Genomic DNA, 56127 nt, shown 5'->3' on the forward strand with positions numbered 1-56127 from the left:
CCGGGGGGAGCCGGGACGCCGGTTGACGGCCTGCTGGCCGCCGGACAGGTTCTCGAAGCGGCCTCGGTAGGGCACGCGGGCGGGCGATCCGGCACCTTGGTAGGCCTTGTCCGCCCAGCAGTTGATGTCCGCCTGGGTGAGGGCGTCGAGGATGCCGTGTTCGCGTGCGGCGCGGATGTCATGGACGGCTCCCGGCAGGGCGGGCGAGGCCCACAGCAGCCGTCCGGCCGGGTCAGCGAGGACTTGGATGTTCATCCCGTGCTTCTTGTGCTTGCCCGAGTAGAACGGCTGGTCGGCGGCGATCCGGTCGATGGACACAAGTGTGCCGTCGAGCAGAACGAAACGCTTTCCCCGACGCTGCCCGGACGGCTTGTTCGAGCGTGGGTGCCAGGGCAGCAAGGAGGTCTACGGCTTCGGTGATGTACCGGTAGGCCGTGGTCGTGCCGATGCCGAACCCGGCCGCGAGCTGGGCATAAGGGTGCCCGTTGCGCAGGTGGGCGAGGGTGAGCAGGGCTTGTCGGTCGGCGCTCAAGCGGCGCCATCGGCTCCCGATCGCGCGGCGGCGGTCACGGATGCGGGCGGTCAGGAAGTGAAGGTGCGAGCTGGACAGGTCAAGTCCAGACGGGTAGACAAGCACGTGAAGCCTCTGGTCGGCACGGGTGATCTTCGTCGTGAACCCGTCTACCAGGGGCTTCACTCATCTGTCACGCCAACTGCCCCACCAGCACGGCAGGTTGGAAAGACCTCAGTCTCATCGACGACCAACACAGCGTCGTCGTGGTGCAACTGCTCGACAACGAATCCGCGGACGTCGTCACGGACCGCTTCGGCGTCCCACCTGGCCCTCGACAAGAGATGCTGCAGGCCGTTCGGGGATGCGTCACCCGCGTGCTCGGCGAGCGTCCAGCAATTCTTGCGTGGCAGGTCCGACAGCAACCCGAGCACCAGCGCCCTCGCCCGGCGCCGCGGTTCCACCCGGGCGAACCGCCCCCGATGCGGCTCATCAACACCTCGAATCATGTCCTGCCAGCGGGCAGGATCTATGCTGTGACCCGCAGCTACCGCCTGATCGTCTGTCTTCACACACCGATGATCACCGGTGGCCGCATCCGTTCCCGGACCAGCCCCGACCAGCAAGATCAGGAACTGGGCCTGAGCACCAGTTCCGGAGTTGAATCGGCCGATGGACATGTCCTCCCGAGAGATCCGCATACCCATCAATGAGGCCGTCGCAGTCCTGCAGGACCTGAACGAGTTCGTGGTTTCCCTCGACCGACTCGGATCCCGCCAGGCCTCCGGAACCGCTGACGAGTACACCGTCGGCAAATTCATCGACGACTGGGATGTCACTCGGCGATTGGCACGCGCCCGACACGCCATCAGCGTCGCGCTGGATGAGCAACTGAGCGAGGAAGAGATCGCCGAGCTCGACGCCCTGTGCGACCAGGGCCGCTTTTACACGGACAGCGTCGGCTACTCCTCCCCCGACCAGTCCAGCTGATACGACAAACGCGTCAGTCCGGACCAATCGAGACGGGCCAGCCCGACCCTGGCCTGGCATCCCACCAACAAGATCACGATCTACGGCTGGAGTACCAGGTTGGATCCTGCGGCTGAGCTGACAAGTTGTGCCACTCGTGACCGCACCCGTTGACGCAGTACAGCGCCCGCCGGCGGGTATCGGCGATGCCGAAAAGGGCGACGAGCAGGCGAAATGACTTCGTGAGCTCATAGGCCGGAAGTCGGTCCATCCCGAAGCGCCATTTCGTGAGCATCACCGCAGGCGTGTGAGTGGGTCGAATGCCAGAGCGCGCGATGCTCTCTGGCGCATCGCCATCGCGCGCCCGGGCCTGCCCACAGAACAGCACCAGCATGTGCAAGACCTTGCGTTGCTCATCCTCAGAGAGGCCCTCAAACCACTCGACACCCTCTGACACAGGTCTGAAGCCTTGTGCAAGTTCGTTCAGGATCACCTCGTGTGCGTGCAGCACAGTCCCTCGCTCCCATAGGGTCAGGCCGACGGTACGCGCCACGGGCACCCGCGAGCAGCACAGTTTTACGTGTTCCACGTGCCCCTTCCGCGCCCGATCGAGTCGGGAACAACGGGGAGCACCGGGGCGGTGAGGGCGACCAGACAGGCCAACGGCCCCTGACCATCGATCCTGGTCCGGGGCCTTCCACTGCGGTGGGTGTGGGATTTGACTCCGGAGTGGTTCAGGTCGCGAGGTGGAAGCCGGCGCCGACTCCGCCGGTGGTGTCCATCTCGTCGATGATGCTCAGGATCGGCGAACTGTGCTGGGCACCAAACGCGTTGCCGACCAGCGTCTGGCCGTCCACGACGGGGGAACCGGAGTCGCCGGAGTTGGTGAAGATGAGGTGGGTGAACCAGATTCCGTTGGTGCCCAGCTTGATGCCGCAGGTGAGGCCGGTCCGGTGGCCCTGCTTGCACATCCGGGTCCCGTTGGCGGGCGGCGCCCCGATCGACGTGATGGTCACCGAGCCCACGGTGTCGGTGGGAGCGACCCGGCTCTCGTCCAGCTTGATCACCGCGTAGTCCAGGCCCTTGGGCCCGGTGCTGAGCAGGTTGTTGGGCGTACTGACGTACGTCACCGTGCCGATGGCCCCCGTCTCCAGGTCGGGGCGGCTGGCGTTGACATCGGCCGGGGCGACGGCCGTCCCCGCCGGCGAGGTGTCCCGGTAGACCTGCTCGCCGACCAGCTTGTTGCCCTGCGCGTCGATGAGGCAGTGAGCGTTGGTCAGGCCCACCAGGTTGCCCGCCGCGTCGCGGCCGACCGCGGTGAGGGTGCAGACGTACCAGCTCGTGGGGGCCTCGGGCGTCGGCTTCAGCCGGAAGATGATCCCCGTGCCGCCCCCGATGGGCGTGAGCGACTGCGTGCCCGCGGCGGGGGCCTGAGCGGGGACAGCGCCTGCGGACGGAGCCGCAGTGAGGGACATGACCGTGAGGAGGACGGCCAGGCCGAGGGCGCGTAACGGACGTATCATGCGATCGCTTCCTTTGTGGGGCTGGACAGTTGACCGGAGTAGGGCTACGGCTCGGGTCAACCACCACGGCGGCGAGAACTGTTTGAGTCTCCATCACTCGGGTGCCAGGAACACCGGCGAAAACAGGTCGGTCCCCGAGGAACGCTTGTCACAGCGGCAGGCCTACGTACGGCCAGTGGGCTCAACGCGATTGCAAAGTCCCGGTGGTAGCAAATGCGGCGGCCATGTTCGAGACGAAGCCGCACCGGTGCAGTGACCTGCTTGGGAGCATCAAGGCTTTCGAGCAGGAGCATCGTCGTACCGGGGAGGACGGGGGCGTCCGGCCAAATGACCGTTCCGGCCTGGTCGAAGAAGCCGAGGTTCCACGTGCCGCCCTCGGAGAAATGACCGTCCGGTTCGACGAACACCGCGTCATCGAATCCGGCGAGTTGCGCGTCACGCCGGATCCGGAGCTGCGAGTGGAGGCCAGTGTGCTTCACGGCAGCGCTGTCGGGAGTGAAGGTAAAGGACTTGGCCGTGAGCGGGGGCGGAGGCATGGTTCCCGCCGGCCGCAGCATTCGAGCACCGGGGGCACGCTGCCCTGCCATGGTCCTGCCGCGCGGCCCCGTCTCCGTCGTGGAGGCGGGGTTCGTGTTGAGGGCGCGGGGGTTAAGACGTTTCCATCATGACAGGTCAGGCGGTGTTTTTGTAGGACCAACGGCATAGGGGAATAACCTTGTTTGGGTACCTGTGGGGCTTTCAGAATCAGCGTCATGAATCACACGGGGAACATCAATCACGACGCCGTACTGCGAGCCCGGGTGGCCCTTCTCGGGTCGGGGACGCTGCCGGTTCGGCACGAGGTCGCTGCCTATCGAGTCCTGGTGCAGGTGAGCCCGTTGGCGTACCTGCACCGGCTGACCGTCGCGTTGTACGAGTACAGCCGTCAGGACTTCGCCCATCGGCCGGAGATAGCGCTGGCCCTGCGGGCCGAGTCCGTCGGGGTCGCGCGTCGGATGTGCGCGATGGAGCCCGGTCGGGCGGAGCTGCTCGTCGCCGCCTTGGTGCGCTATCGGGAGCAGTTGAGTCTCATGGGGCGCCACGACGAACTCGGAGCCGTGGACGAGGAGATCAGTCGAGTTGGGGCAGCGGGAAGCTGATGTGAAAGAACGGCACACGTGACGGGGTGACACGCATAGGCTGCGGCGGTTCGTGTCTTGATCTTGGGGGGTCATTCATGTTCCACCGTCGGGGGATCGCCGCCGCAGCCGTCATAGGGGCGGTCGTGCTGGTCGGGGCCGGGTGCGAGGGTTCCGGGGCGAAGAAAGGTTCCGGGAAGAGTTCCGGTGGGGCGGGTGGCGTTTCGGCTTCGGCCTCGGCCTCAGCCTCGGCCTCGGCGAGTGCTTCCGCGGTGGAGCTCGTGATGCCGTCGCTCGTCGGGCAGAAGTTTGCCGCCGCCGAGGCTGCCGTCAAGAAGGTGACCAGTACGCCGGTCGAGGCGCGCAGCGCGTACAGCGACGTGCAGTTGCCGGCTGATCACCGATCGTGGGCGGTCTGCTTCCAGACCCCGGCCGCCGGTGGGGCGATGCTGGCGACCACCGCCGTCGAACTCTCGCTGGTCGCGCCGGGTACGCCCTGCCCGGAGACGGCCGGCGCCGCGTTGCGTCCCTCCAAGGCCCCGACGGCCAAGCCGACCGCGTCCAGTGGGGGTGGCGGCGGTGGTGGCAGCGTCTACTACAAGAACTGCGACGCGGCGAAGGCCGCCGGGGCAGCGCCCATCCGGCGCGGTCAGCCCGGCTATCGCGACGCGCTCGACCGGGACAAGGACGGGATCGCCTGCGACAAGTAGCCGTGGAGGAGAGGGAGTAGAGGATGGCGAATTCGGCCGGATGGGCTGTGGTCCCTGGCCAGCGGTGGCGGGAGCCCGGCAGAATCAGGCCGACCGGATGGGACGAGGGGGCAGTCATGGTGGCAGGGACGACTACGGATGCCGGTGCGGGTACCGGTACGGATGCGGCTGCGGGTACGGAGGTGCCCGTGCTGGCGGGGATGCCGTTGCTCGGGTCGCTCTTCGACATGAAGACGGACTCGCTCGGAACCTATCTGCGGGCCCAGCAGCAGCACGGTGAGCTCGTACGGATCACGGCCGGACCGCCGGGGCTGCGCGCCGAGTTGTACTGCGTGTTCTCCCCGGAGGGCGCCCAGCAGGTACTCGCCACCGAAGCGTCCAACTTCCGCAAGGAGAACCCCTTCTACCAGGAGCTACGGGATTCTTTCGGCAACGGGCTGCTGACCAGCCAGGACGAGGACTACCTGCGCCAGCGCCGGCTGATCCAGCCGCTGTTCACCCGGCGCCGGGTGGACGGCTACGCCGGAGCCGTCGCCGCCGAGACCCAATCGGTCATCGACCAGTGGGCGCAGGCGCCGGACGGCATCGTCGACGTCTCCGGCGAGATGATGCACTTCGCGCTGCGCGCCGTCGCCCGGATCCTCTTCGGAACCGACGTCGAGACCACCGTCGACGTCGTGGGCCGGTGCTTCCCGGTCCTCACCGACTACGTGCTGCGCCGCGGCTACTCGCCGGCCAACATCCCGCGCAGCTGGCCGACCCCGGGCAACAAGCGGGCGGCCGCGGCGCTGGACGAGCTCTACGGGGCGTGCGACAAGATCATCGCCGAGCGGCGCGATGCCGATGCGGACGCGGACGCCAACGCGGACGGGAACACAGGCGCCGGCACGCCCGGCGAGGACCTGCTGACGCTGCTCGCCGCCGCCAAGAGCTCGGACGACGGGGAGTTCGACGCCTCCGAGCTCCGCGACCAGGTACTGATCTTCCTGCTCGCCGGTCACGAGACGACCGCCACCTCCCTCTGCTTCGCCCTGCACCTGCTGGCCGGCCACCCCGAGCACCAGGACCGGGCCCGCGAGGAGATCTCCCGCGTCCTGGGCGACCGTACGCCCGAGGCCGCCGACCTGGACCGGCTCCCGTACCTCACCCAGGTGCTCAAGGAGGCCATGCGGCTGTACCCGGCCGCGCCGGTCATGGGCCGCAAGGCCGTCGCGGAGACCCGGATCGGGGAGCACACCATCCCCGCGGGCGCGCACGTGATAGTGGCACCGTGGGTGACGCACCGCCTTCCGCGACACTGGCCGGACCCGGACCGCTTCGACCCCGAGCGCTTCACCCCGGAGGCGGAGGCGGGGCGGCCGCGCTACGCGTGGTTCCCCTTCGGCGGCGGCCCGCGGGCCTGCATCGGGCAGCACTTCTCGATGCTGGAGTCGGTGATCGCGCTGGCGATGATCCTGCGTGCCTACGAGTTCGAGACCGTGGACACCGAGGTCCCGGTCAGCGCCGGGATCACCCTGCGAACGGACGGCCCGGCGCGTTGCCGGGTCAGTCGCGTGGACGGGTAGCGGCCGTCCGGCCATCATGGCCGGATGGATGGGTCGGAGGGGGCGGACGAGGAGATTCCGGGCAGGCTGTCGCCGTACGTACGCCGGCCCGCGCGCGCGATGCTGCCCGGCTCGCCCGCCCCCGAGCGGCCGCTCCACCGGATCGGCCGCTTCTTCCTCGTCCGGTTCCTGACCGCGCTGCCCGACGACCTCGCCGACGCGGTGGCCGCGCTCCTCGACCCGTTCGAACGGGTCGCCCGACTCGTCGGGCGGCTCTTCCACGGCCCGGCGCTGCGCGGCGGCTGGCACAGCGAAGCGGGCCGCCTCGCCCTGGCCCTGTACGGATTCCACTGGACGCACTGGCGCGCGGAGACCGACGGGCCGCGCGGCACCTTCGCGGCGGCGCCGGGCAGCCCCGGGAAGATCACCGTCCGCCCGCCCTGGGGGCGCGGCGACCCGGGCCGCGAGGCCCGTACCGCCGCCTGCGCCCTGCGCCGCGTCCCCCGGCTCCGCCGCCGGCCGTCCCGCGTGGACCTGGCCTTCGCCGACGGCTCCTGGCTGGCCCTGCGGATGGACACCCACGCCGACGCGGCCCGGCTGCGCGCCGCGCTCGGGTAGCCCGGGTAGACCAGGTAGACCGTGCGGCCCGGGTAGACCGTGTGGCCCGTGTGGCTCGCGTTGCTCGTGTAGGGAGCACGGATATTGGGATGCGGGGCGGTCGGGGCGGGGCCTAAGGTCGATGAACGTGGAACCACTCAGTGAGAAACAGATCCGTGCGTCCTTCGTGAACTGCACCAAGGGCGAGGCCGCGCGACTGCGCCTGCCACTCGACTTCGCCGAACTGCCCTGGAACGACCTGGACTTCCTGGGATGGGTGGATCCCGGAGCGCCGCTGCGGGCCCATCTCGTGCTGCCCCGCGAGCAGGGTCCGCTGGGGATCTCCCTGCGCGTACCGTCCGTGAGCCGCACCAGTGCGCTGAAGTCCAGCCTGTGCCAGATCTGCCTGACGGGTCACGCCTCGTCCGGAGTCACCCTGCTCGCCGCCCCCTTGGCCGGCGCCCGGGGCCGCGAGGGCAACACGCTCGGCACCTACATCTGCGCGGACCTGGCCTGCCCCCTGTACGTACGGGGCAAGCGGCAGCCGAAGCTGCGTACGACGCGGCACGAGGAGTCCCTGACCCTGGACGAGCGCCTCGCGCGCATGTCGGACAATCTGGACGCCTTCGCGGCCAGGATCACCGCGAGATGAGCCCCGGCAAGGCCGCGCCACCGCTTGTCCGCGGCAGGCGCGGATGAGTCGAGACGGGTGACACGCGCTCCGAGTGCATCGGCTCTCGTGACGCGAATCGGGTGCCCTGGAACCACTTTCACGACTTTGGCCTCACCGAGGGGCGCACTGCGCGCATCACGTGGATCGCGTGCTCTCATTCGCTTCCCTGCGCCCTAGTGATCATGTCCACCGGGGGCTACCTTCGGCAGCCCGACGCCGACAGGATCGCTTGGAGTGCCATGTGACCACTGGTGAGGAAGCCCCCCGCATAGGCTGGACCAGAGAGCAACGGTTGGGTCTGCTCGGCGTACTGGTAGGCGCAGTAGCTCTCATGGCTACCTTCTACGTCATCGCCTTCGGTAGCGACAAGATCGCCGAAGACGAGGAGAAGGCTGCGAAGAAGTATTTCGCGTCTTACATCATGGCATCCGATGCCGCATGCGCCAGGCATTCCCAGTCGATGGCCTCCCTGGGGGAAGGCCCATGGCGAGGGCAGGGTCTGAGGCCTTACGCCGATCATTTTCGCAAGAAGAACCAAGTGCAGAACGCAATCATGCGAGATTGGCAAGCCCTTCCGATCCCTTCCTACAAAGGCAAGGAAGCAGAAGTAGTCGAAGCCCAAACCTTGACGGGTGCGTCGATTCGCCAATACGAGATTGCGGCCGACGTAATGGAATACGGCGGAGAGGAAGCCAACCCCATCATCGCCCAAGCCAACGCCCTCACCGCACAGGCCATCACGAAGGCCAGGGCCGTCGGCTTCCGGATCTGCCCTACGGCTTGAGCAACACCCTTCAGGTCCGGTCGGCCGCCGGCGTGTGGTTGCCCTGGAGCCGTTCGAGGTCCGAGGGCCTGACCTGGATGGCGACCAGTGCGATCACCGCGCCGACCAGGGTGAACAGGGCCGCCACCACGAAGGCCGCGCTGATGCCCGAGGTGAGCACCTGGTCGCTCCACGGCTTCGGGTACTGCCCGGTGCGCTGGAAGTAGGCCATCTGTTCGGGGTTGGCCGTACGCAGGAAGCCCGCCGCCTGGTCCTTGGCCTCGTTGCGGCTGGCCGTGCCGAAGACGGTCACCAGGATCGACAGGCCGAGGGAACCGCCCACCTGCTGCGTCGCATTGAGCAGCCCGGACGCCGCGCCCGACTCCCGGTCGGGGACGTTGGACAGGGCCATCAGGGTCAGCGAGACGAACTGCAGGCCCATACCGAGGCCGAAGATCAGGAGCGGGCCCAGGATGCTGCCCACGTACGTCGAGTGGATGTCGGTCTGCGTCAGCCAGGCGAGGCCTGCCGCAGAGCAGAGCGCGCCGGCGACCATGAAGGGCTTGGGCCCGAACTTCGGAAGGAGTTGGGAGGTGATGCCGGCGCCCACCGCGACCACCGCGCTCACCGGAAGGAAGGCGAGGCCGGCCCGCAGGGGGCTGAAGCCCAGCACGATCTGCACGAAGAGCGTCAGGAAGAAGAACATGCCGAAGATCGCGCAGGCGAGCATGAGCATGATCCCGTAGGTCCCGGCCCGGTTGCGGTCGGCGAACATGTGCAGCGGGGTGATCGGCTGCGGCGAGCGCCGCTCGTTGAGGACGAACAGGGTCAGCAGGACCACGGCGAGGCCGAAGGAGCCGAGCGTCCAGCCGTCGCGCCAGCCGTCCTGGGAGGCGCGGATGAAGCCGTAGACGAGCGCGACCATGCCGGTGGTGCACAGCAGCGCGCCGATGAGGTCGAAGTGTCCGGGGTGGCGTTCGGACTCGCGGATCACCTTCTTGGCCAGCACGGCGATCAGCACGGCGATGGGGACGTTGACGAAGAGCACCCAGCGCCAGTTGAGCCATTCGACGAGCATGCCGCCCGCGAGCAGGCCGATCGCGCCGCCGCCGGCCGACACTCCGGCGAACACGCCGAACGCGCGGTTGCGCGCGGGTCCTTCGCGGAAGGTGGTGGTGATCAGCGCGAGGGAGGTCGGGGAGGCGATGGCTCCGCCGACTCCCTGGAGGGCGCGGGCCGCCATCAACTGGCCCGCGTTCTGGGCGAGTCCGCCGAGCAGGGAGGCCAGCCCGAAGAGCAGGACGCCGAAGATGAAGACGCGCTTGCGCCCGAGGATGTCGCCGGCGCGGCCACCGAGGAGCAGCAGCCCGCCGAAGGCGAGGGTGTAGGCGTTGACGACCCAGGAAAGGCTCTCGGTCGAGAAGTCGAGGGCGGTCTGGATGTGCGGCAGCGCGATGTTCACGATGGTGATGTCGAGAACCACCATGAGCTGGCAGGAAGCGATGACGAACAGCGCGAGACCGTTCCCGCTTCCTCGGACCTTGCCGTCGGTCCCGTTGGTGCTCGGCGATACGTTCGGGTCCACCTTTTCGACGCTAAGCCCGCACCCTCGGGGTCACCACTCGAACGGCCTAGTGGTGGTGACATTTCACATGTCACACTACGATCATGGATGATTTCCTCAGGCTCTCCGCGACCACGGCCCGATTCTCCTACGGCGCCCCGCGCGCGCTCTCCTTCGGGGACGGCGGCCGGCTGCTCTGGTTCCTCCGCTCCACCGGGCCCACCGACGCCTTCGACAGCCTCTGGGTGCTCGACACCACCACCGGCGCCGAGACCCGGCTTGCCGACCCCCGCGAGCTGTGCCCCGAGCCCGGGCCCCTCCCCGACGCCGAGCGCCGGCTGCGCGAACGGATCCGGCTCGTCGCCGCCGGGATCGGTTCGTACGCCCTCTCCGGCGACGGCCTGCGTGCCGTCTTCGCGCTGTACGGGCGGCTCTACGAGGTCACCGCGGGCGGAGCCGGGGCGCCCAAGGAGATCCCGGCCGCCGGGCCCGCCGTGGACCCGAGGCCGAACGCCGACGGCTCCCGCACCGCGTACGTCGCCGACGACGTCCTGTACGTCGCCCCGGGCGGCCGGGTCAGCCCGGACGACGGGGCCCGTTGGGGCCTTGCCGAGTTCGCCGCCGCCGAGGAGCTGGACCGCTCCCGCGGCCACTGGTGGTCCCCGGACGGGGTCACCCTGCTGGCCGCCCGCGTCGACGAATCCGCGCTCCAGCGGCGGTACTTCGCCGACCCCGCGCACCCCGAGCTCCCGGGCGAGGACTTCGCCTACCCCGAGGCGGGCGGGCCCAACGCCGACGTCCAGCTGTGGGTGCTCGGCCAGGACGGCACCGGGCAGACCCGGATACGGCTCGACTGGGACGCCGAGACCTACCCGTACGTCTCCGACGCGGGCTGGGAGTCGGCCGGGGAGATCCTGCTGACCGTCCACGACCGGCTCCAGCGATGCGTCCTGCTGCTCTCCGCCGACCCGGCCACCGGCCGGACCCGGGAGCTCTCCCGCACCACGCACCCGCAGTGGGTGGACCCGCTGGTCCCCGGCACCCCCGCCCGGCTCGCCGACGGCCGGATGCTGACCGCCGCCGACACTCCGGGCGGAGCCGCCCGCGCCCTCGCGGTGGACGGCGAACTGCTCACCGGGGACGGGATCCAGGTCCGCCGCGTGGCCGGCGTGCACGAGGACCGGCTGCTGATCGAGGCCGCCCTGCGCGACCCCTCCGAGCAGCAGGTGCTGCTGCTCGACCCGGCCACCGGGGAGCTGACCCCGCTCGCCGACGGGCCCGGAATGCACTCCGTGTCCGCCTCGGCCGGGATGCTGCTGCTGACCTCCGCCGACGCCGACGGGATCCGGCGCGTCGTACGCACCCCCGACGGGCGGGAGCTGGCCCCCGCCGACCTCTCGGCGCCGATGCCGTACCGGGTGGTCCCCGTCCTGGAGCGGGTCACCGAGCGCGGCATCCCCACCGCCCTGGTCCTCCCCCGCGACCACGTCCCCGGCCGCCGGCTGCCCGTGCTGATGGACAGTTACGGCGGCCCCTGCGCGCAGGACGTCAGCGCCGACCCGCGCCGCTGGCAGCCCCGCCAGTGGTGGGCCGACCAGGGCTTCGCGGTGGTGACCGTCGACAACCGCGGGACCGCGCACGTCTCGCCCGCCTTCACCCACGCCATGTACCGCGGCTTCTCCGAGGTCACCCTGGAGGACCAGGTCGCCGCGCTCCAGGCGCTCGGCGCGCGGCACCCGGACCTCGACCTCGGCCGGGTCGGCATCCGCGGCTGGTCCTACGGCGGCTACCTGTCGGCCATGGCGGTGCTGCGCCGCCCGGACGTCTTCCACGCGGCGGCGGCCGGGGCCGCGCCGACCGACTTCCGGCACTACGACACCGCGTACACCGAGCGGTACCTGGGTCTGCCGCAGGAGAACCCGGAGGTCTACGAGCGGGACTCCCTGATCGCCGACGCCCCGGGCCTGACCCGCCCGCTGATGCTGATCACGGGCCTGGCCGACGACAACGTCCACCCCTCCCACACCCTGCGCCTGTCCCAGGCCCTGACGGACGCGGGCCGCCCGCACCAGCTGCTGGCCCTCCCCGGCGTCACCCACATGACCCCGGGCGGCACCCGGGAGAAGCTGATGGCGCTGGAGCTGGAGTTCTTCCGTCGCGAACTGGCCTGAGTACGGCCGCGAACGGCGCGAAGGGCCCCGGAGACGCCATTGTCTCCGGGGCCCTTCCCCTTTCCCTTGGATCCCGTCAGTCACCAGGGCCCCTCTAGTTTCACCGAATGACAGGCCACCTCCGTCGAGGCGGCGAGCTGCAGCAACGGCTGCTCGGGGCGGCGGATCTCCTGCGGGCGGTAGGGGGCGATTCCGCGTGTCCGGACCTGACTAGGCTGCCCCCATGACGATTAGCGCTGTGGTTTTCGACGTCGGTGAATGCCTCGTGGACGAGACTCGGGAGTACGGCACGTGGGCTGACTGGCTTGGCGTTCCGCGTCACACGTTTGCCGCGATGTTCGGTGCCGTCATCGCCCAGGGCCGCGACTACCGCGACGTGTTCCAAGAGTTCCAGCCCGGCTTCGACCTGTACGACCAGAGGGAGGCACGCGCAGCGGCCGGCCAGCCGGAGCACTTCGACGAGTCGGACCTGTACGCCGACGTCCGGCCGACGCTCGCCAAGCTCCGTGCCGACGGGCTGTGGCTCGGCATCGCCGGAAATCAGACGGTGCGCGCGGGCGGAATTCTGCGCGAACTCTTCATCAACGACGTGGACCTGATTGGCACGTCGGACGACTGGGGCGCCAGCAAGCCCGACCCGGAGTTCTTCGTCCGGGTGGCCTCCGTGGTGCCGTTCGCGCCGGAGGAAATCCTCTACGTGGGCGACCGCGTCGACAACGACCTCCGCCCCGGCAAACAGGCCGGGATGCACACCGCTCTCATTCGCCGCGGCCCGTGGGCCACGATCCAGTGGGACTCCGAGGAGGCCCGCACGCTGCCCACGTTCCGCGTCGAGAGCCTGGCGGACCTGCCAGGCCTGATCTCGGAGTTCAATTGGCCAGAGCGCTGACCACCGCTCCCCAACCGTAGAGCCGGTCGTCGAGGTCTCGGATGATCTGCTCGTGCTGCCACGGCACCAGCGCGCGCCGCACCTCCCGGACCCGCTCCAGGCCGGTGGCGTACCAGTGCGTTTCCAGGAGTTCCAAGGCGCGCACCGCGTACTCGGCGGCTGCCCTCGGGGCGCCCGCCGCGGCTTCAACCGCGGCCAGGTCACCGAGAACTACGGTGCGCTGCTTGTCGTCGTCCGCAGGCAGCTCCTCCAGCACGTGGAGCAAGGTCTCTCGGGCCTGAGGCAGATGCCCGGCACGCAGTTGCGTGTTCCCCTTGAACGCCTGGAGCCTGACCGGGCTGAACCAGTCCATCCATTCGGGGTTCAGGTGCTCACCGCCGACCGCGAGCAGATCCTCGCCATGCACGATGAGGTTCAGGGCAGTCCTGGTGTCGCCACAACGGGTCTCGCACTCGGCCTCGACCGCATCGAGCCATGCCAGCAACTCGGCGGAAGCCGGGCCGCGCCGGGCGTAGGTTCGTGCGGCCACCATTCGCTCAGCCGCGGACTGCTGGTTCCCGGCCCATCCGGGGATGAATGCCATGTGAGCAAGGGTGGCAGCTCCGAGCAGCGTGTCATCTGCGTCCCCGGCGGCCTGAAGTGCGCGCACCCACGTGTCCCCCGCACGGTCGGGCTCGCGTAGGTCGAAGAACTCGATCCGGCCGGCCAAGAGCCAGGACTCTGCGAGGGCCGCACCCACAGTCTGTCGCGTACGACCTGTGGTGGCCTCCAACAGAGCTGCGCCGAGCGCCGCGTGAGCACTGACCGCAGGGTGCAACGTGGCTGGAGCAACGGTCCAGTACAGGCGCCGGTGAGCACGGGTGACGGAGAGATAGTCAGCAGCGGAGCTGGCCGGTTGAAGCGCATTGGGCGTCCGGATGGGCCCCCGATTCGGTGCCGGCAGCGCACTTACAGCCGCGCGGCGTCCCGGTACCGCCCCGCTCGGCAGCGTGAATCCGAGTTGTGCCAGTTCCTGGCCGAGGAGTTCGGTGAGAGCCTGCCGGACGTCGGGGTAAGGCAGGGGTGGGTTCTCGGACTCCCACCGGCGGACCTGCCGGATTCCGACCGTGACGCCGCGGGCGGCGAGGGCGTCCACGAGGTCCTGTTGAGAGCGGTAGCCAGCAGCCGTTCGGGCGGCCCGCAGTCGGGTGTTGCCGGTCGGTCGGGTCATCTCAACCTCCATAGCGGCATGGGTAGATGGCTATTGTCCCAGGAAGACCCCTTGACGACCATGATTCACCTGTTCGGATGCAGAGAAGTCCCTTTCACTACGACAGAAGTCCCATAAAGAGTCCTCGAAATGGGACTTCACTGGCGCCATGGTGTCTCCACCACCCACTGATGACGACAGGGAGTGACCCACGTGGCCCACCGCACCATTCGTAGCCGCGCTCGCGGCGTGCTCTGCATCGACACCCCGGACGCCCCTTGGGCGGGCCTGCTCGCGGTGTCCGAGCCGAGCGCCGAGCTCCTCGACCGCGCACTCGTCGGCTGGGAGCGCTTCATCGCCGACGGCGAGGAGCTGTCGGATGACTGAGCGGTACGAGGACGTGCCGCATCGGCTGCTGCGCCGACGTGTTCGCGATGTCGCGTCCGGCGTGGAGGGTGAGCTGATGGCCGTCGTCAACGAGAACGTGTCCGCTACCGGGATCGAGCGCTGGGTAGAGCTCGCCTACATCCGTGGTCCCTCCGGCCGAGAGATCTCGACCGCCGTCGACAACATCGAGCCGGCGTGATGAAGGCCATGCGAAGGGCCCCGGAGACGCCATTGTCTCCGGGGCCCTTCCCCTTTCCCTTGGATCCCGTCAGTCACCAGGGAAGTGACAGGCCACCTCCGTCGAGGCGGCGAGCTGCAGCAGCGGGCGCTCGGTGCGGCACATCTCCTGCGCCTTGGGGCAGCGCGGGTGGAAGGTGCAGCCCGGGGGTGGGGCGGCCGGGCTCGGCGGGTCGCCGAGCAGCACGATCCGCTCCCGCCGCCGTTCCGCCGCCGGGTCGGGCAGCGGTACGGCGGACAACAGCGCCCGGGTGTACGGGTGCTGCGGGTTCTCGTAGAGGGACTTCTTGTCCCCGATCTCGACGATCCGGCCGAGGTACATGACGGCGACCCGGTCGCTGACCCGTTTGACGACGGAGAGGTCGTGCGCGATGAACACGTAGGCGAGGCCCAGTTCGGCGCGCAGCCGCTCCATCAGGTTGACGATCTGGGCCTGGACCGAGACGTCCAGGGCGGAGACCGGCTCGTCGGCAATGATGAGGCGGGGGCTGGTGGACAGCGAGCGGGCGATGCCGATGCGCTGGGCCTGGCCGCCGGAGAACTCGTGCGGGTAGCGGTCGATGTGCTCCGGGATCAGCCCGACGAGCTCCATCAGCTCGGCGGCGCGGCGGCGGGCGTCCGCCGCGCTCCAGCCCTGCACCAGCAGCGGATCGGAGATGATCCGGGCCACGGTCTGGCGGGGGTTGAGGGAGGAGTGCGGGTCCTGGAAGACCATCTGGATGTGCTTGCGCAGCGGGCGCATGGCGCCCTGGGAGAGCCGGCTGATGTCCTTGCCCTGGAAGGCGACCCGGCCCGAGGTGGGCTCCAGCAGCCGCACCAGCATCCGGCCGGTGGTGGACTTGCCACAGCCCGACTCCCCCACCAGGCCCAGCGTCTGGCCCTCCGCCAGGTCGAAGGAGACCCCGTCGACGGCGCGTACGGGCGCCCCCCGGCGCCCGGTCACGGATCGCTTCCCGGGGAAGGTCATGGTGAGGTCCTGCACGGACAGCAGCGGTGTGGCGCTCTTCGCGGCGGTCGCGTCCGCGGCCCCGGCCGCGGTGGCGGTCTCGGTCTCGGTCATCGGGCCGCCTCCTCGGCGGTACGGGCCCCGGCGAAGTGGCAGGCCACCATGCGGCCCGGCTCCTCCCCGTACGCCTGCGGCTCCGGGCGTACGTCGGTGCAGCGCGCGGCCGCCCGCGTACAGCGCGGGGCGAAGGCGCAGCCCCGGGCCGGCGCGAGCAGGGACGGCGGGGAGCCGGGGATGAAGGGCAGTGGCTGGTCGTCGGCGGTGTCGAGGCGGGGCAGCGAGTCGAGCAGCCCCCGGGTGTAGGGGTGGGCGGGGTCGGCGAACAGATCGTCGGCCGAGGCCTGTTCGGCGGCCCGGCCGCCGTACATGACCAGCACCTCGTGGGCGACGCGGGCGACGACGCCCAGATCGTGGGTGATCATCACGACGCCGAGTCCGCGCTCCTGCTGGAGCCGGGCGATCAGCTCCAGGATCTGCGCCTGCACGGTGACGTCCAGGGCGGTGGTCGGCTCGTCGGCGATCAGCAGGTCGGGCTCGCAGGCCAGGGCCATGGCGATCATCGCGCGCTGGCGCATGCCGCCGGAGAACTGGTGCGGGTACTCCCCCGCGCGGCGGGCCGGTTCCGGGATGCCGACCTCGCCGAGCATGTCGACGGCCCGTTTGCGCGCGGCGGCCCGCCCGGCCTTGAAGTGGACCCGGAAGTGCTCGGCGATCTGCTCGCCGACCGTGTAGTAGGGGTGCAGGCTGGACAGCGGGTCCTGGAAGATCATGGCCATCTTGCGGCCCCGTACGTGGGACAGCTCGCGCTCGGACAGGCCGGTCAGCTCGCGTCCGGCGAGGCTGACGGAGCCGCTGACCTCGACCGCGCCCCGGTGCAGGCCCATGACGGCCAGCGAGGTGACGGACTTGCCCGAGCCGGACTCGCCGACGATACCGAGGGTGCGTCCGGCCTCGACGGTGAAGCCGATCGAGTCGACGGCCCGCACGGTCCCGCGCCCGGTGGTGAACGTGACGCGCAGATCGCGTACTTCGAGGAGGGGAGCGGCCACGGAGGCTGTCATCAGTACCTCACTCTCGGGTCGATGACGGCGTACAGGAGGTCGACGAGGAGATTGGCCACGACGATGAAGAAGGCGGCGAGCAGGGTGACTCCGAGGACCACGGGCTGGTCGGAGTTGACCAGGGCTCCGTAGAACAGCCGCCCGATGCCCGGGAGTCCGAAGATGGATTCGGTGATGACCGCCCCGGCGAGCAGTCCGCCGAGGTCCATGCCGAAGATGGTCAGGATCGGGGTCATCCCGGACCGCAGCCCGTGTTTGACGACGACCGTGCGCTCGGGCATGCCCTTGGCGCGGGCGGTGCGGATGTACGGCTCGGCCATCGCCTCGATCATCGAACCCCGGCTCTGGCGCGCGTACATGGCGGCGTACAGCAGTGCCAGCGCGGTCCAGGGCAGGAGCAGGTTCGAGGCCCAGCCGAGCGGGTTCTCGGTGAACGCCTGGTAGGTGGGGTAGGGCAGGAGGCCGGCGATGCGGATGAACCCGTAGATGAGCATCACGGAGGTGAAGTACACGGGCAGCGAGGCGGCGGCGACGGCGCCGACCATCAGGGCCTTGTCGGTGACGGTGTCCTTGCGCAGGGCGGCGGTGACGCCGGCGCCGAGGCCGAGGACCAGCCACAGCACGGCGGCGCCGACGGCGAGGGAGGCGGAGACCGGGAGCCGGTCCATGAGCAGGTCCCACACGGGCAGGGAGTTCTCGTAGGAGTAGCCCAGGCAGGGGAAGTCGCACTGGACGGCGTACTGCCCGGTGCCCAGGGTGCGGCCGGTGAAGATGCCGGTCAGGAAGTCGGCGAACTGCCGCCACAGGGGCTGGTCGAGGCCCAGGTACGCCCGTACGTCGGCCAGGCGCTCGGCGCTGCAGGTCTTGCCGCAGGCGGCCGCGGCCGGGTCGGAGGGCAGGACGTAGAAGATGACGAAGGTGACGGCGGCGATGGCGAGGAGCACGCCGGCGAGGGCGAGCAGGCGGCGGGCCAGGTAGAGGATCAACTGCGGCCGCCCCTCGGGTCGAGGATGTCGCGCAGCGCGTCGCCGAGCAGGGTGAAGGCGAGCACGGCGAGGAAGAGGAAGACGCTGGGGATGACGAAGTACATGGGGTCGGTCTCGTAGTAGGCCACGGACTCGGCGATCATCTGGCCCCAGGAGGGGGTGGGCGGGCGGACCCCGACGCCGAGGTAGCTCAGGGCGGCCTCGGTGCTGATCATGCCGGGGATGAGCAGGGTGGTGTAGGCGATGACCGGGCCCGAAACGCCCGGGAGGATGTCGCGGGTCAGGATCCGCCAGGAGCCGGCGCCGCCGACGCGGGCGGCGTCGACGTACTCGCGGTGCTTGAGGGAGAGGGTCTGGCCGCGGACCACGCGGGCGACGCCGGGCCAGCCGAACAGTCCGATGACGGCGGTCATCAGGACGATCCGGTTGACGTCCTTGGCCACGGACAGCATCGCGATCATGAAGATGAGGGACGGGAAGGACATGGTCAGGTCCATCAGCCGGGACAGGATCGCGTCGGTGCGGCCGGCGAAGTAGCCGGCGGCGATTCCGGCGGCGGTGCCGGCGAGGACCACGATGGCGGTGGCGGCGAAGGCGATCAGGAGCGAGACCTGCGCGCCGTGGACCACGCGGGCGAACAGGTCGCGGCCGGTGACGGGTTCGACGCCGAGCCAGTGCTCGGGGCTGATCCCGCCGAAGGAGCCGAGTGGCTGGCCCCCGAGGTAGGGGTCGATGGCGGTCTTGTCGAACTCGTTCGGGCCCCAGCCGCCGAGCGCGCCCAGCCAGGGGGCGGTCACGGCCATGAGGACGAAGAGGAGGACGACGCAGAGGCTGACGCGGACGGCGGGGCGGCGGCGGAGTTCCCGCCGGGCGAGCTGCCAGGGGCTGCTCCCCGGGGGGACCTCCTTCACCTCCGGCTCGCCGGCGGCTTCGGGTGCGGCCGGTGCGGTGGCGGTCATGGCGAGGGGATCCTCCGCGCTCTCAGCCCTGGCTCTTCGAGGGGTCCTTGAGGCCGACCGTGCCGTAGTCGATGGTGCCGGTCCACACGGGGTGGCCGAAGGCGCCCGCGATGTTGGGGCCGACGAGCAGCGGCTTGCGCTCCAGCAGCAGCGGGATGGCCGGGGACTTCTTCATGATCTCGGCGTCGAGCTCGATCCAGGCCTGGTTGGCCTGCTTGGCGTCGGCCATGGCGTTGATCTCGTCGATCCGCTTCATCGTCGCGTCGTCGCGGAACTGGGCGTTGTTGCCCTGGTTGCCCTTCTCCTTGATTGTGCGTCCGTCGAAGACGAACGGGATCCAGGTGGAGCCGGACGGGTAGTCGGGGCACCAGCCGGCGAGGGTCATGTCCGGGGTGGTCGACAGGTCTCCGATGACGTCGTAGTAGGCGCCCGGGTCGATGGTGTCGATGACGACCTCGACGCCCGCGCGGGACAGGCCCTGCTGGATGGCCTCCGCCTTGGTCTTGTCGCCGGTGGAGACGGCGAGGGAGACCTTGAGCTTCTCCTTGCCGGCGGCCTTGAGGAGTTCCTTGGCCTTGTCCGGGTCGCCGGCCGGGGCGATCTTCAGGGTGTCGGCCTGCTTGCCGCCGGACAGGGCCGGGGGCAGGTAGGCGGTGGCCACCTCGTTGAGGGCGGGGCCGCCGCCCGCGGTGACGACGGCCTCCTTGTCGACGGCGTACTGCATGGCTTCGCGGACCTTGGGGTCGTCGAAGGGGGCGCGGGAGTTGTTCAGGTGGAGCATCTCGGTACAGCCCTGGGACTCGGCGAGCAGGCGCGCCTTCACGTCGGGCTTGGGCAGCACCTTGGGCGCGCTCTCCGGCCGCATGTCCATGTACTGGACGGCGGAGGCGTCGGCGCCCTCGCCCGCGATGATCCGGTCGTCGATCTGGCCGCCCTTGAGACCCATGACGACCACGAACTTGTCCGGGTAGGCCTTGCGCACGGTGTCGGTCTTGGCGTCCCAGTGCTCGTTGCGGACGAGGACCAGCTTCTTGTCGCGGTCGTACGACTCGATCTTGTACGGGCCTGAGGAGAACGGGCGGGCGTCGTACTGGGTGCCCTTCTCCTGGGACTGGGGCACGGGCGCGAAGGTCGGCAGGGTGGCGGTCGCGGAGAACTCGGCGACGGGCCGCTTGAGTTCGAAGACGATCGTGCGGTCGTCGGGGGTCTTCACCGAGTCGAGGTGCTGCCCCTGGAGCGGGCCCTTGTAGCCCTCGGTGCCGGCCAGGTACTGGGCCGCGTAGTCGGGGCCGCCGGTGAGGTCGGGGGCGAAGGAGCGCTCGACGTTGTACTTGACGTCCTGGGCCCTGATCGGCGAGCCGTCCTCGTACTTCACGCCCTCCTTGAGGGTGAAGGTCCAGGTCTTGCCGCCGTTGGAGGGGGTGCCCAGGTCGGTGGCGAGGTCGGGGACCAGCTCGCTGCCCGCCTTGCCGGGCTCGGACTTGAAGGTGACGAGCGTGCGGTAGAGCAGCCGGGTGCCGAAGTCCATGGCCGGCATGACCCAGTTGCGGGCGGGGTCGAGGTGGGCGAAGTCCTGGTTGGACAGGACGGTGAGGGTGCCGCCCTTGACCGGGGTGCCGCCGAGGGTCTTGCCGTCGTTGGCGGCCGCGGGGTTGGAGGCGCCCGCGCCCGCCGAGCCCTTCTTGGTGTCGGAGCAGCCCGAGGCGCCGAGTGCGAGAGCTGCCACCAGAGCGGTGGCGAGGGCGAGTTGGGTGCGCTTGGTCATGGGTCACTCCAGTGAAGGGCCGCGCTCTATGATGTGACCGGTAACATAGTAATGTGAAATTGTACTGACAAGGGGTTGGCGCCGTCGTTATCCAGCCGTGTCCAAATGCGCGCCGCACAAAGCGAGTTGGGCCCGGACCAAGAAGGTCCGGGCCCCGAGGAGGATGTGGCGGCCTGACGAGGATGCGGCGGGGGTCAGCCCTTGGCGGCGCCGCCGAGGCGGCCCGGGGTGCGGCCCACCGGCTCGTCCCGGCCCTGGGCCCAGAGGGAGCGGACGTGACCGAGGTGGCGGGTCATGCACGCCTGCGCCGCCTCGGCGTCGCCGCTCAGCATCAGGTCGAGCAGCTCGATGTGCTCCTGCGCCGAGGACACCAGCTTGCCGGCCTCGTCCAGGCCGGTCAGTCCGTACAGCCGCGAGCGCTTGCGCAGGTCGCCGACGGTCTCGACGAGCCGGTCGTTGCCCGCGAGGCCGAGCAGCGTCAGGTGGAAGCGGCGGTCCGCCTCCAGGTAGCCGATGAGGTTGTGCTCGCGCGCGCTGGTGACGATCTCCTCGGCGATGGGGCGCAGCGCCTCCAGCTGCTCGACCGTGGCGATCTTCGTGATCCGGCCGATGGTCGGCACCTCGATCATCGTGCGCAGCTCGGTGTACTGGTCCAGGTCGCGCTCGCTGACCTCGGTGATCCGAAATCCCTTGTTGCGGACCGGCTCGACCAGGCCCTCCCTGGCCAGATCGAGCATCGCCTCGCGCACCGGGGTGGCGGAGACGCCGAGTTCGGCCGCGAGACCGGGGGCCGAGTAGACGCTCCCCGGGCGCAGCTCGCCCGCTATCAGGGCTGCTCGGAGGGCGTGGCCGACCTGGTCGCGGAGCCGTTCCTGGGCCTTGATGAGACTGTGCTGCTTCAGGTCACCCATTGCATTTCCTCCGAGACGCCCGACACCGGCGATGGGCAGAGGAACAGCGTACAATGTCACGTTGTGCCACGTGCCCCGGCGGCCTCGAACAACGCGACCGCCACGGCAAGATCTTCCCAGGCCATGCCCACACTCTTGAAGAGCTGTGGACAACTCTGCGTCCCACCCGCCGGCATCCGCCCGGCGACCAGATCGGCGAGGGTACCGGTGATGTGGCCGGGCCCGATGGCCCCCTCCGCCTCCGGGACCAGCAGGTCCCCCGCCTCGCGCAGGGCCGCCGCACGCGACTCCACGTACACCGCCGCGCGTCGCACGAGGGCGGTGTCCGTCTCCCGCGCCGTCGGGTCGTGCGAGCCCACCGCGACGACGGTGGCTCCCGGCCCCACGAGGCGCCCGTCGAAGAGCGGTTCCCGGGCCGTGGTGCAGCAGATGACCAGATCCGCGTCCGCCACCGCCTTCGCGGTGCCGGTACGGGCGGCCGGGCCCAGGGAGCGGGCGTGCGCGACGAGCCGGTCTGCCCGCCCTGGGTCGCGGGCGACCACCACCACCTCCGCCAACTCCCGTACGGCGAGGGTCGCTTCCAGATGCCCGTACGCCTGCGGTCCGGAGCCGAAGAGCACCAGCCGCAGCGGCCGCCCGGCCGGGGCCAGGTACCGCAGCGCGAGGGCCGAGACGGCCGGGGTGCGCAGGGCGGTCAGGGCCGCGCCGTCGAGCAGGGCGAGCGGACGCAGGGTGGGCCCGTCCAGCAGCAGGTAGGAGCCGGTGATCCGGGGCAGCCCGCGGGCCGGGTTCCCGGGCGCGACCCCGGCGATCTTGACCCCGGCGTACGCACCGGACGCGGCCGGCATCAGCAGCAGTTCACCCTCGGGTACGGGGACGTTGGTGCGCTGCGGGCAGCTCTCCGGGTCGAGGCCGCCGAGCAGGGCGGCGGCCAGCACGTCGACGGCCTGGGCCGGCGTCAGGAGCCCGGCCAGGTCGGCGGCGCCCAACTGCGGGAGCCCGCCGGCGGCAGGCTCCTTCGCAGCAGGCCCCTTCCCGGCAGGCTCTTTCGCAGCAGGCCCCTTCCCGGCAGGACCGTTCACAGCAGGAATCCGGTGCCGAGCGCGTCGTGCGCGTCGACCGTGAAGGCGTGCTCACCGGTGCGGTAGGCGGTGCCGGTGACCTCCGTGAGGCCGCCGTCCAGGATCCGCCCGGTGAAGACCGTGCCCGTGACCGACTCGTGCAGCAGGTCCTCGCCCGGTCCGAGCCGCCCGTCCTCCGCGAGCAGCGCGAGCCGCGTGGAGGTGCCGGAGCCGCAGGGCGAGCGGTCGATCTGCCCGTCGGCGAAGACGGTGACATTGCGCTGGTGCGGCCCGAAGGGGGTGTCGGGCAGCTCCTCGTGGAGGATCACCCCGTAGACCCCGGACAGCAGCGGTCCGCCCGGGTGCCAGGTGGCGGGGTGGGTGGCCAGCGCGGCGCGGATCTCCTGCCCGGCCCGCACCAGGTCGGGCAGTGCGGCCCGGGACACGTCCAGGCCGAGGTCGCGGGCGCGCACGGAGGCGTAACAGGCCCCGGCGTGCGCGATGTCCACCTCGGCGAGCCCGAGCGTGGTGGCGACGGGGACCTTGCGGGCGCTCACCCGCGCCGGGACGTTGCGGAAGGTGACCCCGGTGGTGCGGCCCCCGTCCCGGTGGACGGTGGCGGTGACCCGCCCCGACGGTACGTCGATGCGCACCTGGGCGTCCCCGTCGTCCGGGGCGGCGACCCGCCCGGAGTCCACGGCCCACACCCCGAGGGCCATGGCGCCGTGCCCGCAGGCGGTGGAGTAGCCGTCCTTGTGCCAGAACAGCACGCCGAAGTGGGCCCCGTCGTCGTCGGCCGGGACCACGAACCCGCCGTACATCCCGGCGTGTCCGCGCGGCTCCTGCACGAGCAGGCGCCGTACGTCGTCCAGCACGCCCCGGCGCGGAGCGGTCCCGGATCCGCCGGGGCCGATGGCGGTGGCGCAGCGCTCGGCGACGGTGTCCCCGGGGACGGGCGGAAGGCCGTCGGAAACGATCCGGAAGGGCTCGCCGGCGGTGTGGTAGTCCACCGTGCGGACGGTGTTCAAAGGAGGAAACCTCCGGGGAAGGGGTCGGTGGGGTCGAGGAAGAACTGGGCCGTGCCGGTGATCCAGGCCCGCCCGGTGACGGTGGGGATCACGGCCGGGAGCCCGCCGACGGTGGTCTCGCCGATCAGCCGGCCGGTGAACTCGGTGCCGATGAAGGACTCGTTGACGAAGTCCGTGCCGAGTTCCAGGAGGCCGCGGGCGTGCAGCTGGGCCATGCGCGCGCTGGTGCCCGTACCGCAGGGCGAGCGGTCGAACCAGCCGGGGTGGATGGCCATGGCGTGCCGGGAGCGGCGGGCGTCGGAGCCGGGGGCGGCGAGGTAGACGTGCTTGACCCCGCCGATGGAGGGGTTCTCCGGGTGGACGGGACGGTCGCCGGAGGAGTTGATGGTCTCCATGATCGCGAGTCCGGCGGCGATCAGGTCTTCCTTGCGGGCCCGGTCGAAGGGCAGGCCGAGGTCGTCGAGTTCGACGAAGGCGTAGAAGTTGCCGCCGTAGGCCAGGTCGTAGGTGACCGTGCCGAAGCCGGGCACCTCGGCCTTGAGGTCGAGGCCGACACTGAAGGAGGGGACGTTGGTGAAGGTGACGGCGGTGGCCGCCCCGTCCTCGACCCGGACGTCGACGCTCACCAGTCCGGCCGGGGTGTCGAGCCGGACGGTGGTGACCGGCTCGACGACGGGCACCATGCCGGTCTCGACGAGGACGGTGGCGACCCCGATGGTGCCGTGCCCGCACATGGGGAGCAGGCCCGACACCTCGATGTAGAGGACGCCGAAGTCGGCGTCGGGGCGGGTGGGGGGCTGCAGGATGGCGCCGCTCATCGCGGAGTGCCCGCGCGGCTCGTACATGAGCAGGGTCCGGACGTGGTCCGTGTGCTCGATGAAGTGGAGCCGCTTCTCGGCCATGGTGGCACCGGGGATCACCCCGACGCCCCCGGTGATGACCCGGGTCGGCATGCCCTCGGTGTGCGAGTCCACCGCGTGGTAGACGTGGCGCGTACGCATGGAGTCCCCTCCGGACAGTGACTAGTTGAGACCCTCGGCGAGGGCCTTCTCGGTGGCGGCGCGGACCGCGGCCTCGATCTCCCCGGTGAGCGGGAAGCGCGGCGGGCGGGTGGCGCCGCCGGGGCGGCCCGCCAGGTCCATGGAGAGCTTGATGGCCTGGACGAACTCGGTCTTGGAGTCCCAGCGCAGCAGGGAGTGCAGGGACTTGTAGAGCGGCAGGGCGGTGGCGAGGTCCCCGGCGACGGCGGCGCGGTAGAGGGTGGCGCAGGACTGCGGCAGGGCGTTGGGGTAGCCGGCGATCCAGCCGACGGCGCCCGCGAGGGCGAGTTCGAGGAGGACGTCGTCGGCGCCGATGAGCAGGTCGAGGCCGGGGGCGAGCTCGGCGATCTCGTAGGCGCGGCGCACGTCCCCGCTGAACTCCTTGACGGCGACGATCGAGCCGTCGGCGTGCAGCCGCGCGAGGAGGGCCGGGGTCAGGTCCACCTTGGTGTCGTACGGGTTGTTGTACGCGACGACGGGCAGCCCGGCGCGGGCGACCTCGGCGTAGTGGGCGCGTACGGTCTCCTCGTCGGCCCGGAAGGCGTTGGGGGGCAGCAGGAGTACGGAGCCGGCGCCGGCCTCGGCGGCCTGTTCGGCCCAGCGGCGGGCCTCGGCGCTGCCGTAGGCGGCGACGCCGGGCATGACGCGGGCGCCGTCGCCGGCGGCCTCGACGGCGGTACGCACGACGCGCGCCCGCTCCTCGTCGGTGAGGGTCTGGTACTCCCCGAGGGAGCCGTTGGGGACCACGCCGTCGCAGCCGTTGGCGATCAGCCAGGCCACGTGCTCGGCGTAGGCGTCGTAGTCGACGGTGAGGTCCTCGCGCAGGGGGAGCGCGGTGGCGACCATGATTCCGTGCCAGGGGCGGGTGCGGTCGTCCGTACGGGGCGCGGGGGTGGGCGCGTTGGTCATGTGAGGCTCCCTAGAGTGATGTGTGACATTTTACTAGCGGGTGTGGGGCGGCCACAAGAGCCGTGGCGCCCCGATCAGTGGTCGGCGGGGGGAAGTTCGGCGAGGTGGCGCAGGGGGACCGGGCAGGACAGCGGCCGGCGGTCGGGCGCGGGCTCTTCGCCGGCGAGGGCGGCGACGGCCGGGCCGCACATCCGTCCCTGACACCAGCCCATGCCGGCCCGGGTCAGGAGTTTGACGGTACGGGCGTCCCGCGCGCCGAGCTCCCCGGCGGCCTCGCGGATCCGGCAGGCCGGCACCTCCTCGCAGCGGCACACGACGGCATCGTCCCGGAGCCAGCCGGTCCACCCTGCACCGGGGCGGTGGGCGGCGGCCATGGCGTCGGCGAAGGCGCGCAGCCGGGCGCGGCGGCGGACGAGGGCGGGCGGCGCGGGCCGCGCGGCGATCGCGTGGGCCGCGATCTCCCCCTCGGCCAGCGCCAGTTGGGCGCCGCCGATGCCGCCGGTCTCCCCGGCGGACCAGATGCCGGGGACGGAGGTGCGCTGCCCGGCGTCCAGCTCCAGGGCGACGGTGCCGTCGGGGCTGCGGCGCGTGGCGCAGCCGAGGCCGGTGGCGAGTTCGAGCTGGGGGACGAGCCCGTGGCCGACGGCGAGGGCGTCGCAGGGGATGCGGCGGGAGATGCCGGGCAGCGGACGCCAGTCCCGGTCGAGCCGGGCCACGGTGACGGCCTCGACCCGGTCGGTGCCGTGGGCCTCGGTGACGGCGTGCCGGGTCAGGAGCCGGACGTGGTGCCTGGCCAGCGCCCCGCCGTAGGTGGCCGCCTCTACGATCTTGCCGGGGTTGCGCAGCAGGGCGGGGACCTGGCCGGCGTACGCGGTGTAGGCGGCGGCCTCCACCACGGCGGGCACGGTGGCTCCGGCGGCGGCGAGGGACCCGGCCACGGCGAGCAGCAGCGGGCCGCTCCCGGCGACGACCACCCGCCGGCCCGGCAGGACGAGCCCGCCCTTGAGCATGGCCTGGGCTCCGCCGGCCCCGACCACCCCGGGCAGGGTCCAGCCGGGGAAGGGCAGTTGCCGCTCGTAGGCGCCGGTGGCGATGAGCACGGCAGAGGCGTGGACCGTGGCCGCCGCCTCCTCGGCTCCGCCGACGGCGTGCAGGGTCCAGGCTTCGCCGTCCCGGACCACCGTCCACACGTGGTGCTGCGGGAGGTACGTGATCCGGCCGGCCGCCTCGTGGGCGCGCAGGGCGGCTTCGCGGCGGGCGAACTCGGCCCAGCCGTGGTGGAGGGCCTCGGGGCGGGCCGCGCCCAGGCCCGGGGCGGGGTGGCGGTAGAACTGCCCGCCGGGCAGCTCCGCCGCGTCGAGCAGGGTGACCCGCAGCCCGAGGTCGGCGGCGGTGACGGCGGCGGCGAGCCCGGCGGGACCGGCCCCGACGACGGCGAGATCGACCCGCACCGGCGCAGGCCCCATCCCGGAGGCGGACACGGCGGCAGGCACCGGCGCGGGCGCAGCGGCAGACGCGGCAGCGGGCGCCGGCGTGGGCTCAACAGCGGGCACCGGTAGGGGCGCAGCAGCGGGACCCGACGTGGGTGCGGCGGCAGGCGCCGGTGCGGGCACGGCGGCGGGACCCGACGCGGGCGTGGCAGCCGGCGCCGGTACGGGCACGGCAGCGGGACCCGGCGAACCTGCGGGATCCGCGCGGCCCGCGCGACCGGCGGGCTCAGACGGCGAGCTCGGCATGGCCGGTTCCCTCCTGGGTGGTGACGATGTCGCCGGCGCGGGCCGGGACCAGGCAGGCGCGCTGGTTCGGGCGGCCGTTGACGGTGACGAGGCAGTCGTAGCAGCTGCCGATCCCGCAGAACGCGCCGCGCGGGGCGCCGCCCTCGCGGGTGGTCCGCCAGGCGAGGATCCCGGCGGCCCAGAGGACGGCGGCGAGGCTCTGGCCCTCCTGCGCGGGCAGTTCCCGGCCGTCGAAGGTGATCTCGTACGCGGCCACCGGGGCGCCGCCGACCAGTGCGCGGGGGTTTCTCTTCATCGGTCGGCCTCCGCGAATCGGTCGGGGCGGAACGGGTGCATGGGGAGGGCGGGTTCGGCTCCCGAGAGGGCGGCCGCCATCAGCAGGCCGGTGGCGGGGGCCAGGCCGATGCCCGCGCCCTCGTGGCCGCAGGCGTGCAGCAGTCCGGGGCGGCGGGGGTCCAGGCCGATCGCCGGGAGGTGGTCGGGGAGGTAGGGGCGGAAACCGTGGTAAGTGCGCAGGACCCGGACGTCGGCCAGGACGGGGAAGAGCGCCGCCGCTTGGGAGGCCAGGCGGCGCAGGGCCTCCGTGGAGAGGGTGCGGTCGAAGCCGACCCGCTCCCGGGTGGCGCCGATCAGCACCGGGCCCGACGGGGTGCCCTCGACCACCGCCGAGGACTGCAGGGCCGCGGAGCCGCTGGCGACGTCCGCGATGTAGTCGGCGGCGTAGACCTTGTGCCGGACCACCCGCGGCAGCGGCTCGGTCACCAGGACGAAGCCGCGCCGCGGGAGGACGGGCAGGGTGACCCCGGCCAGTTCGGCGATGTGGCCGCCCCAGGTGCCGGCCGCGTTCACCACGGCCGGGGCCAGGAGTTCTCGGCGCGGGGTGCTGACCCCTCGTACGGCACCCCGGTCCAGGAGAACGCCCGTCACCTCCTCTCCGAGGTACACCTCGGCGCCCGACGCGGCCAGCAGCCGGGCCGCCGCCTGGGCGGGCTGGACCTGGGCGTCCTGGGGGTAGTGGAATCCGCCCGCCAGGCCCGGAGCCAGGTGCGGCTCCAGGTCGTACAGGGCGTCCGCCGCCACCTCGATCGCGTCGACCCCGACGGCGCGCTGGCCGTCCGCGAAGCTCCGCAGGGCCTTCAGGGTGGTCTCGTCCGGGGCGACGACCAGTCCGCCCTTGGGCTCGTACTCGATCTCGCGCGGGAGGACCGCGGCGAGTTCGGTCCAGAGCCGGGTGGACAGCAGGGCGAGGTCCAGTTCCGGTCCGGCCCCCTTGTCGGAGACGAGCAGGTTGCCTTCGCCGGCGCCGGTGGTGCCGCCCGCGACGGGGCCGCGGTCGACCACAGCCACGGACAGTCCGGCGCGGGCCGCGTAGTACGCGCACGCCGCACCGACGACGCCGGCGCCGATGATCACGGCGTCCAAGGAGTGTCTGTTGAGCACGACAGTAATATGTCACATTCTTTAGTGCCTGCCCAGACCGGTCCCGCACCCTCCTCAGGCGCGGGACCGGTCCGGAGACGATCAGCTGCGGAGGGGGCCCTCACAGCTGTAACTCGAGGTGCCGGCGACCTTGTTGGACCAGATCTCCAGCGGGCCGAAGGAACAGTTCATGTCGGCGAGGTTGTTGGAGGCCGCGCCCGCCCGGTCGAGGATGAAGTAGTCGACCGTCTCCGAGACGTCCTTGAAGTTCTGGTCGGCGCTGCGCCAGTTCTTCAGGTTCGCGGTGATCCGTCCGGTACAGGTGAAGCGGCGCTTGCCGGGGTCGCCGTTCTCCACGCAGTCCGGGGTGTTGTAGGTGGCCGTGGCGAAGGAGGACTTCACCGACGCGAGCGTCGAATCGCGCAGCTGGTCGTTCGGGGTGAAGGAGGTGTTCGGCACGAAGAGCTGGTCGACCTTGGCGATCTGCGCGTCCAGGAAGCGGTCGTAGTCGCGCTGGAGGTAGGTGTCGGAGCCCATCCGGTGGCGCCAGTCGTCGTACGCGGCCACGTCGTTGTTGCGCAGGTGGGTGTACATCTCGCGCAGGAGGGTGGGCTTCTCGGTCCACAGGAACTCGAAGAAGGTGCCCGCGTAGCTGTAGAAGCGGAAGCCGTCGCCGTCGTAGGTGGCGTTCAGCAGCTGCTCGACGCTCATGCGCGGGCCGCCGCCGGCCGTGTCGCTCATGACGCTCTTGACGAGGGACTTGCGGACGGCGATGCCGTTGTCGCGGGTGGCGCCGTCGAAGAACTCGGCGGTGCCCTCGTCCATCGCGGTCGTACGGTCGCTCTCGTACCAGGGGCCCTGGCCGAAGAAGCCGGGGACGGCGAAGCGGCCGTTGAGGTAGTGCGTGTACTCGTGGCGGAAGAGCTCCTCGAGAGTGAGGGAGGAGTCCTGCGGGACGCGCCGCTGGTACGTATAGAAGGTGGCCCCGTTCTCGATGTACATGCCGCCGTTGTTGGTGCCGTAGCCGGTCAGCATCGTCTGGTAGGTCACGTAGTCGGCGCGGGAGGCGTACAGCACGATGTTCAGCGTGGCGTTGGGGTCGCCCGCGAGCGGCTGCTCGGTGCCGAGCACGCGGTGGTACTGCGCCTTGACCTGCTTGCTCGCGTAGTACAGCTGGTCGACGGTGGCCCGGTCGAGGGCCGTGCGCACCTTGATGGCGCCGTTGTCGTAGACGTAGGTGTTCGGGAAGAGCATCTTCTCGATGTCCTCCTTGCACACCCCGTACGGCTTGCAGGCCTCGTAGAAGTTGAGCCAGGAGACGACCGCGGCCCACGGCTCGCTGCCGTTGCCGAAGTTGGTCTTCGTGGTCTCCAGCAGGCCGCCGAGGTCCGCGACGATCTGGCCCTTGAGGCCGTCGATCTGGCCGAAGCGGCCGTACTCGGACATCGCGTCGCGCACCAGCCAGGCGTTGGCCGTGCCCTTGAGGTGGGTGTAGGTCGCGAAGGCCTTGAAGGTGGCGCGGTACGAGGCGTCGCCCGCGGCCGCGGCGTGGAAGGCGGCGTCCTGGTTGCCCGGGTAGACGCCGAGGTAGTTGACGGAGAGCGCGGCCAGCGCGGCGCCCGCCCAGGCGGTGTCGTGGTGGGTGGCCGGGTGGGCCGCGTCCATGGTGGCCAGGACCTTCTTGATGAGGCCGAGCTGGTGCTGGCGCAGGCCCGGGGCGCTGGCGGCGTAGAGGGCCTCGCGCAGGGTACGGGCGTTGGACGGCGTGACGTCGAAGGTGCGGGCCGCGTTGCCGAAGTCGGCGATGGCCTGGCGCATGGCGTTCACGGTCGGGGCGTCGGTGACGTCGATCTCGGAGCGCGAGTAGTCGTGGTAGGCGACCGCGTGCAGGTACGTGAACATCTCCTCCAGGTGGGAGGAGTTGCGGCCGTCGTGCGCGGCGGCCAGGCCGGATATCCGGCGGGAGACGGCCTGGACGTGCGCGTCGGACATCACGGGCGCGAGCCGGGCGTCCCAGGTCCAGATGAGCCCGCGCAGGCAGCCGTCGGCGGTGACGGCCTGGTCGGCGAGGAAGTCCGCGAACTGCTCCGGGGTGAGGTTCTTGATCCCGTCGAGGGTGCAGGGCACGCCCGCGGCGACGCTCCGCGCGGTGGGGACCGCCTGGACCGCCTTGCTGGTCTTCTCCACGGCCTGCTTGGACACGGCGTCGGCGGCGGCCGTCGACGCGCCGGGGACCTGCCCGGTGAGGGCCTGGCCGCCGGGGGCAGGGGCGGGGGCCGGGGTGCTGTCCTTCGCGTCGGCGAGGCGGTCGACCTCGTCGAAGGGATTTCCGGTGGGTCCGGAGGCCGGGGCGGCGGGGGCGGCCTGGGCTCCGGCGAAGGCGGCCGGGGCCGCGGACTCGACCGCCTGCGTCGTGGCCTGTCCCGCGGTGGCGAGGAGGGTCACCGCGACGGCGGAAGCGAGAAGGGAAGAGCGCACAGCTCTGTGCTTGAGCACCGAGAACTCCTGTTTGGAGAGGCAAAGGTGGGGGGTGGTGCGTGAACTGCCCTGGGTCAACTGCTCTGTGTCACACGGCGTTTGACGGGAGTTAACGTGCCGCGATGTGAGCTGTAACATAGTAATGTGAAATTGCACTGACAAGACCTGTGCGCCCACCAGTTCGCATCTTTCTTGAAGGAGCCTCGTGACCGACACCGCCGCCCGCCTCAACACGGGCAGTCACGACCGCCCGGTATCCACGGAGTTGTCCCGCTTCATGGCGGGCAACTGGGCCGCGTCCCCCCTGCCCGACTCCACACGCGTCCCGGCCCACGCCGTCACCCCGGCCCGCCGGGCCCGGCTCTCGGCCCGCTTCCCCGGCGAGCGGCTGATCATCCCTGCCGGTGAGCTGAAGGTCCGCTCCAACGATTGCGACTACCGCTTCCGCCCGCACAGCGCGTACGCCTGGCTGACGGGCCTCACCGGCGAGGACCAGGCCGGCCACGTCCTGGTCATGGAGCCCTCGGGCCCTCACGCCCACGAGGCGGTGCTGTACCTGCGCCCGCGCTCACCGCGGGCCGAGGGCAGCGGGGAGTTCTTCCGCGACCGCCGCTACGGGGAGTTCTGGGTGGGCCGCCGTCCCGACCTCGCGGAGGCGGAGCGCCTCACCGGCATCCGCTGCGCGCACCTGGACGGGCTCGGCACCCCGGCGGGCCGCGACGCGGCCCACGACGCCGAGCTCGCCTCCGCGCTGTCGGAGCTGCGCCTGGTGAAGGACGCGTGGGAGGTCGAGCAGCTCCAGCTGGCCGTCGACCACACCACGGCGGGCTTCGAGGACGTTGTACGGGCCCTGCCGCGCGCCCTGGCGCATCCGCGCGGGGAGCGGTGGCTCGAAGGGGTCTTCGGCCTGCGCGCACGGGCCGAGGGCAACGGCACCGGTTACGAGACGATCGCGGCGTCGGGCGCCCACGCGTGCGTCCTGCACTGGATCCGCAACGACGGCCGGCTCAGCGGGGACGAACTCCTCCTGCTGGACGCGGGCGTGGAGACGGACACCCTCTACACGGCGGACATCACCCGCACCCTCCCGCTGTCGGGCCGCTTCTCCCCCGTCCAGCGGCAGGTCTACGAGCTGGTCCTGGCCGCGCAGGATGCGGGCATGGCGGCGCTGCGCCCCGGGGCGAGCTTCGGGGACTTCCACCGGGCCGGAATGCGGGTGATCGCGGAGGGCCTCGCGGAGTGGGGCGTCCTGAAGAACGCGGAGGGCGACCTGCACCGGCGGTACACGCTGTGCAGCAGCGGGCACATGCTGGGCCTGGACGTGCACGACTGCGCCAAGGCGCGGGCGGAGACGTACCTGGACGGCGTCCTGGAGGAGGGCCAGGTCCTGACGGTGGAGCCGGGCCTGTACCTCCAGCCGGACGACGAGACCCTCCCGGCGGAGCTCCGGGGCATCGGCGTCCGCATCGAGGACGACCTGGTGATCACCGCGGACGGCGCGCGCCTGATGTCGGGCGCGCTGCCGCGCACGGTCGCCGGGATCGAGGAGTGGATGGGCACCCTGCTGGACACTCCCTAGGGGGCCAGCAGGGCGGGGTGGGTGCCTACTGCTTCGTCCAGCGCTGGGACGCGTCCCCGGCGCAGCTCGACGTCACCAGGCCCTGGGCCATGCCCAGGTCGAGGCAGCCTCCGCTGAAGTCGTTGCGCAGGCTGCCGTCCGAACCGTTGCGCCACACCCGGCCGGTGTCCTGGGCGCAGTCGCCCACGAAGACGGCCTGGCCGAGCATGTTGGCGTACAGGCACCCGCCGCTCTGCTGGTTGACGAGTTTGAAACTGCCGTCGGACCTGCTCTGCACCTTCCACTTGGCGGTGGCGTCCGAGCAGTCGCCGTGGTCCGACGAGCCGTAGACCTGGGTGATGCAGTGGCCGTTGTCGCCGTTGCGGTAGCGGTAGGTGCCGGAAGCGGGGGGCGGGGCGGCCGTGGTCGCCCCGCCGCCGGAGGGCGGCGGAGTGCCGGCGCCGGTCGAGCTGCCGGAGCTCGCGGAACCGCCCGAGCCCTTCGGCGTACCGCTGCCGCTGCCCGTTCCGGTGCCGGTGCCGACGCTGGTACCCGTACCTCCGGCGCCCGAGACGTTGGTCCCGGCGGACCCTCCCTGGCCCTGGTTCGCGGCGCCCTCCTCGACCTTGCCGTCGGCGGGCGGCGGCGCCGGTGAGGCCGCGCCCGGCGGGCTGCTGCCCGCGGTCGACGCCGTCGGGTCGGCGGGCGCCCCGACCGAGGTGGACGGGGAGGCGCCCGCCTCGGCCTGCGGCGAGGACGTGTGCGGCAGGTACTGGATGGCGAGCGTCGTACCGCTTCCGACCAGGACGACGGGGACGACCGCGAGGAGCACGCGGGTACGGCGGCGGCGTTCGGGCCGCCGCGGTGCTTCCGGTTCCGGACGGGACCCGACCTCGGGCGCCGCGGGTTCGGCCTTCTTCGCGGGCTCCTTCGCGGGCCCGTTCTCCGGTTCCTTCTCGGACTCCTTCTCCGGCTCTTCCTCCGTGCCCTTCTCCGGCCCCTTCTCCGATCCCTTCTGCGGTTCCGGTCGTGCGCCGGCGAGCGGGAGCGTCGGTACGTCGACCTCCTGTACGTCGGCGGCGAAGGCGGCCCGCTCCGACAGTCGCTCGGTGATCGCCGCCGGCCACAGCGGGGCCGCGAACGGGCCGTGCAGCGACGCGCGTTCGAGGAGTTCGGCTGCGGTGGGCCGCTCGTCGGGGTCCTTCTCCAGGCAGGCCGCGACGAGGTCCGCGAGGGCCGGCTCCAGCTCCCGCAGCGGCTCCAGATCGGGTTCCTCGTGGACGATGCGGTACAGCACGCCGTGCCCCGACTCGTCCCCGAAGGGCGGCCGGCCGCTCGCCGCGTACGCGAGCACCGACCCCAGCGCGAACACATCGGTGGCGCCGCTCAACCGCCGCTTGCCCGAGGCCTGTTCGGGCGCCATGTAGGCGGGCGTGCCCACGACCATGCCGGTCCGGGTCAGCTGGCTCTGCTCGGCGGCCCGGGCGACGCCGAAGTCGATGAGGGTGAGACCGTCGAGGGTCAGCATGACGTTGGACGGCTTGAGGTCCCGGTGCACCATGTCCAGCGCGTGCACCGCCGCGAGGCCGGCCGCCGCCTCCCGCAGCAGCAGCCACAGCGCCTGCGCGGGCAGGGGCCTGCCGTTCAGGTCGAGGGCCTCCCTCAGGGTGAGCCCGGGGACGTACGCGGTGACGAACCACGGCGGCCGCGCGGTGCGGTCGCTGTCGAGCAGCGGCGCGGTGGCTCCTTCGGGCAGCCGGGCGAGGTTGTCCAGCTCGTGCCCGAAGCGGCGCAGGAAGTCCTTGTCCTCGCCGACGACGGAGGGCAGCAACTGCTTGACGGCGACATACCGGCCCTCTCGGACACCGAGGTACACCCGCCCCATACCGCCGGCCCCGAGCCGGCCCGCCAGCGGTATCGACCCGATCTGATGCGGATCCCCCGCCTCCAGCGGCCCGGCCCCGCTCCCCCTCAGCTCCAACACGTCAGCCCCGCCTGAATTGGAATCAGTTTCTAGAAATCTACCCGATGAACCTCAAACCCAACGCCTCCTGCAAGCCTAGGACTTGACGGACGGGACTTGGCCGTGGGGGGTCTTGAGACGGGCCATGAGCTCCTCGACGAAGGCCTCGACGTGCGGCGGACGCGGGCCCGTGCGGGTGGCGCAGAACCAGGTGCGGGTCAGCGGCTGCGCGCCGATGCGGACCAGGGCGAGGCCGTGCGAGGCCACGTACGGGGCGGCCACCCAGTTGGGCAGCACCGTCGCGCCCTGGCCGCCCGCGACCATCTCGACCACCAGGTCGGTCACCACCGGCATGGTGGTGATCCGGGCCGGCCGGGCCCCGGCGGGGAGCGGCAGCGGCATCGACGGAATGCGCTTCTGGTCGTAGAACTCGTAGAGGACCAGATCGGCGCCGTCGAAGTCACGGGCGGTCAGGTGCGCGCGCGAGGCCCACGGGTGCCCGGCCGGCACCACGGCCATCATCTCGTCGTCGAACAGCCTGGTCAGGGACACCCGGTCCATCTGCAGATCGGGCTTCGTGACGAGCGCCACGTCGACCCGGTCGGCCAGCAGCGCCGGGATCGGCGCGTCGTCGGGGACGGTCTCGATGCGCACGTCGACGTCCGGCTCGCGCTCGCGGAAGGCGCGGAGCACGGGCGGCAGCCACGGGAAGGTGGTGCTGCACTGGGCGGTGAAGCGCACCCGCCGGTCGCGCCCGTCGCGGATCTCCCGCAGGTCGCGGGTGGCCGACTCCAGTTCGCCGAGGACGTGGCGGGCCGCGACCAGCAGCCGGCGGCCCGCGGCGTTGGGGACCAGGCGGCGGCCCTTGCGGTCGAAGAGGGGCATGCCCAGGCGGGCTTCCAGCCGGGTGAGCCGCTGGCTGAGGGCGGGCTGGCTCACGTAGAGCCGCTCGGCGGCCGCGGTCAGCGAGCCGGCTTCGGCGGTGGCGTCCAGGAGTTCCAGGTCACGCAGGTCCACATCCATAACGCAGGATTATGACATGCTCCAATTTCCGTCGTGGTGTTATCGGTTGAAGGTTCGTAGGTTTCTGGTGTCAGCAGGACGAACCAAGCCGCCACGAAAGGCACTTGCATCATGACCGACACCGCCACCACGACCACCTCCACGACCGCTCTCGTCACCGGATCCTCCAGCGGCATCGGCCTGGACATCGCCCGCGCCTTCCTGGCGAGCGGCGCGAACGTCGTCCTCAACGGGCGGGACGCCGAGCGCCTCACCAAGGCCGCGGCCGGTCTCGGCCACCCGGAGCGGACCGCGTGGGTCGCGGGCGCCATCGCCGAACCGGCGACCGGCGAGGCGCTCGTGCGGACCGCGCTCGACCGCTTCGGCGGCATCGACGTCCTCGTCAACAACGCCGGCACCTTCGCCCCCAAGCCCTTCACCGACGTCACCGAGGAGGAGCTCGACGGCTTCCTGACCGGCAACCTCAAGGGCACCTACCTCACCACCCAGGCCGTGGTGCGGGCGCTACGCACGCAGGGCCGGGGCGGAAGCATCGTCAACATCGGCACGGTCCTGGTGGACCACGGGCTGGCGGGCTTCCCGTGCACCGCGCCGGTGGTCAGCAAGGCCGGTGTGCACGGGCTGACGACGAGCCTGGCCGCCGAGCTCGCCGCCGACGGCATCCGCGTCAACCTCGTGTCGCCCGGCATCATCCGCACCCCGCTGCACGCGGGCTCCGACGTGGACTCCTTCGGCGGGCTGGCCCTGCTGAACCGGGTCGGCGAGGTCTCCGAGATCTCCGAGGCGGTGCTGTACCTCGCGGGCGCCACGTTCGTCACGGGCCACGCCCTGCGGGTGGACGGCGGCCACGTCACCGGCCGCGCCTGAGCCTCGCCCTCGATCCCACTCACCGGAAGGACATCCATCACCATGCCGTACGTCAACGTCAAGATCACCCGTGAAGGCGCCACCGCCGCCCAGAAGGCCGAGATCATCGCCGGTGTGACCGACCTGCTGGTCAAGGTCCTGGACAAGGACCCGGCCACCACGTTCGTCCTCATCGACGAGGTCGCCCTGGAGGACTGGGGCGTGGGCGGCGTCCCGACGGACGAGTACCGCCGCCGCGCGCGGGGCTAGGCGGTCCGGGGCCGCTGCGCGGGGGCTCCCGGGCGCTGCCCGGACCCGCGCCTCAATCGCCGGCGCGGCTCGAGGACCGGGGCTCCGCCCCAGACCCCGCGCCTCAAACGCCGGCGAGGCTGAAATGCAGTCCCGCCCGGCGTTTGAGGCGCGGGGGTTCGGGGGCAGAGCCCCCGGCAGCGGCCGCAGGGCTACGCCAGGACCGCGACGCCGTCGAGTTCGACCATCGCCTGGTCGTCCCACAGGCGGACCACGCCGATGACGGCCATGGCCGGATAGTCCCGCCCCGCCAACCGCCGCCACACGCGGCCCAGTTCGGCCGCGTGCACGCGGTACGCCGCCACGTCCACCGCGTACACCGTCACCCTCGCCAGGTCCGCCGGGGCGCCACCCGCCGCGGCGAGGGCCGCCAGGAGGTTGGTCAGGGCCACCTCGAACTGCTGCGGCAGGCTCTCCCCCACCACCTTGCCCGAGGCGTCCAGCGCGGTCTGGCCCGCCAGGAACACCAGCCGCGAGCCGGTCGCGGCCACGGCGTGCGAGAAGCCCGTGGCGGGGGACAGCGACGCCGGGTTGATCCGCTCGAGGCTCATCCGGCCGCCACCTCCCCCGGCAGGGCCCGGTACAGCTCGCGCGCGATCACGGTCCGCTGCACCTCGCTCGCCCCTTCGTAGATCCTCGGCGCCCGCACCTCCCGGTAGAGGTGTTCCAGCAGGTGGCCCCGCTGGAGGGCGACCGCCCCGTGCAACTGGACCGCGTGGTCCACCACGTACTGGGCCGTCTCGGTGGCCAGCAGTTTCGCCATCGCCGCGCGCCCGGGAACATCCGCCGCGCCCCGGTCGTAGGCCCCGGCCGCCGCGTACACCAGCAGCCGGGCCGCCTCCGTGCGGGTGGCCATCTCGGCCACCCGGTGCGCCACCGCCTGGAGGTCGCTCAGCTTCCCGCCGAACGCGGCCCGGCCCGCCGTGTACGCGAGGGTCGCGTCCAGCGCGGCCCGGGCCATGCCCACCGCGAACGCACCGACGCTCGGCCGGAAGAGGTTCAGGGTGTCCATCGCGACGCGGAAGCCCCGCCCGGGCTCGCCGAGCAGGTCCCGCGGGCCGACCGGCACCCCGTCGAAGGACAGGGCCCCGATCGGGTGCGGGGAGAGCATGTCCAGCGCTTCGCCGGAGAGTCCGGGGCGGTCCCCCGGGACCAGGAAGGCCGAGACCCCCTTCGCCCCCGGCCCCTCACCCGTCCGGGCGAAGACGGTGTAGAAATCCGCCTCCGGGGCGTTGGAGATCCAGCGCTTCTCGCCGTTCAGCACCCAGCCTCCGCCGGAGGCCGGCGCGGCCTCCAGTTCCAGCGCCGCCGCGTCCGAGCCCGCCCCCGGCTCGCTCAGCGCGAAGGCCGCCACCGCCCGCCCGGCGCGCACCTGCGGCAGCCAGCGCTCCCGCTGCGCCCGGCTCCCCGCCCGCAGGACCGGGTACGCCCCCAGCCCCTGGAGGGCGAGCGCCGTCTCGGCCTCCGTGCAGCCGTAGGCGAGGGACTCCCGCAGCAGGCACAGTTCCAGCGCGCCGGAGGCGAACACCCGCTCCAGCAGGCCCAGCTCCCCCAGCGCGGCCAGCAACGGCCGGTTGACCCTCCCCGGTTCCCCCTTCTCGGCCAGCGGCCTCAGCCGCCGGGCCGACAGTGCGCGCAACTGCCCGCACCATTCCTCCTGGTCCACCCCGAGCGCGAATCCGGTCATCCGAATGTCCCCGCATCTATCGCGTCCTGTTGACTGCCGTCACCATCACGATACGCTCGTGATGCAGTCGCACGGCCGGATCCACCTCACCCGGGACCGTCGCAAGGGGGCGAACCCGCCTTGGAGCTCAAGCCTTCCGCTCACACCGACACCTTCGCCCGTGACCATCTGCCCCCCGTGGACACCTGGCCGGAGCTGCTCTTCGAACTGCCCGAACTGGCCTACCCGGACCGCCTGAACTGCGGGGCCGAGCTGCTCGACGCCACCATCGCCCGCTTCGGTCCCGCCGGCGCCGACCGCCCGGCCTTCCGCAGCGGCACGGGCGAGGTGTGGACGTACGGGGCCCTGCGCGAGCGCGTGGACCGCCTCGCCCACGTGCTCACCCTCGACCTCGGCGTCGTCCCCGGCAACCGGGTGCTGCTGCGCGGCCCCACCGGCCCCTGGCTCGCCGCCTGCTGGCTCGCGGTGATGAAGGCGGGCGCGGTGGCCGTGACCGTACTGCCCCAGCAGCGCGCGCAGGAGCTGGCCACGGTGTGCGCGATGGCCCGGGTACGGCACGCCCTGTGCCATGCGGACGTCCTGGACGACCTGGTCAAGGCCGAGGTGCCGGGGCTGCGGATCACCGCGTACGGGGGCGGGGCCGAGGACGATCTGCTTCGGCTGGCCGAGCGGCACCAGGAGCCCTTCCCGGCCGCCCCGACCTCCGCGGACGACGTCGCCCTGATCGCCTTCACCTCGGGGACCACCGGGCGGCCCAAGGGCTGCATGCACTTCCACCGCGACCTGCTCGCCGTCGCCGACACCTTCTCCCGCAGCGTGCTGCGGCCCCGCCCGGACGACGTCTTCGCGGGCAGTCCGCCGCTCGGGTTCACCTTCGGCCTCGGCGGGCTGGTCGTCTTCCCGCTGCGGGCCGGGGCGTCCGCGCTGCTGCTGGAGGAGGCGGTGCCGCGGCGGCTGCTGCCCGCGCTCGCGGAGCACCGGGTGACGGTGCTGTTCACCGCGCCCACCGCGTACCGGACGATGCTGGACGCCCTGGGCCCGTACGACGTGGGCATGTACGACCTGTCCGCGCTGCGCCGCTGCGTCTCGGCCGGGGAGAACCTGCCGGCCGCCACCTGGCGGGCCTGGTACGAGCGCACCGGCCTGCGGATCATCAACGGCATCGGGGCGACCGAGCTGCTGCACATCTTCATCTCCGCCGCCGACGAGGACATCCGCCCCGGTACGACCGGCCGGGTGGTCCCGGGCTGGCAGGCCCGGGTGGTGGACCCGTCCGGCCGGCCCGTCGCGGACAACGAGCCGGGGCTGCTGGCCGTGCGGGGCCCGGTGGGCTGCCGCTACCTGGCCGATCCCCGGCAGGGGGAGTACGTACAAGGCGGCTGGAACCTCACCGGCGACACCTACGTGCGCGATCCGGAGGGCTACTTCCGCTACGTCGCCCGGGCCGACGACATGATCATCTCGGCCGGGTACAACATCGCGGGCCCGGAGGAGGAGGAAGCCCTGCTGCGCCACCCGGACGTGGTCGAGGCGGCGGTGGTGGGCCGCCCGGACGAGCGACGCGGGCAGATCGTGGTGGCGTACACCGTGACACGTGACGGAGTGGTGCTGACGGAGGAGGCCCTGCGCGCCTTCATGCGGGCGGAACTGGCCCCGCACAAGTGCCCGCGCTCCTTCGTCTTCCTGCCCGCGCTCCCCCGTACGGCGACGGGCAAGCTCCAGCGCTTCCGGCTGCGCGATCATGGGGCGGCCGGAGAGGTCTTAGAGTGAAACCGTGGTCGAGCAGCACACCCCGCGATCCCTGATCGTCACGTTCTACGGAGCCTACGGACGGGCCTTCGATGGCCCGGTCCCGGTCTCCGCGCTGGTCCGCCTGCTGGGCGCGGTCGGCGTGGACGCCCCGTCGGTCCGCTCGTCGGTGTCCCGGCTGAAGCGGCGCGGCTTCCTGCTGCCCGAGCGCGCGGCGGACGGCTCCGCGGCGTACGGGCTCTCCGAGGAGGCGCGGCAGCTGCTGGACGACGGCGACCGGCGGATCTACGGCAGCCCGGAGCTGACGGACGAGTGGCTGGTGGCGGTGTTCTCCGTCCCGGAGCAGGAGCGGCACAAGCGGCACCTGCTGCGCTCCCGGCTGGCCCGGCTCGGTTTCGGCGCGGTGGCGCCGGGCGTGTGGATCGCCCCGGCCCGGCTGTCCGAGGAGACCGCGCACACGCTGGAGCGCCTGCACCTGACGCCGTACGTGGAACTGTTCCGCGGCGCCCACCTCGGTTTCGCCCCGACCGCCGAGGCGGTGGCCCGCTGGTGGGACCTGGCGTCCCTGGCCAAGCAGCACGAGGAGTTCCTCGATCTGCACGAACCTGCCCTGCGCGCCCTCCAGTCGGGACCGGAGCCCACCCCGGAGGAGGCCTACCGCGGCTACCTCCTCGCGCTGGACACCTGGCGCCGGCTGCCGTACGCCGACCCGGGCCTGCCGCGCGAGCTGCTTCCGGCGGACTGGCCGGGCGACCGGGCGGCGGCCGTCTTCGCCGAACTCCACGTGCGGCTACGGGAACCGGGCGGGCGCTTCGCGCGACCGTGACGGCGGTCCGGACACCGTGCCGCCGCCGTGGTGGCCGGGGTGGCCGCCCGCCTGAGGCGGCCCCCGCGGAAAGCGGGTGCGCGCGGGGCCGACGGGGGGTCAGGATGTGCCATGACTTGGACTTTCACTTCCGATCTGGCCGCCTATCTCGCCGCGGCAGGGCCGGCCGTGGCCGCGCAGCCCGTGCCCAACACCCTCCTTCTGACCGTCGCCGACGCGCTGGAACGGCGCGGGCCGCACGCCTACGGGCCGGCCGACCCCTTCTTCGGCTGGTGGACCGGGGCCGATGGAACCGTTTCCGGGGCCCTGCTGTGCACCCCTCCGTATCGCTTGCAGCTCGGTGCAGTGCCCGACCAGGCGGTGCGGGCGCTGGCGGACGCACTGGCCACCGAGCCGCTGCTCGCCGGGCTCAGCGGCATCAGCGCCCGGCGCCGCGACGCGGACGTGCTGGCCGGGGCCTGGGGGCGGCCGTTCCGGGTCGGCGAGGAGAGCCGCCTGTACCGGCTGGCCGGGCTGATCGCCCCGGATCCGGCGCCGGCCGGGCGGGCCCGGCCCGCCACCGAGGCGGAGCTCCCGCTCCTGCTGGCGTGGATCCGGGATTTCAACCAGGAGGTCGAGGAGCCGGGCGAGCCCTCCGAATCCGCCCTGCGCGACCGGATCTCGTACGGCGGCATCGTGCTCTGGGAGCACGAGGGGAACCCCGTCTCGCTGGCCTCCTTCTCCCGTCCGATCGGCTCGGCATCCCGGGTGGGCCCGGTCTACACCCCGCCCGAGCTCCGCGGCCGCGGCTACGCCGCCGGGGTCACGCACGCGGCGAGCGAAGCGGCGTACGCGGCGGGCGCCTCGGAGGTCCTGCTCTTCACGGACCTGGCCAACCCGACCAGCAACGGCATCTACCTGCGCCTGGGCTACACCCCGGTCGAGGACCGCGCCGAGATCCTCGACGCATGAGCACGCAGAGCACGCAGAGCACGCGGAGCACGCCCGGGCCCCGCCCGGGCCACGAGCGGCTCAGCCACGGCCGGTAGGCGGTGGGCGGCTGCCCGCGCGGTAGGGGGCGGGCCAGGGCGCGGCCGGACCTTCGTAGGACTGCTCGGCGGCCGCGTGCAGGGTCCAGTGCGGGTCGTAGAGGTGGGGGCGGCCCAGGGCGCAGAGGTCGGCGCGCCCGGCCAGCAGCAGGGAGTTGACGTCGTCCCAGGAGGAGATGGCGCCGACCGCGATGACGGGGACACCGAGGGCGGCCCGGATCCGGTCGGCGTACGGGGTCTGGTAGGAGCGCCCGTACTCGGGGGCCTCGTCCGCGACCACCTGGCCGGTCGAGACGTCGATGGCGTCCGCGCCGTGGGCGGCGAAGGCGGCCGCGATCTCCACCGCCTCCTCGGGCGAGGTGCCGCCGGGCGCCCAGTCGGTGGCCGAGAGGCGGACCGTCATCGGGCGGTCCTCGGGCCAGACCGCGCGGACCGCGTCGAAGACCTCCAGCGGGAAGCGCAGGCGGTTCTCCAGGGTGCCGCCGTAGGCGTCGTCACGGTGGTTGGTCAGCGGTGACAGGAACCCGGAGAGCAGGTAGCCGTGGGCGCAGTGCAGTTCCAGCAGGTCGAAGCCGCAGTCGGCGGCGCGGACGGCGGCGGCCGCGAACTCGGAGCGCAGCGCCGCCATATCGGTGTGCGTGAGGGCCCGCGGGCGCGCCGAGACGCCCGGCCGGTAGGGCAGCTCGGAGGCGGCCACCAGCGGCCAGTTGCCCTCCGGGAGCGGATCGTCCATGCCCTCCCACATCACCCGCGTCGAGCCCTTGCGTCCCGCGTGCCCGAGCTGGACGCCGAGCGCCGTACCGGGGGCGGAGGTGTGGACGAAGTCGGTGATCCGCTGCCAGGCCGCCGCCTGCTCCTGGGTGTAGAGGCCGGCGCAGCCGGGCGTGATGCGGCCCTCGGCCGAGACGCAGACCATCTCCGTCATCACCAGTGCGGCCCCGCCGAGGGCCCGCGCGCCCAGGTGTACGAGGTGGAAGTCCCCCGGCACGCCCTCCTCGGCCGAGTACATGTCCATCGGCGAGACGACGACCCGGTTGCGCAGGGTCAGGCCGCGCAGCCGGAAGGGGGTGAACATCGGCGGGGTCGTGCGCTGCCCCGGGCCCTCCTCCGGGCAGCCGAACTCCCGTTCCACCGCCCGTGTGAACCGCTCGTCGCGCAGCCGCAGGTTGTCGTGCGTGACCCGGCGGCTGCGGGTGAGGAGGTTGAAGGCGAACTGCCGGGCGGGCTGGCCGACGTATCCGGCGATCTCCTCGAACCAGTGCCGGCTCGCGGCCGCGGCCCGCTGGGTGCTGGCGACCGCCGGGCGGCGGGCCCTCTCGTACGCGGCGAGGGCGGCCGGTACGTCCCCGTCCGCGCCGGCCACGGCTTCGGCGAGGGCGAGCGCGTCCTCCACCGCCAGTTTGGTGCCGGACCCGATGGAGAAGTGGGCGGTGTGCGCGGCGTCTCCGAGGAGCGCCACGTTTCCGTGCGACCAGCGCTCGTTCACGACGGTACGGAACCGCGTCCACGCCGAGCGGTTCCCGTGCAGCGGGCGCCCGCGCAGGGCCTCGCCGAAGATCTTGGCGCAGCGGGCCGCCGACTCCTCCTCGTCGCACAGGTCGAGGCCCGCCGCCCGCCAGACCTCCTCCCGCATCTCCACGATCACGGTGGAGGCGTCGGCCGAGTAGGGGTAGGCGTGCAGTTGCATGACCCCGTGCTCGGTCTCCGCGATCTCGAAGCGGAAGGCGTCGAAGGCGAAGTCGGCGGCGAGCCAGATGTAACGGCAGCGTCCGCTCGTCACCGTCGGCCGGTAGTGCGCGGCCCCGGCCTCGCGGATCGCGCTGTGCACCCCGTCCGCCGCGACCACCAGGTCGTAGGAGGCTGCGAGCGCGCGCACGTCGGGGGCCTCGGCGCGGAAGCGGAGCCGGACGCCGAGCCCGGCGCAGCGCTCGTGCAGGATCTCCAGGAGCCGGCGCCGTCCGATGGCCGCGAAGCCGTGGCCGCCGGAGGTCAGCAGCCGGCCCCGGTGGACGATGTCCACGTCGTCCCAGCGCACGAACTCCGCGCTCAGGGCCGCGTGGACGACGGTGTCGGCCCGCTCGATGCCGCCGAGGGTCTCGTCGGAGAGCACCACGCCGAAGCCGAAGGTGTCGTCCGGGGCGCCGCGCTCCCAGACGTCCACCGTGTGGCCCTGCCGGGCCAGCAGCGCGGCCGCATACAGGCCGCCCGGTCCCCCGCCGACGACGGCCACCCGCATGGAGCCCGCGGACATCCCGCTACCTGCCCTTCCACTGCGGCGGCCGCTTCCCGGTGAAGGCCGCGTGGAACTCCGCGTAGTCCTCGCCGTGCATCAGCAGGGCCTGGGTGCTGGCGTCCAGCTCCACCGAGGCGGCCAGCGGCATGTCGAGCTCGGCGGTGAGCAGCGCCTTGGTCTGTGCGTAGGCGAGGGCGGGGCCCGCGGCCAGGTGCGCGGCGAGTTCGGCGGCCCGTACGTGGGCCTTGCCCTCCTCGGTGAGCTCGCTGAGCAGGCCGATCCGCTCGGCCTCGGGGGCGCGTACGGGCTCTCCGAGCATCAGCAGCCGGGTGGCGTGGCCGAGGCCGACGACCCGGGGCAGCAGGTAGGCGGCGCCCATGTCCCCGCCGGAGAGGCCGACGCGGGTGAAGAGGAAGGCGAAGCGGGCGCTGGGGTCGGCGATCCGGAAGTCGGCGGCGAGCGCGAGGACGGCGCCGGCCCCGGCGGCCACCCCGTGCACGGCGGCGATCACCGGGAAGGGGCATTCGCGGATGGCGCGCACCACCTGGCCGGTCATCCGGTTGAAGTCGAGGAGCTGGGCGGTGTCCATGGCGAGGGTGGCGCCGATGATCTCGTCCACGTCCCCGCCGGAGCAGAAGCCGCGCCCCTCCCCGCCCAGCACGAGGGCGCGTACGGAACGCTCACGGGACAGTTCGGCGAGCAGATCACGCAGGTCGGCGTAGGCGCCGAAGGTGAGCGCGTTCAGCTTCTCGGGGCGGTCGAAGGTGACGGTGGCGACGCCGTCCTGCCGGGTGATCCGGAGGTGCTGCCACCGTTCGGTCGCTGCTGTGGAACCGGTGAAGGGGCTCACACGATCGACGGTATCACCAGATCCTGACCGCCGTCACAGAAGCGCGACATACGGGTGTCGACGGGGCGGCGTATGACTATGCGTCACTCCGGCCGGGCCTGGCGAGCGTGGCGACGAGCACGGCCTTGATGGTGTGCAGCCGGTTCTCGGCCTCGTCGAAGACGATGGAGTGCTCGGACTCGAACACCTCGTCCGTCACCTCCAGGGAGTCGAGCCCGTGCCGCTCGTGGATGTCCCGGGCGACCTTGGTGCCGAGGTCGTGGAAGGCGGGCAGGCAGTGCATGAACTTCACGTCCGGGTTCCCGGTGGCGCGCAGCACGTCCATGGTCACGGCGTACGGGGACAGGGCCGCGATCCGCTCGTCCCAGACCTCCTTGGGCTCTCCCATGGACACCCAGATGTCGGTCACGACGAAGTCCGCCTGGGCGACGCCCTCGGCGACCTCCTCGGTCAGGGTGATCCGCGCGCCGCTCTCCGCCGCGAGCTGCCGGGCCGCGGCCACCACGGCCTCAGCCGGCCAGTAGGCCCTGGGCGCGACGATCCGTACGTCCATGCCCAGCAGCGCACCGGTCACGAGGTACGAGTTGCCCATGTTGAAGCGGGCGTCGCCAAGGTAGGCGAAGGCGATCCGGTGCAGCGGCTTGGTGCTGTGCTCGGTCATGGTGAGCAGGTCGGCCAGCATCTGGGTGGGGTGCCAGTCGTCGGTGAGGCCGTTGAAGACGGGGACGCCCGCGTGGGCGGCGAGCTCCTCGACGGCCTGCTGGCTGTCGCCCCGGTACTCGATCCCGTCGAACATCCGGCCGAGCACGCGTGCGGTGTCCCGGACCGACTCCTTGTGGCCCATCTGGGAGCCGGCGGGGTCGAGGTAGGTGGTGTGGGCACCCTGGTCCGCGGCGGCGACCTCGAAGGCGCAGCGGGTCCGCGTCGAGGTCTTCTCGAAGATCAGCGCGATGTTCCGGCCCTGGAGCAGGCGCTGCTCGACCCCCGCCTTCTTGGCCGCCTTCAGGTCGGCGGCGAGCTCGATCAGGCCGCGGAACTCGGCGGCCGTGAAGTCCAGCTCCTTGAGAAAACTGCGGCCTGCGAGGTCGGTGGCCATGGGGTTGCTCCAGCGTCACGGTGACAGGGGATGATGGAAGTCTATACGACGCTCCGTATTGATATACGGAGCGCCCTCCCGGCCCTGCTCCGCGCGCTTCTCGTCGGCCCTTCCCCCGACCCGCCCCGGCCCCGCTCCGGCCCCGCCCTGCCCCTCCCCTAGCCCACCGCGTCCCGCTCGACCGGACAGCTCATGCAGCGCGGTCCGCCCCGGCCCCGGCCCAGCTCGCTGCCCGGGATCTCGATCACCTCGATGCCCTGCTTGCGCAAGTGGGTGTTGGTCGTCACGTTCCGCTCGTACGCGACCACCACCCCCGGCTCCACGGCCAGCACGTTGCACCCGTCGTCCCACTGCTCGCGCTCCGCCGAGTGCACGTCCTGGGTCGCGGTCAGCACCCGGATCGAGTCCAGGTCGAGCGCCGCCGCGATGGCCCGGTGCATGTGCTCCGCCGGGTGGTCGGTCACCTTCAGCTCCTGCGGTCCGGAGCCCGGCTCGATCGTGTAGGAGGGGAGCATCCCGAGTCCCGCGTACTGAATGAACGTATCTCCGTCCACCATCGTCATCACCGTGTCCAGGTGCATGAAGGCCCGCCGCTTCGGCATGTCCAGCGCCACGATGCAGGTCGCCGAACCGGTGGCGAACAGGCCCCGCGCCAGCATCTCCACCGCCTGCGGCGTGGTCCGCTCGCTCATCCCGATCAGCACCGCCCCGTTGCCGATGACGAGCACGTCCCCGCCCTCGATGGTCGAGGGGTAGTCCGCCTGCCCCTGCGACCAGTAGTGGAAGGCGCCGGAGGTGGTGAAGAGCGGGTGGTGCTTGTAGATCGCCTCGAAGTGGACGGTCTCGCGCTGCCGGGCCGGCCAGCGCATCGCGTTGATGGACACCCCGTCGTAGATCCAGGCGGAGGTGTCCCGGGTGAAGAGGTGGTTGGGCAGCGGCCCCAGCAGGAAGCCGTCCAGCTCCAGGGCGTGGAAGCGCACCGACACCGGCTCGGCGTGCCCCTCCAGGAACTCCCGCTTCGTCATCCCGCCGACCAGCGCCTCGGCCAGCTCCGCCGAGGGCAGCCCGTCGAAGGCCGACCGCAGGTGGTCGGTGGCGAGGGGCCCGTACTCCTTCTCGTCGAAGACCCGGTCCAGTACGAGGTGTCTGGCCTCCGGGATGTCGAGGGCCTCGCACAGCAGGTCCCCGAACAGGTGGACCTCAACCCCCCGGTCCCGCAGCACGTCCGCGAAGCCGTCGTGCTCCTGGCGGGCCCGGCGCACCCACAGCACGTCGTCGAAGAGGAGCGCGTCCTTGTTGCTCGGTGTGAGCCGCTTCAGCTCCAGGTCGGGCCGGTGAAGGATGACGCGGCGAAGCCGCCCGGTCTCGGAGTCGACATGGAATCCCATGCCGTACACATTCCCAGACCGGACGGCTTTTTGACGTGGCGTCTGCTCAGCGGGGCATGGCGAGGCCGAGGACCGCCTGCGGTGCACCGGTGAGCTCCGGGGCGATCAGGCCCAGCTCGGGCGTCTTCAGGTTCGGCACCCCGGAGTTGGAGGCGTCCGGCATCGTCAGCAGGCCGCCGGCGACCAGCCCGGGGGTCCGGGCGAGCAGGTCGGTGGCCGGGGCCTCCAGGGAGCCCTCGCCGTCCGTCTCCGGCTCGCCCAGCAGGTTCGGCACCGGGGAGGTGACGAGGGTGCTGCCGAGCTCGGTGCCGATCGGGACCACCGGGACCAGGGACGCCGGGAGCAGGCTCCCCTTGTGGAAGCGGGGCGCCTCGGGCGCTCCGACGGCGGGAATCGGCACCCCGGTGGCCAGGCGCGGGGTGTCCACGCCCAGCGTGGTCTTCACGGTGTCCAGCGGGACACCGAGCGGCACCGAGTCGGCCACGGCCGGGGTGGCCGCGCCGGCCGCGGCCATACAGGTCATGAGTGCCGCAATGCTTCCGCGCGCGGTCATCTTCATAGGTGACGTTCCGTCCTTCCAGGGTCGCGGACATTCCGCTGCCCTGGTTGAACGATCCCGCCGGGGGCTTTCCCGGAGTTCTCCGGGAAGTTCCCCCATACGACCTAATTACGGGCCGTACGGGGGTGTCCGCTTTACTTCACAGCCGGGGGTCGACCGGCTCCGACTCCAGGGCGAGCACCGCGAAGACGGCCTCGTGCACCCGCCACAGCGGCTCCTCGGCCGCCAGCCGGTCCAGTGCCTCCAGCCCGAGCGCGTACTCGCGCAGGGCGAGCGAGCGCTTGTGCCCGAGGAACCGGTCGCGCAGCCGCTCCAGGTGGTCCGGCCGCGTGTACTCCGGACCGTAGATGATCCGCAGGTACTCCCGCCCGCGCACCTTGACCCCGGGCTGCACGAGGCGGCCCTTGCCGTCCCGGGCGTACGCCTGGAGCGGCTTGACGACCATGCCCTCGCCGCCGGCGGCCGTCAGCTCCAGCCACCAGTCGGTGCCCGCCCGTACGGAGTCCTCGTCCGCGGTGTCCACCAGGATGCGGCCGGTGCGGCGCAGCAGCCCGGTGCCGGCCGCCTCGTCGGCGGCGCACAGCCGGTCCAGCCAGAACAGCTGCTCGTCGTGCGGGACGGCGGCCAGCGACCGCCCGGCCGCCGCCAGCAGCTGGAAGGGCGCGAACCGTACGCCGTCCAGTCCGTCGGTGGTCCAGCAGTAGCGGCGGTACGCCTCGGTGAAGGCGGCCGCGTCGGCGGCCCGGCCGCGCTGGCGCTCCAGCAGCTCGCCGGTGTCGACGCCCCGGGCGGCGGCGGCCTCCAGGGCGGCGATGGCGCCCGGGAAGACGGCGCCGGAGGCCGCGCCCACGGCGGCGTACTGGTTGCGCAGCAGGCCGGCGGACTTCAGGGACCAGGGCAGCAGTTCCCCGTCGATCAGCAGCCAGTCCGTGCCGAGCTCCTCCCAGAGCCCGGCGTCGGTGACGGCCGCCCGGAGCCGGGTCAGGACCTCCTCGGTGACCGCCGGATCCTTGAAGAAGGGCCGCCCGGTGCGGGTGTAGACGGACCCGGTCGGGCCGTCGACCCCGAACCTCTCGCGGGCGGCGTCGGCGTCCTTGCAGACCAGGACGGTGGCGCGGGAGCCCATGTGCTTCTCCTCGCACACCACCTGGGCGATGCCGTCCTTGCGGTACTGGGCGAAGGCCTCGGCGGGGTGCTCCAAGTAGCCCTCCTCGCGCGAGGTGGCGGTCGGCGCCATGGTCGGCGGGAGGTACGGGACCAGCCGCGGGTCCACCGCGAAGCGGCTCATCACCTCCAGGGCCGCCGCCGCGTTCTCCTCGCGCACGTTGACGTTGCCCAGGTGCCGGGTCTCCACGACCCGGCGCCCGTGCACGTCGGCCAGGTCCAGCGGGCGGACGCCCCGTGACGGATCCGATGCGGCGCCGCCGGGCACCTCGGTGACGAGCGGCTTGACCGGCTCGTACCAGACCTTCTCGGCCGGTACGTCGACCAGTTCGCGCTCCGGCCAGCGCAGGGCGGTCATCCTCCCGCCGAAGACGGCGCCGGTGTCGAGGCAGATGGTGTTGTTGATCCAGGCGGTGTTCGGGACCGGGGTGTGGCCGTAGACCACGACGGCCTTGCCGCGGTAGTCCTCGGCCCACGGGTAGCGCACGGGCAGGCCGAACTCGTCCGTCTCGCCGGTGGTGTCCCCGTAGAGGGCGTGCGAGCGGACCCGGCCGGAGGTGCGGCCGTGGTACTTCTCGGGCAGGCCGGCGTGGCAGACCACCAGCTTGCCGCCGTCGAGGACGTAGTGGCTGACGAGGCCGCGGATGAACTCCCGTACCTCCGCGACGAACTCCTCCGGCTCCGCCGCCAGCTGCTCGATGGTCTCGGCGAGGCCGTGGGTCTGCTGGACCTTGGAGCCCTTCAGGTAACGGCCGAGCTTGTTCTCGTGGTTCCCGGGCACGCACAGGGCGTTGCCGGACTTCACCATGCCCATGACGCGGCGCAGGACGCCCGGGCTGTCGGGGCCGCGGTCGACGAGGTCGCCCACGAAGACGGCGGTGCGGCCGTCGGGGTGGACGCCGTCCTCGTAGCCGAGCTTGGCGAGCAGGGTCTCCAGCTCGGAGGAACAGCCGTGGATGTCACCGACGATGTCGAAGGGGCCGGTGAGGTGCGTGAGGTCGTTGAACCGCTTCTCCAGGACGACTTCGGCGCTCTCGGCCTCCTCGACGGAGCGCAGCACGTGGACCTTGCGGAAGCCCTCGCGCTCCAGGCCGCGTAGCGAGCGCCGCAGGTCGCGGCGGTGCCGCTGGATGACGGCGCGGGGCAGGCCGGCCCGGTCGGGGCGGGCCGCGTTGCGCTCGGCGCAGACCTGTTCGGGCATGTCCAGGACGATGGCGATGGGCAGCACGTCGTGCTCGCGGGCGAGCTGGACCAGCTGACGGCGGGCGTCGGCCTGGACGCTGGTGGCGTCGACGACGGTGAGGCGGCCGGCGGCGAGGCGCTTGCCCGCGATGTAGTGCAGGACGTCGAAGGCGTCCCGGCTGACGCTCTGGTCGTTCTCGTCGTCGCAGACCAGGCCCCGGCAGTGGTCGGAGGAGATGACCTCGGTGGGCTTGAAGTGCTTGCGGGCGAAGGTGGACTTGCCCGATCCGGTGGCCCCGATCAGGACGACGAGGGACAGGTCGGTGACGGGAAGTGTGCGCGTACGGTGGGTCTCGGTGCTGGTCATGCTGCCTCGCCCTCCTTCGGGGTGCCGGTGGTCGCACTGGCGTCGGTGGTATCGGTCTGGGTGAAGACGGCCATCTGCGTCGGCGGTCCGACCTCGGGGTCGTCGTCCCCGACGGGGACGTACTCGACGCCGTAGCCGTACCGGTTCGCGACGGCCCCGGCCCAGGCGCGGAACTCCTCGCGGGTCCACTCGAAGCGGTGGTCGCCGTGGCGGACGTGCCCGGCGGGCAGGGTCTCCCAGCGGACGTTGTACTCGACGTTCGGGGTGGTGACGAGGACCGTGCGGGGCCGGGCCGAGCCGAACACGGCGTACTCCAGGGCGGGCAGCCGCTCCAGGTCCAGGTGCTCGATGACCTCGCTGAGCACGGCCGCGTCGTAGCCGGCCAGCCGCTTGTCGGTGTAGGCGAGCGAGCCCTGCAGCAGCGTGACGCGCGCGGCCTGCCGCTCGCCCATCCGCTCCGGCCGCAGCCGCCTGGCCGCGATGTTCAGGGCCCGGACGGACACGTCCATGCCGACGATCTCGGTGAAGAACACGTCCTTGAACAGGGCCTGCACCAGCTGCCCCTGACCGCAGCCCAGATCGAGGACCCGGGCGGCTCCGGCGGCGCGCAGGGCGGCGAGGATCGCGTCGCGCCGCTGCACGGCGAGCGGTACGGGCCGCTCCTGCGTGTCACGCGATTCGTCGACGGCGTTGTCGAGCTCCTCGACCTCGCTGCCGTCGGCCTCGGCGAGGCGGACCAGCTCCAGGCGCTCGATGGCGTCCTGGGTCAGCCGCTTGTGGCGGGCCAGGTAGCGGGAGCTGATCAGCCCGTTCTCGGGGTGGGCGGCGAGCCAGCCGTCTCCGGCGCGGAGCAGCTTGTCGACCTCGTCCGGGGCGATCCAGTAATGCTTGGCGTCGTCGAGCACCGGCAGCAGTACGTACAGCTGCCGCAGTGCGTCCGCGAGGCGCAGCTCCCCCTCCAGTACGAGCCGTACGTAGCGGGAGTCCCCCCACTCGGGGAACTGCTCGTCGAGCGGTACGGGCTCGGCCTGTACGAGGTCCCAGCCGAGCGGGTCGAACAGCCGGTGCACGAGCGCCGCGCCGCCGCGTGCGGGCAGCACCGGGATCTCGACGCGCAGCGGCAGCGGCTGCTCCGCCAGGTCCGGGCGCAGGGCGCACTGGCCCTTGAGCGCGGTGCGGAACACCCCGCTGAGGGCGACGGCGAGCAGCGAGGACGCGGCGTACGGGCGGTCGTTGACGTACTGCGCGAGTGCGGCGTCGGGCGCCCCGCCCCGGCCCTTGCCCTGGCCGCGCCGCACGAGCGCGACGGGATCCACCTCCAGCAGCAGGGCCGCCGTGCACCGTTCGGCCGTGGCCTCGGGGTAGAACACGTGGGCGGTGCCGTAGGAGGTGGAGAACGCCTGCGTCTTCCCGGCGTGCTTGTGCAGCAGGTAGCCCAGGTCGGTGGCGGGTCGTTCGAGGGAGCCGATGGTGGAGATCGTCAGGAACACACGGCCGATTGTTGCTGGTCACCGGTCCTGTCTGCGCCTTATTTTCCGGCGGCCGGATCGCCGGGCGGCCGCGCGGCGAGCTCCGCGATCCGGTCGGGGCCGATGCGGCAGCAGCCGCCGATGAGGCGGGCGCCGGCGCGGTGCCAGGCCGCGGTGGGCCAGGGGGCCGGGACCGCGGGAGCGTGCCAGGTGCCGGTGGCGGCGTCCCAGACGGAGCCGTCGTTGGGGTAGGCGAGGAGCGGCTTGCGGGTGACGGTGGCGGCCGCTTCGAGGGCGGGCAGGACCTCCGCCGGGTCACAGCAGTTGACGCCGAGCGCGATGACCTCCGGGGCCCGTGCGGCGAGGACGAAGGCCTCGGGGAGGGGCCCGCCGGAGCGGGTGCGGCCGTCGGCGACGGTGTAGCTCAGCCAAGCCCGGGCGCCCGTGTCCGCGAGGACGGTGAGCACAGCCTCGGCCTCGTCCGGGTCGGGGACGGTCTCCACGGCCAGGACGTCGGGGCCCGCGGCGAGCAGGGCCTCGATGCGGGGGCGATGGAAGGCGGCGAGCTCGCGCACGCTCAGGCCGTACCGGCCGCGGTACTCGGAGCCGTCCGCGAGCACCGCCCCGTACGGGCCCACGGAGGCGGCCACCCACACCTCGTGGTCGGCGGCCTCGGCGGCCCGGGCGGCCAGGGCGACGCTGCGGTGCAGCAGGGCGGCGGCCCGGGGGTGACCGGGGCCGACCTGGTAGCTCGCGGTGATCAGCACCTCGGCGCCGGCCCGGGCGTACGCCGTGTGGGCGGCCTCCACCTGGTCCGGCCGCTCGTCGAGCACCCGGCCCGTCCAGAGGCCTCCGGACAGGTCGCAGCCCTGGGCGGCGAGCTGGTTGCTGAGCCCGCCGTCCAGGAGCACGGTCCTGCCGCCCAGGGCCTCGGCGAGCGGGCCGGACGCACGTGGCATCGGAGAACCGGTCCTTCGTCAGCCGAGCTGGGAGAGCACCCGGGCGGAGACCAGCTCCAGGTGGTCCAGGTCGTCGAGGTCGAGGAGCTGGAGGTAGACGCGGGAGGAGCCGGTGGCGGCGTAGGCACCGAGCTTCTCCACGACCTCGGCCGGGGAACCGGCCAGACCATTGGCCTTGAGCTCGTCCACCTCACGGCCGATGGCGGCGGCCCGGCGGGCCACCTCGGCGTCGTCCTTGCCCACGCACACCACGAGGGCGTTGGAGTAGACGAGGTCGTCGGCCTTGCGGCCGGCTTCCTCGGCCGCCTGCCGGACCCGGCCGAACTGCCGCTCGCTGTCCGCGATCGAGGCGAACGGCATGTTGAACTCGTCCGCGTACCGCGCGGCGAGCCGTGGGGTGCGCCGGGCTCCGTGGCCGCCGATGAGGACGGGGACCTTGGCCTGGGCGGGCTTGGGGAGCGCGGGCGAGTTCTCCACCTGGTAGTGGCTGCCCGCGTAGTCGAAGGTGGCGCCGGGCTCGGTGGCCCACAGGCCGGTGACGATGGCGAGCTGCTCCTCCAGCCGGGACATCCGGTCCGCCGGGAAGGGGATCCCGTACGCCTTGTGCTCCTCCTCGAACCAGCCCGCGCCCAGGCCCAGTTCGACGCGGCCTCCGGACATCTGGTCGACCTGGGCCACCTGGATGGCGAGGACGCCGGGCAGCCGGAAGGTGCCGGCCGTCATCAGGGTGCCGAGGCGGATCCGCTTGGTCTCGCGGGCCAGGCCGGCGAGGGTGATCCAGGCGTCGGTGGGCCCGGGCAGGCCGTCGGCGGATCCCATCCGCAGGTAGTGGTCGGAGCGGAAGAACGCGTCGAAGCCGAGGTCTTCGGTGGCTTTGGCGACGGTCAGGAGGGTGTCGTAGCTCGCACCCTGCTGGGGCTCGGTGAAAATGCGAAGATCCATGCCCCCATCCTGCACTTCCCGCCCCGGCAGGGTGAATCTTCGTCAACCGGACGTGTCCGCCGCCGGGCCCGCCAGTGACCAGCCCGGACGGGGATCGTTTCCCCGGACGGAGCCGGACCGCCCGGCCCGCGTGCCGGCGGCCTCTCGCCGGTGCGTCCACCGCCCCCTTCCGCCTCGGAAGGGCCAGGGCCGAGGAGGCCGCCATGTCCCACGAGGCCGTGCCGCAGACCCCCCGACAGAACGGAACGACCGGACAGGCAGCACACGATCACGCAGGCCAGGAGTCCGCGGTGTCCGCCCAGGCCGGCGGCGCGCCGAAGGGCCTGCTGCAGCAGATGGAAGAACTCATGGCGGCGCTGAACGCCGACCTCTCGCAGCTCGACGCCGATCTCCAGTCCTCCGCGGAGCGCGCCCCGGCCGGCCCGGAGAGCGAGCGCCCGTCCTACCGGTCGTCCTGACCGCGCGGGTCCCGTCGCGCATGGCGGGACCCCAGCCCCCGGCACCACCCGTTACACGCTCCACGCCACTTCAGGCGTCGCCTCAGGCCACGCCCGAGGCGGACCCCCGCTCGCGGACCGCCATGCGGCGCAGGATCGACCGCACCCGGTCGCTCGACTCGTCAGCCGCGTCGATCGACTCTATGCACTGCCAGTAGAGGGACTCGTCGTCCGTCCCGCAGGCCACCCCGACCAGGGCTATCCCCACTTCGCCCAACAGCGCCTGGAGTCCGAGCAGCGCCTGCCGGACGTCCGACACCTCGCTCAACTGCGCGGCCCGCGGCGGATACTCGGGCGCGCTGCCCTCGCCGCGCAGGGCCGCCAGGTCGAGCACCCCGCACCCTCTGCCTCCCGCTTCCCCCAGTCCCCGTGCCTCCGATCTCAGCTCCGGCGGCCCGGTGACCGCCAGATATCCCCCGATGCCCTGCGCGAGCGCCTGGGCCTGCCAGGCCTCGCCCACGATGTCCCACGCAGCCCCGCTCTGTGCCAGCGCGTGCCGGCCGACCGCGATGAGCCGTACCGCATCCATATGCCGTCCCCCGTCCGCACGACATTCCGCCATCCTCACCACTACCCAGAGTGAGGGCAACGAGTCAGTAAAGCCAGGGGTATTCGGAAAATGTGGACAGAAACGTGATTGTGGATGAGCTCGTCACTCCGAAGAGTGACGATTGGATGTCGAAGTGCCCTTCACAGGGAAGCGGAGTTCGTTCCTCTCGATCTTCGCGGCGAGCGCATCCAGCACATCCACCCCGAGGACCTCACAGAACTGCAGCAGATACGCGAGCACGTCCGCCACCTCATCGGCCACCCGGTGGGCGGACTCCGGCTTCTCCATGACCTTCGCCGACTGTTCCGGTGTCAGCCACTGGAAGATCTCGACCAGTTCGGCCGCTTCCACGCTCAGCGCCACCGCCAGGTTCTTGGGCGTGTGGTACGGCTCCCAGCCGCGCGCCGCGGCGAAGTCCGCGAGCCGGCGCTGCAGTCGGTCCAGCCGCTCCTCGGGCCGTCCTTCGGGCCGCTGCTCGGGCTGCTGCTCGGGCTGCTGCTCGGGCTGCTCCTGCGTCTCGTTCATGGGCTCAGGTCTACCACCGCGACCCCCGGGAGGCGGCGGGCGGCCGCCGCGGTCTCCTCCCCCACCGCCGCCACCAGCCGGATGTGGCCGCGGCCGCAGGACAGCAGGGCCAGGCGCAGCAGCTCGGCGCTCTGGCGCCGGTCCAGGCCGCGG

54 protein-coding genes and 2 pseudogenes (2 of these 56 running past the window's edge) are annotated in these 56127 nt (G+C 72.0%); 19 read left to right on the forward strand and 37 right to left on the reverse strand.

Features of this window, described 5'->3' with window-relative positions:
* Positions 1–26 carry the end of an HAD family hydrolase gene (locus tag ACZ45T_RS22625; protein WP_468444023.1) on the forward strand. 649 nt of this gene lie to the left of the window's left edge, so the window shows 26 of its 675 coding nt (coding positions 650–675); the start codon falls outside the window, past its left edge; its stop codon occupies positions 24–26.
* On the opposite strand, the pseudogene ACZ45T_RS22630 reads toward ACZ45T_RS22625, so the two are convergent.
* Together ACZ45T_RS22630 and ACZ45T_RS22635 are read right to left on the reverse strand one after the other, a co-directional pair.
* A pseudogene (locus ACZ45T_RS22630) lies at positions 19–637 on the reverse strand (transposase family protein); the annotation flags it as partial. The gene ACZ45T_RS22625 and the pseudogene ACZ45T_RS22630 sit on opposite strands and share 8 nt — an antisense overlap.
* 110 nt (positions 638–747) lie before the next feature.
* Positions 748–1020: pseudogene (locus ACZ45T_RS22635) on the reverse strand (transposase); the annotation flags it as partial.
* Positions 1021–1183: 163 nt separating this feature from the next.
* On the opposite strand from ACZ45T_RS22635, the gene ACZ45T_RS22640 reads away from it, so the two are divergent.
* Entirely contained in the window at positions 1184–1501 is a 318-nt protein-coding gene (locus ACZ45T_RS22640) for a hypothetical protein (RefSeq protein ID WP_468444025.1), read from the forward strand.
* Between the two features lie 73 nt (positions 1502–1574).
* On the opposite strand, the gene ACZ45T_RS22645 is transcribed toward ACZ45T_RS22640, so the two are convergent.
* From ACZ45T_RS22645 to ACZ45T_RS22655, 3 genes are all read right to left on the reverse strand, one after another.
* Positions 1575–1973 (reverse strand): DUF5958 family protein, encoded by a 399-nt coding sequence (locus tag ACZ45T_RS22645; RefSeq protein ID WP_468444027.1) that lies wholly within the window; start codon positions 1971–1973, stop codon positions 1575–1577.
* A gap of 241 nt (positions 1974–2214) precedes the next feature.
* Positions 2215–3003, reverse strand: coding sequence for a trypsin-like peptidase domain-containing protein (locus ACZ45T_RS22650; RefSeq protein ID WP_468444029.1), 789 nt, complete (start codon positions 3001–3003; stop codon positions 2215–2217).
* A 56-nt stretch (positions 3004–3059) separates the two neighbouring features.
* Positions 3060–3590, reverse strand: a complete 531-nt coding sequence (locus tag ACZ45T_RS22655; RefSeq protein WP_468444031.1) for an aminotransferase class IV — start codon at positions 3588–3590, stop codon at positions 3060–3062.
* Between the two features lie 165 nt (positions 3591–3755).
* Here ACZ45T_RS22655 and ACZ45T_RS22660 point away from each other — a divergent pair, with 165 nt between their 5' ends.
* The 6 genes from ACZ45T_RS22660 to ACZ45T_RS22685 all read left to right on the forward strand — a co-directional run bounded on the left by ACZ45T_RS22660 (position 3756) and on the right by ACZ45T_RS22685 (position 8429).
* The gene (locus ACZ45T_RS22660; protein ID WP_468444033.1) at positions 3756–4142 is read left to right on the forward strand and encodes a hypothetical protein; all 387 of its coding nucleotides are present in this window, start codon (positions 3756–3758) and stop codon (positions 4140–4142) included.
* Positions 4143–4405: 263 nt separating this feature from the next.
* Positions 4406–4831 (forward strand): excalibur calcium-binding domain-containing protein, encoded by a 426-nt coding sequence (locus ACZ45T_RS22665; protein WP_468444035.1) that lies wholly within the window; start codon positions 4406–4408, stop codon positions 4829–4831.
* A 116-nt stretch (positions 4832–4947) separates the two neighbouring features.
* On the forward strand, positions 4948–6396 hold the full coding sequence (locus ACZ45T_RS22670) for a cytochrome P450 (protein WP_468444037.1): 1449 nt from the start codon (positions 4948–4950) through the stop codon (positions 6394–6396).
* A gap of 24 nt (positions 6397–6420) precedes the next feature.
* A complete protein-coding gene (locus ACZ45T_RS22675; protein ID WP_468444039.1) occupies positions 6421–6993 on the forward strand; it encodes a hypothetical protein in 573 nt (190 codons plus the stop codon).
* A gap of 127 nt (positions 6994–7120) precedes the next feature.
* Positions 7121–7624, forward strand: coding sequence for an FBP domain-containing protein (locus ACZ45T_RS22680; RefSeq protein ID WP_468444041.1), 504 nt, complete (start codon positions 7121–7123; stop codon positions 7622–7624).
* Between the two features lie 352 nt (positions 7625–7976).
* Positions 7977–8429, forward strand: coding sequence for a hypothetical protein (locus ACZ45T_RS22685; RefSeq protein ID WP_468444043.1), 453 nt, complete (start codon positions 7977–7979; stop codon positions 8427–8429).
* Positions 8430–8439: 10 nt separating this feature from the next.
* On the opposite strand, the gene ACZ45T_RS22690 is transcribed toward ACZ45T_RS22685, so the two are convergent.
* On the reverse strand, positions 8440–9993 hold the full coding sequence (locus tag ACZ45T_RS22690) for an MFS transporter (protein ID WP_468444045.1): 1554 nt from the start codon (positions 9991–9993) through the stop codon (positions 8440–8442).
* An 83-nt stretch (positions 9994–10076) separates the two neighbouring features.
* On the opposite strand from ACZ45T_RS22690, the gene ACZ45T_RS22695 reads away from it, so the two are divergent.
* Together ACZ45T_RS22695 and ACZ45T_RS22700 are read left to right on the forward strand one after the other, a co-directional pair.
* Positions 10077–12143, forward strand: a complete 2067-nt coding sequence (locus tag ACZ45T_RS22695; protein ID WP_468444047.1) for a S9 family peptidase — start codon at positions 10077–10079, stop codon at positions 12141–12143.
* A 238-nt stretch (positions 12144–12381) separates the two neighbouring features.
* Positions 12382–13032 carry an HAD family hydrolase gene (locus ACZ45T_RS22700; RefSeq protein ID WP_468444049.1) on the forward strand — a complete coding sequence of 217 codons (651 nt, stop codon included), beginning with the start codon at positions 12382–12384 and terminating at the stop codon, positions 13030–13032.
* Here ACZ45T_RS22700 and ACZ45T_RS22705 read toward each other — a convergent pair.
* Complete coding sequence (locus tag ACZ45T_RS22705; protein WP_468444051.1) at positions 13013–14242, reverse strand: transcriptional regulator; 1230 nt, start codon at positions 14240–14242, stop codon at positions 13013–13015. The two genes, ACZ45T_RS22700 and ACZ45T_RS22705, sit on opposite strands and share 20 nt — an antisense overlap.
* Before the next feature lie 228 nt (positions 14243–14470).
* Here ACZ45T_RS22705 and ACZ45T_RS22710 point away from each other — a divergent pair, with 228 nt between their 5' ends.
* The gene (locus ACZ45T_RS22710; protein ID WP_468444053.1) at positions 14471–14608 is read left to right on the forward strand and encodes a hypothetical protein; all 138 of its coding nucleotides are present in this window, start codon (positions 14471–14473) and stop codon (positions 14606–14608) included.
* Entirely contained in the window at positions 14601–14807 is a 207-nt protein-coding gene (locus ACZ45T_RS22715; protein ID WP_468444055.1) for a hypothetical protein, read from the forward strand. Before ACZ45T_RS22710 ends, ACZ45T_RS22715 begins: the two co-directional genes overlap by 8 nt.
* 69 nt (positions 14808–14876) lie before the next feature.
* Here the strand turns inward: ACZ45T_RS22715 and ACZ45T_RS22720 are convergent, their stop codons facing one another.
* The 14 genes from ACZ45T_RS22720 to ACZ45T_RS22785 form a co-directional block, all read right to left on the reverse strand.
* Positions 14877–15905, reverse strand: a complete 1029-nt coding sequence (locus tag ACZ45T_RS22720; RefSeq protein ID WP_468444057.1) for an ABC transporter ATP-binding protein — start codon at positions 15903–15905, stop codon at positions 14877–14879.
* A complete protein-coding gene (locus ACZ45T_RS22725; RefSeq protein WP_468444059.1) occupies positions 15902–16912 on the reverse strand; it encodes an ABC transporter ATP-binding protein in 1011 nt (336 codons plus the stop codon). Before ACZ45T_RS22725 ends, ACZ45T_RS22720 begins: the two co-directional genes overlap by 4 nt.
* Positions 16912–17898, reverse strand: coding sequence for an ABC transporter permease (locus ACZ45T_RS22730; RefSeq protein WP_468444061.1), 987 nt, complete (start codon positions 17896–17898; stop codon positions 16912–16914). Before ACZ45T_RS22730 ends, ACZ45T_RS22725 begins: the two co-directional genes overlap by 1 nt.
* Positions 17895–18857, reverse strand: a complete 963-nt coding sequence (locus ACZ45T_RS22735) for an ABC transporter permease (protein WP_468444063.1) — start codon at positions 18855–18857, stop codon at positions 17895–17897. The genes ACZ45T_RS22730 and ACZ45T_RS22735 overlap by 4 nt, the downstream gene beginning before the upstream one ends.
* 22 nt (positions 18858–18879) lie before the next feature.
* On the reverse strand, positions 18880–20622 hold the full coding sequence (locus tag ACZ45T_RS22740; protein WP_468444065.1) for an ABC transporter substrate-binding protein: 1743 nt from the start codon (positions 20620–20622) through the stop codon (positions 18880–18882).
* Positions 20623–20816: 194 nt separating this feature from the next.
* The gene (locus tag ACZ45T_RS22745) at positions 20817–21533 is read right to left on the reverse strand and encodes a GntR family transcriptional regulator (protein WP_468444067.1); all 717 of its coding nucleotides are present in this window, start codon (positions 21531–21533) and stop codon (positions 20817–20819) included.
* A gap of 56 nt (positions 21534–21589) precedes the next feature.
* On the reverse strand, positions 21590–22522 hold the full coding sequence (locus tag ACZ45T_RS22750) for an ornithine cyclodeaminase family protein (protein WP_468444069.1): 933 nt from the start codon (positions 22520–22522) through the stop codon (positions 21590–21592).
* A gap of 89 nt (positions 22523–22611) precedes the next feature.
* Positions 22612–23622: a proline racemase family protein gene (locus ACZ45T_RS22755; protein ID WP_468444071.1), complete on the reverse strand. Its 1011-nt coding sequence runs from the start codon at positions 23620–23622 to the stop codon at positions 22612–22614.
* On the reverse strand, positions 23619–24623 hold the full coding sequence (locus tag ACZ45T_RS22760; RefSeq protein ID WP_468444073.1) for a proline racemase family protein: 1005 nt from the start codon (positions 24621–24623) through the stop codon (positions 23619–23621). The genes ACZ45T_RS22755 and ACZ45T_RS22760 overlap by 4 nt, the downstream gene beginning before the upstream one ends.
* 21 nt (positions 24624–24644) lie before the next feature.
* Positions 24645–25571: a dihydrodipicolinate synthase family protein gene (locus ACZ45T_RS22765; protein ID WP_468444075.1), complete on the reverse strand. Its 927-nt coding sequence runs from the start codon at positions 25569–25571 to the stop codon at positions 24645–24647.
* 74 nt (positions 25572–25645) lie between these two features.
* Positions 25646–27037: an FAD/NAD(P)-dependent oxidoreductase gene (locus ACZ45T_RS22770; protein ID WP_468444171.1), complete on the reverse strand. Its 1392-nt coding sequence runs from the start codon at positions 27035–27037 to the stop codon at positions 25646–25648.
* Between the two features lie 250 nt (positions 27038–27287).
* Positions 27288–27602 carry a (2Fe-2S)-binding protein gene (locus ACZ45T_RS22775; RefSeq protein WP_468444077.1) on the reverse strand — a complete coding sequence of 105 codons (315 nt, stop codon included), beginning with the start codon at positions 27600–27602 and terminating at the stop codon, positions 27288–27290.
* Positions 27599–28747 carry an NAD(P)/FAD-dependent oxidoreductase gene (locus ACZ45T_RS22780; protein ID WP_468444079.1) on the reverse strand — a complete coding sequence of 383 codons (1149 nt, stop codon included), beginning with the start codon at positions 28745–28747 and terminating at the stop codon, positions 27599–27601. Before ACZ45T_RS22780 ends, ACZ45T_RS22775 begins: the two co-directional genes overlap by 4 nt.
* Before the next feature lie 81 nt (positions 28748–28828).
* A complete protein-coding gene (locus ACZ45T_RS22785) occupies positions 28829–31222 on the reverse strand; it encodes a collagenase (RefSeq protein ID WP_468444081.1) in 2394 nt (797 codons plus the stop codon).
* Positions 31223–31409: 187 nt separating this feature from the next.
* On the opposite strand from ACZ45T_RS22785, the gene ACZ45T_RS22790 reads away from it, so the two are divergent.
* On the forward strand, positions 31410–32783 hold the full coding sequence (locus tag ACZ45T_RS22790; RefSeq protein WP_468444083.1) for an aminopeptidase P family protein: 1374 nt from the start codon (positions 31410–31412) through the stop codon (positions 32781–32783).
* A 25-nt stretch (positions 32784–32808) separates the two neighbouring features.
* On the opposite strand, the gene ACZ45T_RS22795 is transcribed toward ACZ45T_RS22790, so the two are convergent.
* Positions 32809–34746 (reverse strand): serine/threonine-protein kinase, encoded by a 1938-nt coding sequence (locus ACZ45T_RS22795; RefSeq protein ID WP_468444085.1) that lies wholly within the window; start codon positions 34744–34746, stop codon positions 32809–32811.
* 75 nt (positions 34747–34821) lie between these two features.
* Complete coding sequence (locus ACZ45T_RS22800; protein WP_468444087.1) at positions 34822–35748, reverse strand: LysR family transcriptional regulator; 927 nt, start codon at positions 35746–35748, stop codon at positions 34822–34824.
* Between the two features lie 111 nt (positions 35749–35859).
* Between ACZ45T_RS22800 and ACZ45T_RS22805 the strand changes: the two genes are divergently transcribed.
* Together ACZ45T_RS22805 and ACZ45T_RS22810 are read left to right on the forward strand one after the other, a co-directional pair.
* A complete protein-coding gene (locus tag ACZ45T_RS22805; protein WP_468444089.1) occupies positions 35860–36615 on the forward strand; it encodes an SDR family NAD(P)-dependent oxidoreductase in 756 nt (251 codons plus the stop codon).
* 42 nt (positions 36616–36657) lie between these two features.
* A complete protein-coding gene (locus tag ACZ45T_RS22810; RefSeq protein WP_468444091.1) occupies positions 36658–36864 on the forward strand; it encodes a tautomerase family protein in 207 nt (68 codons plus the stop codon).
* Between the two features lie 191 nt (positions 36865–37055).
* On the opposite strand, the gene ACZ45T_RS22815 is transcribed toward ACZ45T_RS22810, so the two are convergent.
* Together ACZ45T_RS22815 and ACZ45T_RS22820 are read right to left on the reverse strand one after the other, a co-directional pair.
* A complete protein-coding gene (locus ACZ45T_RS22815) occupies positions 37056–37454 on the reverse strand; it encodes a RidA family protein (RefSeq protein WP_468444093.1) in 399 nt (132 codons plus the stop codon).
* Complete coding sequence (locus ACZ45T_RS22820) at positions 37451–38590, reverse strand: acyl-CoA dehydrogenase family protein (RefSeq protein ID WP_468444095.1); 1140 nt, start codon at positions 38588–38590, stop codon at positions 37451–37453. Before ACZ45T_RS22820 ends, ACZ45T_RS22815 begins: the two co-directional genes overlap by 4 nt.
* Positions 38591–38710: 120 nt before the next feature.
* Here ACZ45T_RS22820 and ACZ45T_RS22825 point away from each other — a divergent pair, with 120 nt between their 5' ends.
* From ACZ45T_RS22825 to ACZ45T_RS22835, 3 genes are all read left to right on the forward strand, one after another.
* Positions 38711–40360 (forward strand): AMP-binding protein, encoded by a 1650-nt coding sequence (locus tag ACZ45T_RS22825; RefSeq protein ID WP_468444097.1) that lies wholly within the window; start codon positions 38711–38713, stop codon positions 40358–40360.
* Positions 40361–40364: 4 nt separating this feature from the next.
* Positions 40365–41165, forward strand: coding sequence for a PaaX family transcriptional regulator (locus ACZ45T_RS22830; protein ID WP_468444099.1), 801 nt, complete (start codon positions 40365–40367; stop codon positions 41163–41165).
* A 111-nt stretch (positions 41166–41276) separates the two neighbouring features.
* Entirely contained in the window at positions 41277–42116 is an 840-nt protein-coding gene (locus ACZ45T_RS22835) for a GNAT family N-acetyltransferase (RefSeq protein WP_468444101.1), read from the forward strand.
* A 60-nt stretch (positions 42117–42176) separates the two neighbouring features.
* Here ACZ45T_RS22835 and ACZ45T_RS22840 read toward each other — a convergent pair whose 3' ends face one another.
* The 9 genes from ACZ45T_RS22840 to ACZ45T_RS22880 all read right to left on the reverse strand — a co-directional run bounded on the left by ACZ45T_RS22840 (position 42177) and on the right by ACZ45T_RS22880 (position 54402).
* Positions 42177–44444, reverse strand: coding sequence for a bifunctional salicylyl-CoA 5-hydroxylase/oxidoreductase (locus ACZ45T_RS22840; RefSeq protein WP_468444103.1), 2268 nt, complete (start codon positions 44442–44444; stop codon positions 42177–42179).
* A gap of 4 nt (positions 44445–44448) precedes the next feature.
* Positions 44449–45276 carry an enoyl-CoA hydratase family protein gene (locus ACZ45T_RS22845; RefSeq protein WP_468444105.1) on the reverse strand — a complete coding sequence of 276 codons (828 nt, stop codon included), beginning with the start codon at positions 45274–45276 and terminating at the stop codon, positions 44449–44451.
* Between the two features lie 76 nt (positions 45277–45352).
* Positions 45353–46372: an ornithine carbamoyltransferase gene (argF, locus tag ACZ45T_RS22850; protein WP_468444107.1), complete on the reverse strand. Its 1020-nt coding sequence runs from the start codon at positions 46370–46372 to the stop codon at positions 45353–45355.
* 158 nt (positions 46373–46530) lie between these two features.
* Positions 46531–47760, reverse strand: coding sequence for an arginine deiminase (locus ACZ45T_RS22855; RefSeq protein ID WP_468444109.1), 1230 nt, complete (start codon positions 47758–47760; stop codon positions 46531–46533).
* 46 nt (positions 47761–47806) lie between these two features.
* A complete protein-coding gene (locus ACZ45T_RS22860) occupies positions 47807–48283 on the reverse strand; it encodes a hypothetical protein (RefSeq protein ID WP_468444111.1) in 477 nt (158 codons plus the stop codon).
* A 175-nt stretch (positions 48284–48458) separates the two neighbouring features.
* Positions 48459–51032, reverse strand: coding sequence for a polynucleotide kinase-phosphatase (locus ACZ45T_RS22865; RefSeq protein WP_468444113.1), 2574 nt, complete (start codon positions 51030–51032; stop codon positions 48459–48461).
* A complete protein-coding gene (locus tag ACZ45T_RS22870) occupies positions 51029–52522 on the reverse strand; it encodes a 3' terminal RNA ribose 2'-O-methyltransferase Hen1 (RefSeq protein WP_468444115.1) in 1494 nt (497 codons plus the stop codon). The genes ACZ45T_RS22865 and ACZ45T_RS22870 overlap by 4 nt, the downstream gene beginning before the upstream one ends.
* A 38-nt stretch (positions 52523–52560) precedes the next feature.
* Positions 52561–53460, reverse strand: coding sequence for a homocysteine S-methyltransferase (gene mmuM, locus ACZ45T_RS22875; RefSeq protein WP_468444117.1), 900 nt, complete (start codon positions 53458–53460; stop codon positions 52561–52563).
* A gap of 18 nt (positions 53461–53478) precedes the next feature.
* Positions 53479–54402 (reverse strand): LLM class F420-dependent oxidoreductase, encoded by a 924-nt coding sequence (locus ACZ45T_RS22880; RefSeq protein ID WP_468444119.1) that lies wholly within the window; start codon positions 54400–54402, stop codon positions 53479–53481.
* A gap of 203 nt (positions 54403–54605) precedes the next feature.
* On the opposite strand from ACZ45T_RS22880, the gene ACZ45T_RS22885 reads away from it, so the two are divergent.
* Complete coding sequence (locus tag ACZ45T_RS22885) at positions 54606–54860, forward strand: hypothetical protein (protein WP_468444121.1); 255 nt, start codon at positions 54606–54608, stop codon at positions 54858–54860.
* Between the two features lie 82 nt (positions 54861–54942).
* Here ACZ45T_RS22885 and ACZ45T_RS22890 read toward each other — a convergent pair whose 3' ends face one another.
* The 3 genes from ACZ45T_RS22890 to ACZ45T_RS22900 all read right to left on the reverse strand — a co-directional run.
* On the reverse strand, positions 54943–55428 hold the full coding sequence (locus ACZ45T_RS22890; RefSeq protein WP_468444123.1) for a DUF6099 family protein: 486 nt from the start codon (positions 55426–55428) through the stop codon (positions 54943–54945).
* A gap of 123 nt (positions 55429–55551) precedes the next feature.
* Complete coding sequence (locus ACZ45T_RS22895; RefSeq protein WP_468444173.1) at positions 55552–55893, reverse strand: nucleotide pyrophosphohydrolase; 342 nt, start codon at positions 55891–55893, stop codon at positions 55552–55554.
* Between the two features lie 77 nt (positions 55894–55970).
* Positions 55971–56127: the final stretch of an AAA family ATPase gene (locus ACZ45T_RS22900; protein ID WP_468444125.1), read on the reverse strand. 1079 nt of this gene lie beyond the right edge of the window; 157 of the gene's 1236 nt are visible here — the last part of the coding sequence; the start codon falls outside the window, past its right edge; it ends in the stop codon at positions 55971–55973.

The organism is Streptomyces sp. NPDC030995, assembly GCF_055571215.1.

Coding starts and splice junctions, on each gene's coding strand:
- ACZ45T_RS22640 (WP_468444025.1), top strand. CDS start 1,184: ATGGACATGTCCTCCCGAGAGATCCGCATACCCATCAATGAGGCCGTC.
- ACZ45T_RS22650 (WP_468444029.1), bottom strand. CDS start 3,003: ATGATACGTCCGTTACGCGCCCTCGGCCTGGCCGTCCTCCTCACGGTC.
- ACZ45T_RS22655 (WP_468444031.1), bottom strand. CDS start 3,590: ATGGCAGGGCAGCGTGCCCCCGGTGCTCGAATGCTGCGGCCGGCGGGA.
- ACZ45T_RS22660 (WP_468444033.1), top strand. CDS start 3,756: ATGAATCACACGGGGAACATCAATCACGACGCCGTACTGCGAGCCCGG.
- ACZ45T_RS22665 (WP_468444035.1), top strand. CDS start 4,406: ATGCCGTCGCTCGTCGGGCAGAAGTTTGCCGCCGCCGAGGCTGCCGTC.
- ACZ45T_RS22670 (WP_468444037.1), top strand. CDS start 4,948: ATGGTGGCAGGGACGACTACGGATGCCGGTGCGGGTACCGGTACGGAT.
- ACZ45T_RS22675 (WP_468444039.1), top strand. CDS start 6,421: ATGGATGGGTCGGAGGGGGCGGACGAGGAGATTCCGGGCAGGCTGTCG.
- ACZ45T_RS22685 (WP_468444043.1), top strand. CDS start 7,977: ATGGCTACCTTCTACGTCATCGCCTTCGGTAGCGACAAGATCGCCGAA.
- ACZ45T_RS22695 (WP_468444047.1), top strand. CDS start 10,077: ATGGATGATTTCCTCAGGCTCTCCGCGACCACGGCCCGATTCTCCTAC.
- ACZ45T_RS22705 (WP_468444051.1), bottom strand. CDS start 14,242: ATGACCCGACCGACCGGCAACACCCGACTGCGGGCCGCCCGAACGGCT.
- ACZ45T_RS22715 (WP_468444055.1), top strand. CDS start 14,601: ATGACTGAGCGGTACGAGGACGTGCCGCATCGGCTGCTGCGCCGACGT.
- ACZ45T_RS22720 (WP_468444057.1), bottom strand. CDS start 15,905: ATGACCGAGACCGAGACCGCCACCGCGGCCGGGGCCGCGGACGCGACC.
- ACZ45T_RS22725 (WP_468444059.1), bottom strand. CDS start 16,912: ATGACAGCCTCCGTGGCCGCTCCCCTCCTCGAAGTACGCGATCTGCGC.
- ACZ45T_RS22735 (WP_468444063.1), bottom strand. CDS start 18,857: ATGACCGCCACCGCACCGGCCGCACCCGAAGCCGCCGGCGAGCCGGAG.
- ACZ45T_RS22740 (WP_468444065.1), bottom strand. CDS start 20,622: ATGACCAAGCGCACCCAACTCGCCCTCGCCACCGCTCTGGTGGCAGCT.
- ACZ45T_RS22745 (WP_468444067.1), bottom strand. CDS start 21,533: ATGGGTGACCTGAAGCAGCACAGTCTCATCAAGGCCCAGGAACGGCTC.
- ACZ45T_RS22760 (WP_468444073.1), bottom strand. CDS start 24,623: ATGCGTACGCGCCACGTCTACCACGCGGTGGACTCGCACACCGAGGGC.
- ACZ45T_RS22765 (WP_468444075.1), bottom strand. CDS start 25,571: ATGACCAACGCGCCCACCCCCGCGCCCCGTACGGACGACCGCACCCGC.
- ACZ45T_RS22770 (WP_468444171.1), bottom strand. CDS start 27,037: ATGGGGCCTGCGCCGGTGCGGGTCGATCTCGCCGTCGTCGGGGCCGGT.
- ACZ45T_RS22775 (WP_468444077.1), bottom strand. CDS start 27,602: ATGAAGAGAAACCCCCGCGCACTGGTCGGCGGCGCCCCGGTGGCCGCG.
- ACZ45T_RS22800 (WP_468444087.1), bottom strand. CDS start 35,748: ATGGATGTGGACCTGCGTGACCTGGAACTCCTGGACGCCACCGCCGAA.
- ACZ45T_RS22805 (WP_468444089.1), top strand. CDS start 35,860: ATGACCGACACCGCCACCACGACCACCTCCACGACCGCTCTCGTCACC.
- ACZ45T_RS22810 (WP_468444091.1), top strand. CDS start 36,658: ATGCCGTACGTCAACGTCAAGATCACCCGTGAAGGCGCCACCGCCGCC.
- ACZ45T_RS22815 (WP_468444093.1), bottom strand. CDS start 37,454: ATGAGCCTCGAGCGGATCAACCCGGCGTCGCTGTCCCCCGCCACGGGC.
- ACZ45T_RS22820 (WP_468444095.1), bottom strand. CDS start 38,590: ATGACCGGATTCGCGCTCGGGGTGGACCAGGAGGAATGGTGCGGGCAG.
- ACZ45T_RS22835 (WP_468444101.1), top strand. CDS start 41,277: ATGACTTGGACTTTCACTTCCGATCTGGCCGCCTATCTCGCCGCGGCA.
- ACZ45T_RS22840 (WP_468444103.1), bottom strand. CDS start 44,444: ATGTCCGCGGGCTCCATGCGGGTGGCCGTCGTCGGCGGGGGACCGGGC.
- argF (WP_468444107.1), bottom strand. CDS start 46,372: ATGGCCACCGACCTCGCAGGCCGCAGTTTTCTCAAGGAGCTGGACTTC.
- ACZ45T_RS22855 (WP_468444109.1), bottom strand. CDS start 47,760: ATGGGATTCCATGTCGACTCCGAGACCGGGCGGCTTCGCCGCGTCATC.
- ACZ45T_RS22860 (WP_468444111.1), bottom strand. CDS start 48,283: ATGACCTGTATGGCCGCGGCCGGCGCGGCCACCCCGGCCGTGGCCGAC.
- ACZ45T_RS22865 (WP_468444113.1), bottom strand. CDS start 51,032: ATGACCAGCACCGAGACCCACCGTACGCGCACACTTCCCGTCACCGAC.
- mmuM (WP_468444117.1), bottom strand. CDS start 53,460: ATGCCACGTGCGTCCGGCCCGCTCGCCGAGGCCCTGGGCGGCAGGACC.
- ACZ45T_RS22880 (WP_468444119.1), bottom strand. CDS start 54,402: ATGGATCTTCGCATTTTCACCGAGCCCCAGCAGGGTGCGAGCTACGAC.
- ACZ45T_RS22885 (WP_468444121.1), top strand. CDS start 54,606: ATGTCCCACGAGGCCGTGCCGCAGACCCCCCGACAGAACGGAACGACC.
- ACZ45T_RS22890 (WP_468444123.1), bottom strand. CDS start 55,428: ATGGATGCGGTACGGCTCATCGCGGTCGGCCGGCACGCGCTGGCACAG.